General features: G+C 69.6%; 51 protein-coding genes and 12 pseudogenes (1 of these 63 cut by a window edge). 33 read left to right on the forward strand and 30 right to left on the reverse strand.

The window, feature by feature from the left end; genetic code table 11:
• A pseudogene (locus H0H10_RS40740) lies at positions 1-337 on the forward strand (hypothetical protein) (its annotated part extends 44 nt beyond the left edge of the window); the annotation flags it as partial.
• A gap of 49 nt (positions 338-386) precedes the next feature.
• Here the strand turns inward: H0H10_RS40740 and H0H10_RS13945 are convergent.
• From H0H10_RS13945 to H0H10_RS13960, 4 genes are all read right to left on the reverse strand, one after another.
• Positions 387-935, reverse strand: coding sequence for a GNAT family N-acetyltransferase (locus H0H10_RS13945; RefSeq protein WP_188181245.1), 549 nt, complete (start codon positions 933-935; stop codon positions 387-389).
• A gap of 414 nt (positions 936-1349) precedes the next feature.
• Complete coding sequence (locus H0H10_RS13950; RefSeq protein ID WP_188181246.1) at positions 1350-1733, reverse strand: hypothetical protein; 384 nt, start codon at positions 1731-1733, stop codon at positions 1350-1352.
• A 123-nt stretch (positions 1734-1856) separates the two neighbouring features.
• Complete coding sequence (locus H0H10_RS13955) at positions 1857-2819, reverse strand: alpha/beta hydrolase (RefSeq protein ID WP_188181247.1); 963 nt, start codon at positions 2817-2819, stop codon at positions 1857-1859.
• Positions 2816-3841 carry a threonine ammonia-lyase gene (locus tag H0H10_RS13960; protein ID WP_188181248.1) on the reverse strand — a complete coding sequence of 342 codons (1026 nt, stop codon included), beginning with the start codon at positions 3839-3841 and terminating at the stop codon, positions 2816-2818. The genes H0H10_RS13955 and H0H10_RS13960 overlap by 4 nt, the downstream gene beginning before the upstream one ends.
• 106 nt (positions 3842-3947) lie before the next feature.
• Between H0H10_RS13960 and H0H10_RS13965 the strand changes: the two genes are divergently transcribed.
• Together H0H10_RS13965 and H0H10_RS13970 are read left to right on the forward strand one after the other, a co-directional pair.
• Positions 3948-4463: an Lrp/AsnC family transcriptional regulator gene (locus H0H10_RS13965; protein ID WP_188181249.1), complete on the forward strand. Its 516-nt coding sequence runs from the start codon at positions 3948-3950 to the stop codon at positions 4461-4463.
• Positions 4464-4727: 264 nt separating this feature from the next.
• Positions 4728-5087, forward strand: a pseudogene (locus H0H10_RS13970) (DUF4872 domain-containing protein); the annotation flags it as partial.
• A gap of 36 nt (positions 5088-5123) precedes the next feature.
• Here H0H10_RS13970 and H0H10_RS13975 read toward each other — a convergent pair.
• The 3 genes and pseudogenes from H0H10_RS13975 to H0H10_RS13985 form a co-directional block, all read right to left on the reverse strand.
• Positions 5124-5396: pseudogene (locus H0H10_RS13975) on the reverse strand (helix-turn-helix domain-containing protein); the annotation flags it as partial.
• Between the two features lie 37 nt (positions 5397-5433).
• Complete coding sequence (locus tag H0H10_RS39875; RefSeq protein WP_223179859.1) at positions 5434-5718, reverse strand: hypothetical protein; 285 nt, start codon at positions 5716-5718, stop codon at positions 5434-5436.
• A 436-nt stretch (positions 5719-6154) separates the two neighbouring features.
• Positions 6155-6643: a GNAT family N-acetyltransferase gene (locus H0H10_RS13985; RefSeq protein WP_188181250.1), complete on the reverse strand. Its 489-nt coding sequence runs from the start codon at positions 6641-6643 to the stop codon at positions 6155-6157.
• A 173-nt stretch (positions 6644-6816) separates the two neighbouring features.
• On the opposite strand from H0H10_RS13985, the pseudogene H0H10_RS13990 reads away from it, so the two are divergent.
• The 5 genes and pseudogenes from H0H10_RS13990 to H0H10_RS14010 form a co-directional block, all read left to right on the forward strand.
• Positions 6817-7104, forward strand: a pseudogene (locus tag H0H10_RS13990) (helix-turn-helix domain-containing protein); the annotation flags it as partial.
• Between the two features lie 140 nt (positions 7105-7244).
• Positions 7245-7388: an HTH domain-containing protein gene (locus H0H10_RS39885; protein WP_223179933.1), complete on the forward strand. Its 144-nt coding sequence runs from the start codon at positions 7245-7247 to the stop codon at positions 7386-7388.
• Positions 7385-7540 carry a hypothetical protein gene (locus H0H10_RS14000; RefSeq protein WP_188181251.1) on the forward strand — a complete coding sequence of 52 codons (156 nt, stop codon included), beginning with the start codon at positions 7385-7387 and terminating at the stop codon, positions 7538-7540. The genes H0H10_RS39885 and H0H10_RS14000 overlap by 4 nt, the downstream gene beginning before the upstream one ends.
• Positions 7541-7831: 291 nt before the next feature.
• Positions 7832-9454: a NucA/NucB deoxyribonuclease domain-containing protein gene (locus H0H10_RS40970; protein ID WP_188181252.1), complete on the forward strand. Its 1623-nt coding sequence runs from the start codon at positions 7832-7834 to the stop codon at positions 9452-9454.
• Between the two features lie 85 nt (positions 9455-9539).
• Entirely contained in the window at positions 9540-10148 is a 609-nt protein-coding gene (locus H0H10_RS14010) for a hypothetical protein (protein WP_188181253.1), read from the forward strand.
• A gap of 1224 nt (positions 10149-11372) precedes the next feature.
• On the opposite strand, the gene H0H10_RS14015 is transcribed toward H0H10_RS14010, so the two are convergent.
• Positions 11373-12506 carry an NAD(P)/FAD-dependent oxidoreductase gene (locus H0H10_RS14015; protein WP_309141791.1) on the reverse strand — a complete coding sequence of 378 codons (1134 nt, stop codon included), beginning with the start codon at positions 12504-12506 and terminating at the stop codon, positions 11373-11375.
• Complete coding sequence (locus tag H0H10_RS14020) at positions 12507-12977, reverse strand: hypothetical protein (protein WP_188181254.1); 471 nt, start codon at positions 12975-12977, stop codon at positions 12507-12509.
• A 657-nt stretch (positions 12978-13634) separates the two neighbouring features.
• Between H0H10_RS14020 and H0H10_RS14025 the strand changes: the two genes are divergently transcribed.
• Together H0H10_RS14025 and H0H10_RS41240 are read left to right on the forward strand one after the other, a co-directional pair.
• The gene (locus H0H10_RS14025) at positions 13635-14279 is read left to right on the forward strand and encodes a hydrolase (protein WP_188181255.1); all 645 of its coding nucleotides are present in this window, start codon (positions 13635-13637) and stop codon (positions 14277-14279) included.
• An 87-nt stretch (positions 14280-14366) separates the two neighbouring features.
• Positions 14367-14801, forward strand: a pseudogene (locus H0H10_RS41240) (YceI family protein); the annotation flags it as partial.
• 412 nt (positions 14802-15213) lie between these two features.
• On the opposite strand, the pseudogene H0H10_RS14030 reads toward H0H10_RS41240, so the two are convergent.
• The 5 genes and pseudogenes from H0H10_RS14030 to H0H10_RS14050 all read right to left on the reverse strand — a co-directional run.
• A pseudogene (locus H0H10_RS14030) lies at positions 15214-15309 on the reverse strand (MoxR family ATPase); the annotation flags it as partial.
• Positions 15310-15626: 317 nt separating this feature from the next.
• Positions 15627-17024: an FAD-dependent monooxygenase gene (locus H0H10_RS14035; protein WP_188181256.1), complete on the reverse strand. Its 1398-nt coding sequence runs from the start codon at positions 17022-17024 to the stop codon at positions 15627-15629.
• Positions 17017-18204, reverse strand: coding sequence for an MAB_1171c family putative transporter (locus H0H10_RS14040; protein WP_188181257.1), 1188 nt, complete (start codon positions 18202-18204; stop codon positions 17017-17019). The genes H0H10_RS14035 and H0H10_RS14040 overlap by 8 nt, the downstream gene beginning before the upstream one ends.
• Positions 18201-18812 (reverse strand): toxin, encoded by a 612-nt coding sequence (locus tag H0H10_RS14045; RefSeq protein WP_188181258.1) that lies wholly within the window; start codon positions 18810-18812, stop codon positions 18201-18203. Before H0H10_RS14045 ends, H0H10_RS14040 begins: the two co-directional genes overlap by 4 nt.
• On the reverse strand, positions 18809-19426 hold the full coding sequence (locus H0H10_RS14050; RefSeq protein WP_188181259.1) for a hypothetical protein: 618 nt from the start codon (positions 19424-19426) through the stop codon (positions 18809-18811). The genes H0H10_RS14045 and H0H10_RS14050 overlap by 4 nt, the downstream gene beginning before the upstream one ends.
• Before the next feature lie 134 nt (positions 19427-19560).
• On the opposite strand from H0H10_RS14050, the gene H0H10_RS39900 reads away from it, so the two are divergent.
• Positions 19561-20028 (forward strand): ATP-binding protein, encoded by a 468-nt coding sequence (locus tag H0H10_RS39900; RefSeq protein WP_309141792.1) that lies wholly within the window; start codon positions 19561-19563, stop codon positions 20026-20028.
• On the opposite strand, the pseudogene H0H10_RS14060 reads toward H0H10_RS39900, so the two are convergent.
• Positions 19952-20343, reverse strand: a pseudogene (locus tag H0H10_RS14060) (HIT family protein); the annotation flags it as partial. The gene H0H10_RS39900 and the pseudogene H0H10_RS14060 sit on opposite strands and share 77 nt — an antisense overlap.
• An 81-nt stretch (positions 20344-20424) precedes the next feature.
• On the opposite strand from H0H10_RS14060, the gene H0H10_RS14065 reads away from it, so the two are divergent.
• Positions 20425-20637 carry a hypothetical protein gene (locus H0H10_RS14065; protein WP_188181260.1) on the forward strand — a complete coding sequence of 71 codons (213 nt, stop codon included), beginning with the start codon at positions 20425-20427 and terminating at the stop codon, positions 20635-20637.
• Positions 20638-20964: 327 nt separating this feature from the next.
• Here H0H10_RS14065 and H0H10_RS14070 read toward each other — a convergent pair whose 3' ends face one another.
• From H0H10_RS14070 to H0H10_RS14080, 3 genes are all read right to left on the reverse strand, one after another.
• A complete protein-coding gene (locus H0H10_RS14070; RefSeq protein WP_188181261.1) occupies positions 20965-23769 on the reverse strand; it encodes a caspase, EACC1-associated type in 2805 nt (934 codons plus the stop codon).
• A gap of 1 nt (position 23770) precedes the next feature.
• Positions 23771-24184: an effector-associated constant component EACC1 gene (locus H0H10_RS14075; protein WP_188181262.1), complete on the reverse strand. Its 414-nt coding sequence runs from the start codon at positions 24182-24184 to the stop codon at positions 23771-23773.
• 327 nt (positions 24185-24511) lie between these two features.
• Positions 24512-24739, reverse strand: coding sequence for a DUF4291 family protein (locus H0H10_RS14080; RefSeq protein WP_188181481.1), 228 nt, complete (start codon positions 24737-24739; stop codon positions 24512-24514).
• A gap of 810 nt (positions 24740-25549) precedes the next feature.
• On the opposite strand from H0H10_RS14080, the gene H0H10_RS14085 reads away from it, so the two are divergent.
• The 3 genes from H0H10_RS14085 to H0H10_RS14095 all read left to right on the forward strand — a co-directional run bounded on the left by H0H10_RS14085 (position 25550) and on the right by H0H10_RS14095 (position 28716).
• Positions 25550-26467: an NADP-dependent oxidoreductase gene (locus H0H10_RS14085; RefSeq protein ID WP_188181263.1), complete on the forward strand. Its 918-nt coding sequence runs from the start codon at positions 25550-25552 to the stop codon at positions 26465-26467.
• 237 nt (positions 26468-26704) lie between these two features.
• A complete protein-coding gene (locus H0H10_RS14090; protein WP_188181264.1) occupies positions 26705-27178 on the forward strand; it encodes a VOC family protein in 474 nt (157 codons plus the stop codon).
• Positions 27179-27246: 68 nt separating this feature from the next.
• Positions 27247-28716 (forward strand): dihydrolipoyl dehydrogenase family protein, encoded by a 1470-nt coding sequence (locus H0H10_RS14095; protein WP_188181265.1) that lies wholly within the window; start codon positions 27247-27249, stop codon positions 28714-28716.
• A gap of 55 nt (positions 28717-28771) precedes the next feature.
• Here the strand turns inward: H0H10_RS14095 and H0H10_RS14100 are convergent, their stop codons facing one another.
• The 5 genes from H0H10_RS14100 to H0H10_RS14120 all read right to left on the reverse strand — a co-directional run bounded on the left by H0H10_RS14100 (position 28772) and on the right by H0H10_RS14120 (position 32447).
• Entirely contained in the window at positions 28772-29419 is a 648-nt protein-coding gene (locus H0H10_RS14100; protein ID WP_188181266.1) for an RraA family protein, read from the reverse strand.
• Between the two features lie 31 nt (positions 29420-29450).
• Positions 29451-29723, reverse strand: coding sequence for a DUF6510 family protein (locus H0H10_RS14105; RefSeq protein WP_188181267.1), 273 nt, complete (start codon positions 29721-29723; stop codon positions 29451-29453).
• A gap of 66 nt (positions 29724-29789) precedes the next feature.
• The gene (locus H0H10_RS14110; protein ID WP_188181268.1) at positions 29790-30542 is read right to left on the reverse strand and encodes a ferredoxin reductase; all 753 of its coding nucleotides are present in this window, start codon (positions 30540-30542) and stop codon (positions 29790-29792) included.
• Complete coding sequence (locus tag H0H10_RS14115; protein ID WP_188181269.1) at positions 30512-31111, reverse strand: sulfite oxidase-like oxidoreductase; 600 nt, start codon at positions 31109-31111, stop codon at positions 30512-30514. Before H0H10_RS14115 ends, H0H10_RS14110 begins: the two co-directional genes overlap by 31 nt.
• Positions 31112-31238: 127 nt before the next feature.
• On the reverse strand, positions 31239-32447 hold the full coding sequence (locus H0H10_RS14120) for a cation:proton antiporter (RefSeq protein WP_188181270.1): 1209 nt from the start codon (positions 32445-32447) through the stop codon (positions 31239-31241).
• A gap of 156 nt (positions 32448-32603) precedes the next feature.
• Between H0H10_RS14120 and H0H10_RS14125 the strand changes: the two genes are divergently transcribed.
• The 4 genes and pseudogenes from H0H10_RS14125 to H0H10_RS14140 form a co-directional block, all read left to right on the forward strand.
• Positions 32604-33509: an NmrA family NAD(P)-binding protein gene (locus tag H0H10_RS14125; protein ID WP_188181271.1), complete on the forward strand. Its 906-nt coding sequence runs from the start codon at positions 32604-32606 to the stop codon at positions 33507-33509.
• Between the two features lie 707 nt (positions 33510-34216).
• Positions 34217-35437, forward strand: a complete 1221-nt coding sequence (locus H0H10_RS14130) for an NUDIX domain-containing protein (RefSeq protein WP_188181272.1) — start codon at positions 34217-34219, stop codon at positions 35435-35437.
• A gap of 237 nt (positions 35438-35674) precedes the next feature.
• Positions 35675-35827 carry a hypothetical protein gene (locus H0H10_RS14135; RefSeq protein ID WP_188181273.1) on the forward strand — a complete coding sequence of 51 codons (153 nt, stop codon included), beginning with the start codon at positions 35675-35677 and terminating at the stop codon, positions 35825-35827.
• Positions 35828-36091: 264 nt separating this feature from the next.
• Positions 36092-36341: pseudogene (locus H0H10_RS14140) on the forward strand (L-threonylcarbamoyladenylate synthase); the annotation flags it as partial.
• On the opposite strand, the pseudogene H0H10_RS14145 reads toward H0H10_RS14140, so the two are convergent.
• Positions 36331-36459, reverse strand: a pseudogene (locus H0H10_RS14145) (DM13 domain-containing protein); the annotation flags it as partial. The pseudogenes H0H10_RS14140 and H0H10_RS14145 overlap by 11 nt on opposite strands.
• 261 nt (positions 36460-36720) lie before the next feature.
• Positions 36721-37932: an MFS transporter gene (locus H0H10_RS14150; RefSeq protein ID WP_188181274.1), complete on the reverse strand. Its 1212-nt coding sequence runs from the start codon at positions 37930-37932 to the stop codon at positions 36721-36723.
• A 98-nt stretch (positions 37933-38030) separates the two neighbouring features.
• Here H0H10_RS14150 and H0H10_RS14155 point away from each other — a divergent pair, with 98 nt between their 5' ends.
• Positions 38031-38948 carry a LysR family transcriptional regulator gene (locus H0H10_RS14155; protein WP_188181275.1) on the forward strand — a complete coding sequence of 306 codons (918 nt, stop codon included), beginning with the start codon at positions 38031-38033 and terminating at the stop codon, positions 38946-38948.
• On the opposite strand, the pseudogene H0H10_RS41495 reads toward H0H10_RS14155, so the two are convergent.
• Positions 38852-39619, reverse strand: a pseudogene (locus H0H10_RS41495) (IS701 family transposase); the annotation flags it as partial. The gene H0H10_RS14155 and the pseudogene H0H10_RS41495 overlap by 97 nt on opposite strands.
• A gap of 404 nt (positions 39620-40023) precedes the next feature.
• On the opposite strand from H0H10_RS41495, the pseudogene H0H10_RS39905 reads away from it, so the two are divergent.
• Positions 40024-40173: pseudogene (locus tag H0H10_RS39905) on the forward strand (IS30 family transposase); the annotation flags it as partial.
• Positions 40174-40816: 643 nt separating this feature from the next.
• On the opposite strand, the gene H0H10_RS14170 reads toward H0H10_RS39905, so the two are convergent.
• On the reverse strand, positions 40817-41839 hold the full coding sequence (locus H0H10_RS14170) for an NADP-dependent oxidoreductase (protein ID WP_188181276.1): 1023 nt from the start codon (positions 41837-41839) through the stop codon (positions 40817-40819).
• Positions 41840-41939: 100 nt separating this feature from the next.
• On the opposite strand from H0H10_RS14170, the gene H0H10_RS14175 reads away from it, so the two are divergent.
• Entirely contained in the window at positions 41940-42857 is a 918-nt protein-coding gene (locus tag H0H10_RS14175) for a LysR family transcriptional regulator (protein WP_188181277.1), read from the forward strand.
• A gap of 476 nt (positions 42858-43333) precedes the next feature.
• Here H0H10_RS14175 and H0H10_RS14180 read toward each other — a convergent pair whose 3' ends face one another.
• Positions 43334-44263 carry an NADP-dependent oxidoreductase gene (locus tag H0H10_RS14180; RefSeq protein ID WP_188181278.1) on the reverse strand — a complete coding sequence of 310 codons (930 nt, stop codon included), beginning with the start codon at positions 44261-44263 and terminating at the stop codon, positions 43334-43336.
• Between the two features lie 95 nt (positions 44264-44358).
• On the opposite strand from H0H10_RS14180, the pseudogene H0H10_RS14185 reads away from it, so the two are divergent.
• The 4 genes and pseudogenes from H0H10_RS14185 to H0H10_RS14200 all read left to right on the forward strand — a co-directional run.
• Positions 44359-44733, forward strand: a pseudogene (locus tag H0H10_RS14185) (winged helix-turn-helix transcriptional regulator); the annotation flags it as partial.
• A 538-nt stretch (positions 44734-45271) separates the two neighbouring features.
• Positions 45272-45856, forward strand: a complete 585-nt coding sequence (locus H0H10_RS14190; RefSeq protein ID WP_188181279.1) for a 3'-5' exonuclease — start codon at positions 45272-45274, stop codon at positions 45854-45856.
• Between the two features lie 122 nt (positions 45857-45978).
• Entirely contained in the window at positions 45979-46251 is a 273-nt protein-coding gene (locus tag H0H10_RS39910) for a helix-turn-helix domain-containing protein (RefSeq protein WP_309141793.1), read from the forward strand.
• A gap of 202 nt (positions 46252-46453) precedes the next feature.
• Positions 46454-46729, forward strand: coding sequence for a TetR family transcriptional regulator C-terminal domain-containing protein (locus H0H10_RS14200; protein ID WP_188181280.1), 276 nt, complete (start codon positions 46454-46456; stop codon positions 46727-46729).
• A gap of 12 nt (positions 46730-46741) precedes the next feature.
• Here H0H10_RS14200 and H0H10_RS14205 read toward each other — a convergent pair whose 3' ends face one another.
• The gene (locus H0H10_RS14205) at positions 46742-48187 is read right to left on the reverse strand and encodes an MFS transporter (RefSeq protein WP_188181281.1); all 1446 of its coding nucleotides are present in this window, start codon (positions 48185-48187) and stop codon (positions 46742-46744) included.
• Between the two features lie 220 nt (positions 48188-48407).
• Here H0H10_RS14205 and H0H10_RS14210 point away from each other — a divergent pair, with 220 nt between their 5' ends.
• Entirely contained in the window at positions 48408-49349 is a 942-nt protein-coding gene (locus H0H10_RS14210; RefSeq protein WP_188181282.1) for a LysR family transcriptional regulator, read from the forward strand.
• A 392-nt stretch (positions 49350-49741) separates the two neighbouring features.
• Here H0H10_RS14210 and H0H10_RS14215 read toward each other — a convergent pair whose 3' ends face one another.
• A complete protein-coding gene (locus H0H10_RS14215; RefSeq protein ID WP_188181283.1) occupies positions 49742-50215 on the reverse strand; it encodes a MarR family winged helix-turn-helix transcriptional regulator in 474 nt (157 codons plus the stop codon).
• Positions 50216-50363: 148 nt separating this feature from the next.
• Between H0H10_RS14215 and H0H10_RS14220 the strand changes: the two genes are divergently transcribed.
• The 6 genes from H0H10_RS14220 (at position 50364) to H0H10_RS14245 (ending at position 55685) form a co-directional block, all read left to right on the forward strand.
• Positions 50364-51569: an MFS transporter gene (locus H0H10_RS14220; RefSeq protein ID WP_188181284.1), complete on the forward strand. Its 1206-nt coding sequence runs from the start codon at positions 50364-50366 to the stop codon at positions 51567-51569.
• A 59-nt stretch (positions 51570-51628) separates the two neighbouring features.
• The gene (locus tag H0H10_RS14225) at positions 51629-52063 is read left to right on the forward strand and encodes a GlcG/HbpS family heme-binding protein (RefSeq protein WP_188181285.1); all 435 of its coding nucleotides are present in this window, start codon (positions 51629-51631) and stop codon (positions 52061-52063) included.
• Entirely contained in the window at positions 52060-52416 is a 357-nt protein-coding gene (locus tag H0H10_RS14230; protein ID WP_188181286.1) for a nuclear transport factor 2 family protein, read from the forward strand. The genes H0H10_RS14225 and H0H10_RS14230 overlap by 4 nt, the downstream gene beginning before the upstream one ends.
• 15 nt (positions 52417-52431) lie before the next feature.
• A complete protein-coding gene (locus tag H0H10_RS14235; protein ID WP_188181287.1) occupies positions 52432-53265 on the forward strand; it encodes an aldo/keto reductase in 834 nt (277 codons plus the stop codon).
• Positions 53266-54041: 776 nt separating this feature from the next.
• Positions 54042-55037 carry a LacI family DNA-binding transcriptional regulator gene (locus H0H10_RS14240; RefSeq protein WP_188181288.1) on the forward strand — a complete coding sequence of 332 codons (996 nt, stop codon included), beginning with the start codon at positions 54042-54044 and terminating at the stop codon, positions 55035-55037.
• A 192-nt stretch (positions 55038-55229) separates the two neighbouring features.
• Positions 55230-55685, forward strand: coding sequence for an RpiB/LacA/LacB family sugar-phosphate isomerase (locus H0H10_RS14245; RefSeq protein WP_188181289.1), 456 nt, complete (start codon positions 55230-55232; stop codon positions 55683-55685).
• Positions 55686-55701: the final 16 nt, after the last annotated feature.

The following is a 55701-nucleotide window of genomic DNA, read 5'->3' on the forward strand; positions in this document are numbered from 1 at the left end:
TCTGATCCCGGCCCCCGACGCGTCGCCGTCCCGGTGGTCCCGGGCCGCCGTGGAGGCTCTGGACGCCGACGCCATCCGGGCCGCGATGCCCTCGCCACCGATCTCCGGCGGCGCGGCGGCCGACCCGATCGCCGACGCGCTCGGCACCCCTAACGTGATCGGCGAGAAGGCGAACGTGACGGCGTTCGTGGTCCGGCGGTTCGTCGACCGCGGCCTCCTGGTCGACCTGAGCGTGAACCCGGACGGGATGCTGTACCACCCCGGCCAGGTCGACCAGGTCTGCGCGCGGGAGGACCTGGCGGGCCCGGTCGCCGCCGCCACCCCGCTCGGACCGGAGCACCGCGTGCTTGCTTCCGCCAACACCCCGAGGAAGGGCATCTACGACGTCATGCGGGGTCCGCCCACTCCTCACGAAGCATGCCGAACAGCACCCTGTCGTAGCGCTCCCCCTCCACCAGTACAGCCGACCGGCGGCGGCCTTCCTCACGGAAGCCCAGCCGGGTGAAGGCGCGCATGGCGCGCTCGTTGCCGCTCCAGGTGTCCAGCTCCAGCCTGTTCAGGCAGTACGCACCAAACAGGTGGCCCACGAGCAGCCGCAGCGCGTCACTGCCGTAGCCGCGGCCCCAGAACTCCCGCTCGCCGATGGTGACTCCCAGCGTGGCCACTCCGGCGTAGGGGTCGAGGTCCCGGTAGTCGGCCATGCCTATCACCGTCCCGTCTGCGAGGTCCTCGACCGTGAACACGGCCGACTCCCTCGGGATCAGTCGCAGCATGGTGTCGAAGCCGAGCTGGATCGCTTCCGCCGTGACCGGGCCGAACAACGGGTCACCGCCTGCGGCCCAACGCACCACCTCGGGGTCATTGCGCCACCGGAAATGGTGTTCAGCGTCCTCGGAGCGCAGTGCGCGCAGTCTTACCAGTTTTCCTTCGAACATTGAGGAACCCTAATCGATCGGAGGGATCACTCCGGACTGGCGGCGTATACACGGACGTCCACAGCTCACCTGCTCGCTCGGTCCACGCGGCCCCCCCTTGGAATCGATCACTGGGTCAAGATCAAGCTTGGGGTCTGGAGAACGCCAAGCGTTGGCGGCCCTCGGACGCTCTGGGCGCCCGGACGGCTGCGAGCCGCGCCGTCTGCCGGGGTGGCCTGCACGGTGTTCAGCGCCAACGCCCGCCAGAACGATGATCAAGACCTGTGGATCAGCTCCGTGGCGAGCCCTCAGCCCGATGAGGCTGCCGATCTCGTTCGTCGGTCATGGGCCAGGTGTCCCAGACAAAGTCCAGGCGTCGGTACGCGTCATCGAACCAGGCGTCGGCCCGCGGGATGGTGACCGTCTCTGGTCCGGTCAGCAGAAAACGAGCGGGACGCCCTTGTCGACGCAGTACTTCATGACGTTGATCAGTTGGCGGGTGTCATCGATGCGGCGCCGTTGGAGGTCGGAATCGTCGGCGGCTTGGGGCCGCTCGACGGCGAGCTCTTCCAGCCGGGGCAGCATGGCCGCGCACTGAGCGGGAGCCAGGTCGCCGTCGTCGTCGGGATGGTTGAGCAGCGGTTCCAGCGTCGTGGTGATGCTGCTCCACGCACGCTTTCCGCCGAAGCCGGCCATCTCGGGGAGAGCGATTCCTTCGGCTTGGGCCAGCCATTGCCTGAACAGGTGGAACCCGTGGTACGACCACGAGGTGTCCGGGCTGGCCACGTCGTCGTCCGCAGGGCAGAGCATGAGCCCCATCCGGTCGCTCTCCTCGCCTTCTTGGCACCCAAGGTCATGTGGAAGTCGCCATTCTCATGCAGCCGAGGCCGAGTCGGGAGACCGCCGGGCCGTCCGGCAAGGGTGGGGTGCACCGTTCCTCCATCACTTTGCCAGGGCTGCGCGGAGGAACGCGAGGATCTCCGCCTGGGCGGCTTCGGCCTGTGGATCCACGCCGGGCAAGGTGAGGAACGCATGCTTTGCGCCCGGGTATTCGGAGAGCCGTACTGAGGTCCCTGCCTCCCGCAGCCGCTCGGCGTAGTGGCGGCCGTGGTCGGCGACTGCGTCCTGGGTGGGCACGACCACGAGCGCCGGGGCGAGCCCGCTCAGGTCATCCGCGTACAGCGGCGAGACTGCGCCGGCGTCGTGTCCCGGCGGGACGGCGAGCTGCTGGAGGAACCGCAGTAGCGGCAGGGCACGAGTCGGGCTGAATGCGTACTCGGCGATCGAGGGATGGTCGAACATCGTCCCGGTCACGTCGACCACGGGGTTGACCAGCACCTGCGCCGTGAGGTCCAGGCCGGCAGCCCGGGCCCGGATGGCCGTCAGCGCGCTGATCAGTGCGCCGCAGCTCTCCCCGAAGACAGCCGTGCGGAACGGGTCGATGCCCCACTGTGCGGCGTGCCGCAGCACATGCCGGAGCACGTCCCAGCCGTCGTCGGCGGCCGCCGACAGCGGAGTTCCCGGGGCGAGCAGGCGGTGTTCGACCGAGACCACGAGCGCGGGCAGCCTGGCCGCGAGCCGGCTGTTTGTCCAGTCGCATTGCACCGCCGTGCCCACAAATCCGCCTCCGTGGACATGGACCACGAGCGGCAGGTCGCTCCGGGCGGCGGCCTCACCGTCGCCCGTCGGCAGCGGCCGGTACACCCGGACCGGCAGCACGCGGCCCGGCAGCGCGACGTCCTGCCACTCGATCGCGGCGTTGGGATCGGGTTCGCCAAGGAGCGCCCGCGCCGCGCTGGACGCCCGCCAGCCGTTCTCCGCAGCACGGTAGGCGATCAGTTCTCCGGTCGTGATCGCCGAGAAGTCCGGCTGCGGCGGCCGCTTCACAGCAGTGGTCTCATTCATTTCTTCTCCCTTGCCCTTAAGAAGGTCGTGCGTCCGGCGGGACTCGACGCCTGTGCAGGGCTGGTGAGCCGGGCGGCCAGCTCGCGGACCTGTTCGGGGCGCGGGTTGGCACCGGTCAGCACCGTCGCCAACCGGTCGCCGACGACCGCGCCCTCGGCGATCGCCGCCAGGCCCGCTGCCCCCGCCGGTTCCAATACGATCCCCAGCGTGCGCGCCGCCAGCTCCATGGCGGCGGCGATGGCTTGGTCTGGCACCAGGACGATCTCGTCCACCAGCGCGCGGGCCCGCCGCACCGAGGTCTCCAGCGGGGCGCCGACCGCGATGCCGTCGGCGAAGGTGCGGACGTGTTCGAGGCGGACCGCACGGCCGGCGCGCAGGCTTTCCAGCATCGTGGGGGCGCCTTCCGCGTTCACCCCCACGATCCGGGTGTCGGGTGCGTGCTCCTTCAGCCAGCACGCCACACCGTTGATCAGAGCGCCATCGCCGACCGGGAGAACGACGGCGTCGAAGCCAGGAACGCCCGGCGCTCCACGGGTCAGCTCGACCCCGATCGTCCCGGCGCCCTCAGCGATCGCCGCCTGGAGGCCATCCTGCAAGTAGAGATGGTCAGGATGACGTTCGGCGTGGGCGGCCGCGGCCTTCCGCGCCGACAGGCCGTCCGCCCCCGCCGCGATGACGCGGGCGCCGAAGGTCTCCATCCGCTCGCGCTTGGCGGGATTCACCGTCTCGGGCACGAACACCACGACCGGCATCCCGCGGGCGCGTCCCGCGTAGGCGACGGCCTGCCCGAAGTTGCCCGAACTCGCGCACACCACCGGCGTTCCGGGAGCCAGTGTGCTCAGTATCAGATCGGCGCCCCGGCCCTTGAAACTGCGCACCGGATTGGCCGTCTCCACCTTCACCGTCACCGCGCGGTCGCCCAACGCCCTGCACAGCTGCTCGTCGAGGTACTGCGGGGTATTGAGGAATACCGGATCGATCACCTGCACGGCGTTCTCGATGCGCGCCACATCCAGGTCCATGCGCCTCCCCCTTCCGCTTCCGCGGAGCCTGCGGACACGACCGACGCTAACCGAACGCCCGATCGAAGCGATTGAGAATTATCGCGTCGGGGCGCAATAATTTCGCGTGCCCGAATTGCCGCCACCACGCCTGGACGAGATCGACGCCCTGCTGCTGGACCTGCTCCAGTACGACGCCGGACGCACGTTGCACGAGCTCGGTGAACGGGTCGGGCTCTCACCGAGCGCCGTCCAGCGGAGGATCGCCCGCTACCGCAAGGACGGCCTCATCGCCGGGCAGATCGCCGTCCTCGACCCGCACCGCTTCGGCCCCACCGTCCTGGCGACGGTCCTCGTGACACTGAACCAGGAATCGTTCGAACACCATCGCGTATTCGCCGAACGGATGCGCGCCGAACCACAGGTCCAGCAGTGCTACCGGGTCGCGGGGCCATGGGACTACGTGATCGTCCTGGCGGCGCGCAGCATGCGCGACTGTGGCCGCCTCGGCGACCGCCTGTTCAAGGCCGATGACAACATCAGGCGTTACGAGACCTTGGTGGCCTTCGACACCATCAAGACCAGCCTGGCTCTCCCGCTACCCGCTCCACAATCCCCTCCACCTCAAGACCGCCGGCCTTAGCGAGAAGACACAGGTGTCCGAGGGCGGAAACTTCTGCAGCCCCGATGACCAGCGTCGAGACCCTCCACCGCGGAACCCGCCCGGACGCCGACTCGCGGTTGCCTGCGGATCGGCGTCGGGTCTGTGGGGCACCTCTGCTCTGATGCCCGGATCAACGGGGCCGGTCTGGGAGGTCTGTTCATCCCTCGCTGCCATCGTCGTCCTCGTCCAAGTCGGGCGTGTCCGGATCCCGCAGTGGCCGCAGCACGCCGCCGGCCGGGATGGAGGCTGGTACGCACCTGGCTCCAGCGCACCGACAATCCACAGCGAGACCTGCCACAGGCCGCCCTGTTGATGGAGAAGGCCGGCACCGGTGGCGCCCTGTTCCGCAACCTCTACCGCGACTTCCTCGCCGAATGCACCGATCTGCTCGACAGCAGCCACCTACGTACCGGCCACACGCTGTACACCGAGGCCGCCACCCTCTGGGCGGAAGTAGCAGCACTGATCAAGAAGGCTGGTGAATCGGGCGATGCGCAGTGCCTCGTCCAGGCCGGCTCGGTCCTCGGTGATCTCTCACGTATAGAGCGCGAGGCCATGCAGGCACTGAGCCTCCTGGGGAACGAGACCCCAAGCATGATCTAAGAGCTGTCCCGCAATTGATCTCTGGGTCGGGCTGATACGGGGCCGGCGGGCGAGCGAGAGCCCCAGGTGGTCGATGCCGCGGTCGGCCGAGGACTTCGAGACCGAACAGCGGGGCGCGCAGCGTCAAGTTCGTGCGCCAGTAGGCGGTCAGCGGCAGCACGCGGTCTTCCGGTGCCAGGCCCCAGGTGAACGGCCCTTGCGCACCAGATCCGCGCCGTCGTGGCGTAGGGCGGCGATGAGCTTGCGGAAGCAGCGTGGACTCAGCCCGGAGAACGGGATTATCCAGGAGGGGTCCGACGCCGTGATCACACCAGCCGTGACAAGATCGTCTCATCCCTGTCCCGTCTCACCGGGGCGTGAGGGAATCCCCGGCTGCCCGTCGCTGACCGGGCCACATGTCGTCATACGCGGCGTCAAAGAACTGCACCTGCGGCCCGCGCAGCGCGGACGCGTCGGCCAGCTCTCCTTGGGCCACCTCTGCAAGGCGGGCCGCATAGCGGTAGGCAGCACCCCGCAGGGGCTCGCTTCTGGCCGAAAGGTCGATCTCCGCGTGCGCGAGCCACAAGTCGTCGACGAGTCGGTCGATCACCGGATCGGCCACGCTGACGCCGACGTGTGGGGACGTGAGCACCGCGCCTTCTCCAACTGCGACGCAATGCTCAGAAACTTCAGGATCACGTTCTTCAGCTCTGCACGGTGCGCGGCTGACTCCTGTATCTCCAACTGCCGGGTGCTCGCCCGTGACACCAGGTACTGGCCGAACAACGACCCGCCAGCGCCGAGCGCAACACCGGCCAAAGACAACAGCGCCGGCCCCAAGGTTCCCCAAGACCCCATGAGGTCAGTCTCTCAACTCGCTGTCGAGAGAGCCGAGCTGCCTATGTGCAGCCCATGCCTAGCTCGTGACCGCTCGGGTTACCTCGCCACGTCCCGCACACTCTCACCGTCGGGCAAGCCGCCCCACATCGTCCGGTCGCGTTCCATAGAGTACGCACGTGCCCGCGGCATGCGCGGGCAGGGCGAAGAACGACGCGTGCGCTGAGAGACCCCGCGAAGGTGACTGAGCCCTACGTGAGTTCCTTCCGCATCAACGTGCACATTGTCTCGTAGCGGCGCAACGATCCATCAGGGGCTTGCTCGTCCCACGAGTCCGGCTGACGATCGTACGCGACATAACCCAGCCTTTCGTAGAGCGCACGTGCCCGGGGGTTGCTTTCCTCCACACCGAGCTCGGCCTGCCGCAGACCACGGTTCCTGATACGCAGTTCTGCGGCTTCAACAAGAAACGTGCCGATCCCGCACGACTGCAATGCGGGGTGGACTGCCAGCTGCCACAAAGTGCCCACCCCCTTCTTGACCTGGTAGTCGACGCCGCCTTTCGCCACAGGGATGTCCGTTGCAGGGCAGACCGCAAGGTAGTCGACCTCGCCGGTCCGGACACGTTTCAACTGCTCGGCGACGCTGGCCAGGTGGTGGTCAGACCCTGCCCACCCGCACGACGGCAGGTCCGCATGCACCAAATCACGGGCCGACAGCTTCAACACAACGTTGATCATCTTCAGTACCTCCGGCGAGCCAGCATCCATGCCGATCACACAGGGCGCAAAAAGGTTTCCTGTGCCCACACTTCTGGCTCACGGGCCACTGCTGTTCAGGCAATCAGACGAACGCTGCCACTGAAAGCGAACGAAGCCAGTCGCGAATGGCCGGCAGTTGAGATGATCTCGCTGTGTCTGGTGTGATCACGGCGTCCGAGCCGTCCTGGACAGCTCCGTTCACTGGGCTGAGCCCGAGGCAGTTCGGCAAGCCGGTCACCGCGCTGCGGCGCGAAGGTGCGGACCCGGTCCGCAAGGGCCGGCCGTGGAGCCTGCCACTGCACGACCGGGTCCTGCTGGTCACCGCGTACTGGCGAACGAACCTGGCGTTGCGGCAACTCGCGCCGCTCTTTGGGGTGTCCAAGTCGGCTGCGGACCGGATCGTCGATCATCTCGGGCCGTTGCTGGCCCTACGGCAGCGCTCTTCGCCACGCTCGCCGAGTTCATCCGCGAGCTGATCGTCTCCGGCACCCGAGAGGGCCTGGCTTCCGCCCGTGCCCACGGCCGGGTCGGCGGTCGGCCCACCCTCGCCACCACCGAGATCATCCGGGCCGCCCGCGACATGCTTCCCAACCCCGAGCACTCGATCACCTCGATCGCCAAGCTGCTCGGCGTCAGCCCCGGCACCCTTTACAACCACATCCCCGACCTACAGGAGCTGCGGGCCTGCCGCGTCCCGGCCCAGATCGACGGTGGTACCCGATGATCCCCGGACCGCACCGACTCAAGGGCGGTGCCCTCCAGCTCGGCGCCGGCGAGCACGGCCTACCCGGCCCGTTCGGCGCCTGGACCGATCAGGGCAGTGAGGAAGACGAGCGCGATCCGGCCAAGAACGTCCTCGCCGAGCCACACTGCTGATTCACCAAGATCATCCCACGGCGGCTTTTGGGTTCCCCTTGACTGGACCCGATGCCCGGGCGACGTCGGCGAGCGGTACCGACCTCGGCCACGCCCTTGGTGCCGGTCGGAACGGGTCCGCGGTCCCAATCCGGCGAGGGCGGACCGGACCGCTGCCACAGGAGATACACAAGCACTGCACGGCATGTGACCACCCTGTGACCGTCTCCCCCTCAAACGATCTTTAGGTTCTGTGATCAACTCCGCGCGCACGCGCGGTGCGGAGGCTCCTAGTCGCCCCGGAGAGGCACAGTGCATCGTCACAGAATCTTCCGAATATCGCGCCGCGCGGCGGCCCTCGCGCTCGGTCTCGCGCTGCTCGGCCCGCAGTACGCCGTCGCGGACGGGCCCCAGCGGGAAGGGACCGCCGGAGCCGCCCCGCTCCTCGCCGGCTCACTGAAGCCCATCAATCTCGAAGTCGGCATATCCACCGAGCAGTTGGCAAAGCTGCGCGAGCGGGGCAAGGCCGCCGAGCGGGCCGGCCGGCCGCTGCCGAAGGCGGACGTCCCGTTCCAGACCGAGAGCCGCCCCGAGCGCCAGCCGGCCGCCGGACGCGCCGACCTGACCTTCACCGAGGCGATCGAGTTCATCGAGCAGGACGCCGAACGGCGCAAGACGCCGATGAACAGCCGCGTCGACTCCTACCTCGGTCAGCAGCGCACCGCCCGCACCACGTCCTCGACGGAGAGCGGCTTCACCGCCCAGGCGACCGCCGCGACGATCGGCGAGACACCGTCACAGGCGCTCTACGACTCCTGCATGACCGCCGGCGCCGCCTCCGAGGCCGGGCGCGTGTACGACCGGTTCACCTTCTGCCAGCAGGTACCGATCACCGCCGACTACTGGGAGAAGGACGCCGCGGGCAACCCGGTGGACCACCTGGGCACTACCAAGGCCACCCTGGAGGTCATCGCCCAGGGCTTCGAGGACCAGCGCACCATGCGGCTGTTCTCGCAGATCAAGCAGGGCTCCGTGTCGTACGACTGGGGCTGGTGGGACAACATCTGGACCGCGCCCGGCGTGCCTCTGTCGCTGTTCGGCACCTGCGCCCCGGATCAGCTCGACTGCGGGGCCTCCCGCAGCCCGGCGACTCTGACCTGGGACAACTGGAACAACAACCCCAGCTGGGCCTACTGGGACATCAGCAACTCGGCGGCGGCCGGCTACGGCCGCGACAAGCTCATGCCGAGCTTCTGGCGGGTGGAGTTCTTCACCGAGAGCGACGAGTTCAGCACCGATGCGCCCGGCACCTCCCCCGTGCAGGTGGTCCGCTGCGACTCGGCGGCCTACATCGTGGGCCCGTTCGGGGCCGACCGCTCGCACGGCTGCGTCTTTCCCGGCGCCACCCCCGTCCTCACGTACAGCCTCTCGGGCACCGAGGCCGCCGTCGCGCAGCACATCCTCGGCGCGCAGACGCACCCCGAGTACACCTACCCGCGCCTGCCTGCCGAGGAGGAGGCGCAGCGCGACAAGCGCATCCCCGGCCAGGCGATCAACGGGCAGCCGGTGCACTACGGCCTGCACCGCATCCACTCCACCCTCAACGCGACGGACTACCAGGCCAACCGTGAGCACAAGGACGGCGCCTGCTACAGCACCGGCCCGCAGGCCTCGACGTACGCGGGCCTCGGTCTCAACCCGGCGCCGGACACCTCCACGCAGCAGTGCGACGAGTACCCGTTCGCCTCGACGCTGGAGGGCGCGGCGAGCCCGGACTGGGACTTCTCGGTGCAGGCGGTGCCGACCCCGGACAATGCCTCCGCGGGCGGCAAGCTGATCGCCTACTACAACGCCGACCGTATTCTGGCCTGGGACGCGTCCCTGCCGTATCCGGACGGCACCAACGACCGGTTCTGGGTCGAGATCGTCGACTAGATGCCAGACCGCCGGACCGCGTAACGGCGGGGGCCGCCGCCCGGAGGCGGCCCCCGCTTCCGAAAGCCACCAGGGAGCCGACGCGATGCACGCACAACCGCTGGATCTGACCCGCCTGTGGGGCGAGGGCTGGGCGATCACCTTCGCGCCCCGGACGCCCGCCTTCTGCCTCGACGCCATGGGGGTCGACGAGCCCGCGCCGCTGCCGGACGGGCTTGCGGCGTTCGCCCAGCGCACGCCGTTCGACGGGCCACCCGTGCTGGTCGCGGCTGCCGTGCTGGACGAGCGCTGGTCGGTGGTGGTGGAGAGCGAGGCGCAGACCGGCTGGGTCGGCACCCACCCGGACGTCCTCGAGACGCTCGCCGCCCCGGAGGCGCCCGCCTGCACCGCCTTCTCCGACCCGAACAAGGTGCAGGTCGTCTTCCGGGAGTACGGCAGCCTGGTCGGCGGCCTTGAGCCGCGTACCAACCGCCGCTGGGGCCACTTCGGTGACCACACCCGGCAATCCCTGCGCGAGGCGGGTTTCCCCGACGACTACGCGACCCCGCAGCACCCGGTACCGGCCGCCCCCAGCGAGGGCGCCCTCGCCCTCCTCGCCGCCCAGGCCATCACCCGCGCCGAACTGCGCGCCGAACACCTCAAGGGCCCCTGGCTCGGTGGCCTCACAGCCAAGCCCTACCCGACCACGCCCTGACGGCCTGTCCAGGCCGGTCACATCCAACGCCCATAGCTGACCACCGCAGTCAGACGGGACACTGCACCTCTGCCCGACGGGGCCTAGGCGTTCCGGTCCGCCGCGCGGGTGATGTTGACCATGAAGGGTCATCCCCGCCGACGCGGGGTGATCCGTCGGAGCGCCGGTCTCGGAGTGTCAACGCTCTCCGGCACACGTGCAGCACGGCTCATCACGTCCCTGCTGCACCCGTGTGTTTTCGCCGCCGGCTTACGACGAACGCTCACTCGTGGGCCGGCGCCCGCTCGGTCCGCTCGGGGTCCCAAGCCAGATCGCAAAGCCGACCGGAGCGGGCGACTGTCGCAAGCCATCCCGCTGACGTCCACCGGATGAGGGCCGGAACATCCGCGGCGTCCTGCTCCAGCGACTCAAAGGGCATGACGAGCAACTGCGGAAGCGCTTCTTCTGGCGTGTCGGCATCGAAACGGACCCGCGTGCCCCCAGGAGTTGTCAGGACCCACTGGGCCGGTTCCGTCCCCATGAGATGGGCCTCGCTCAAGCTCGCGCCGCAGGATCCGCCTGAGAGCGCCGCGCGTCGCACCATCGAGACGTTCCCCGACCTTCGAGCCAACCGACGTCCTGTCCGGCGGCTGGTTCGTCCTCGGTCTGGCCAGCGGGGACCGGCCCGTCGAGTACCCCCTGTGAGGACTTCCACGCCCGTGGTGACCTCTTCCCCCCGGGGAGTGGAGACGCTGGGCGCCGCCTGGACCCGGCACGCCGAGGGCACGGGCATGGAAGCTGCCCGAACTCGGTCTCAGGGCCAGGCGCCGTCTCGACGTCCTGCCCAAACCGACCGGCCCGACCGTGCCGATCGCCGTCGCGGGACATGCCCGGCAGTCCGCCGAGGGGATCGCCCGCAACGCGGACGCCTCGCTCAACTACCCGCGCCCGCTGGGGGCCCTGCGCCTCAGGGCACGGGAGTGGTGGGAGCTGACCGGCGACGCCCGCGGCCCCGATCCGGCTCGGCCTGCGCACCGGGAGCCGCGCCCTCGTCGAGCATCTGCACGCGATGGGTGAAGGCTTCGCCCGCATCTCGTTCACTCTCCGCCCGGGCGACCGGCCCGTCGAGGAGGTCCTCCACGAGCTCGCCGAGACGGCTGCCCCACTTCCCCTTCCCCCGGCACCACCACCGGGACGGGTGCGGCCAGCGTGCTCGCCTCCTGAGGAGGGCGGCGGAGGCCGGGTTCAGCGCAGCGGGTCATACGGCGACAGCTCGATCCCCGCGTCCATCCGCCGGGCGAGACGGGCCGCGATCGAGCCGGCGTACGGACCGACCGTGAGCCCGGACGCGCCGAGACCGTTGACGACGACCAGCCCGTCGATCTCCGGCACCGCCCCGAGCGACGGCCGGATGTCGGGGCCGACCGGGCGGAAGCCGACACGGGTCTCCGCGTGGGTGGCGCCGGCCAGTCCGGGAGCCACCGCCAGCGCTTCGGCGAGCACCTCCGCCAGTCCTGCCGCGGTCACCCGGTGGTCGAAGCCGGCGTCGTCCTCACGCGTCGCCCCGACCACGACCCGTGAGTCGTCGAAGGCCAGAAGGTAGTGGTGCGACTCGGGCAGCACCACGGGCCAGTCCGCAGTCCGCGCCCCCGGCAGCCGCAGGTGCACGATCTGGCCGCGCTGGGGCGCGACGCGCACCCGGACGCCGAGGGGTTCGAGCAGGCGCGGCGACCAGGCGCCGGCTGCCGCGATCACGGCGTCCGCGCCGACGAACTCGTCCCCGACCCGCACGCCGCGCACGGCACCGTCGGCGTCGATCGCGGCCGTTCCTTCCATCAGGCGTGCCCCGTGCCGGACCGCGGCGCGGGTCATCGCGTCACGGACCGAGCGGCCGTCCAGGCGTGCCGCTCCCGGGATGTGGATCGCCGGGCCGTCGTGCGCGAGTGGCGGGAAGAGGTGACGGGCCCGGCGAGCGCTGACGAGCTCTACCTCGCCTGCCGACGGGGACTTCGCGGTACGCTCGGCCACGTCCCGCAGCCTTTCGGTGGCTTCGGCCTCGCTGACCAGACACAGGGCACCCACCTGCCGATACCCGAGGTCGGTCTCCCCGTCTGCGGCCAGCGCCGCCAGCAGCTCCTGGTAGTGCTCGGCTCCGGCCAACGCGATCCGGTACCAGTCCTCGTCGTCCGTCCGGGACGACCACGGGCAGACGATGCCCGCGCCGGCCGATGTCGCGCGTCCGGGCACCCGCGAGTCCACCATGACCACGTCCACGCCGTTGCGGGCGAGGTCATAGCCCGCTGCCGCACCGGCGATCCCGCAGCCGACGACGACTACACGCATCTTCTGCTCCTGTTCGTCCGTCTGACGTGCTGTCACCTACGGGCTCATCATGGCCGCATCGCTAGCGGCGCAGTAGCGGGCCTCGGGTCGCGGGTCCCGGTGCGAGACCGGGCCGTGGCCGGGTGTGTCACGGGCGCGAGTGTCCTCTCTGCCGCGGCCACTCGCGCCCTGAGCGGCTCCCGCCGACGGGTCCCGAGCGCCGCGGTCGCGACGGTCGTGATCGAGAGGGTGAGGATCAGCGTGGACTTGCGCCCGATGCGGTCCCCGAGGTGCCCCGGCGACGAACGCGCCGATCGGGCGGGCCGGGAAGCCCACACCGAACGTGGCGAGCGAGACGATCTGGCCGATGCCGGGAGCGAGGTCCGGGAAGAACAGATGCCCGAACACGAGCGCCGCGGCGACGCCGTAGATCATGTACTCGTACCACTCGACGATCGCGCCGATGGTGCCGGACTGCAGGGATCGGCGTCTGATCTGCTCCGGTGTGAGGGTGGCGGCGGTGGCCATGGGATCTCCGCTGACCGGGGACGAAGCGGGGGAACGGGGACGGTACGGGGACAGTCCGAGGACGTGCGGGGAGGGGGCGGGGCGGCCGTTGTCCCGCCGGGCGGGGTCAGGCGCCGGGTGTCGCATGCCCGGGGGTCTCCCCGGGATACTCCGGACGGGTCGGCATTCCACTCACCGCAACCACGGGGGATGCTCACCCGCGCTGTGGCGTACGCCTGGGCCCGAAAGTCCATCACCACGTTTCAAGCAAGACGCGCACAGCAGCGGATTTGTCCGATGCTGGTGCGGGTAACGCTCCTGTTGCCCGTCATCCCCTACGCGGAGCTCGCGGCAGGCCGCGGGGACCAACGCGTCGGCTCGGCCGAGAGCGGGGCGCAGGCACCGGGCCACGTCGACCCCGCGTTGCGGGACACGGTACCGGGTGGTCGAATCGAATCGTCTTGCGCATGCGCGGCTGCCGCCAGTCCAAGGAACGCACTGCGTGTCGGCGTGGGCCGTCTCGCACAACTGCTGTTCGGTAGGCCGTGGGTCTGCGGGCGTGCAGGACCGTTCGAGGCGCCGTCAGGTATGAGCATTTCGCCGATCACTTGCTCAGCAGTGCAGGTCCTGCCGACCGCCGTGGAGGCTGTGGTCGGCCAGCACGTCAGGGAGTACCAGGTGACCAGCGAACAGATCCGCGACCAGGAGACCGATGAACTGTTGACGCCGAGGAACGCCGCACTCGTCGTCATCGACTTCCAGCCGGTCCAGGTGAGCTCGATCGCCTCCATGGACCGGCAGTTGCTGGTCAACAATGTCGTCGGGCTGGCGAAGATCGGACGGGCCTACGGACTGCCGATCGTCCACTCGACGGTGAATGTCGAAACCGGACTCAATAAGCCCCCGATTCCGCAGCTCAGGCAGGTGCTCGACGGACTGCCGACCTACGACCGGACCTCGATCAACGCATGGGAGGACCGTGAGTTCGTCGAGGCGGTCAAGGCCACGGGGCGCCGGAAACTGATCATGGCAGCACTGTGGACGGAGGCCTGTCTGACATTTCCCACTCTCGATGCTCTGCGTGAAGGCTACGAGGTGTATCCCGTGGTAGACGCCGTGGGTGGCACATCCCTCACGGCGCACGAGGCCGCACTGCGCCGTGTCGAACAGGCAGGCGCACGACCGATCACCTGGACTCAGCTCCTGTGTGAGCTGCAACGCGACTGGTCCCGCCAGGAGACCCGCGATCAGTTCATGAAGTTGTTCATCGAGACCGGCGGCACAGCGGGACTGCAGTTCACCAACGACCTTGACCAACGCTGAACGGCGAGGGCGTCCGGCCGGCCGGCTGTCGCATAACTGAGTGGTTCTGCCTCGTTCGGCTGTTGCGAGGAGATGCGGTGCCACGGAATGGAAGATCGATCCAGCGCACTCGTACATCGACTTCAAGGTCCGCTACCTGGTGTCCGGCATCAGCGGGAAATTCACCGGCGTGACGGACAAGGTACAGACAACCGACGGCATCGAGAGCCCGGCACCAGAGCTGCTGGGCTTCGACGCCCGCTTCGAGGTCGCCGGCTTCAACACCGGTGTCCCCCTCGAGACCACCATGTCACCGGGCCCGACTTCCTGGACGCGACTGCCCACCCCGAAGCGGTGGTGCGAATGGTGGAGGTTCGACCGGACGTACCGGGCAGATACCTGCTCACCGTGGAACTCACCCTGCACGGCGTCTCCCGCCGGGTCGAACTGGCCACTGCCACTGCCGGACCGGCCACCGACATCTTCGGGATCACCCGGATAGGCGCATCCGCGTCCGGGTGGCTGCGGCGCAGTGACTTCGGCGTGACGGAATACCTGGGGTTCATCTCCTATGCGGTCGACCCACAGGGGCAGCACTGCGGTCGCGCTCGGTGCGGGCCCGGGGTGCGTACGGCGTGCGCCCGGTGCGGGGCCGGCACCAGCCTGCCGCTCCCTTTCCCTCGCGGGGCCGCGTACAGGGGGAACAGACGGTGCAGGGCAGCGTCCGGTGGCGGGTGCGCGCCCGGTTGTGCGGGATCGTCCGCGCCGGGGGCTCGTGGCTCACGCTGCTCGGAGGCCTGCCGTTGGGGGGGGGGCGGACGAGGCCGGACGTCGCGCCCATGGACCGACGTCGCCCGGCAAGTTCCGGGCGAGCCACAGGACGTCGAGGAGTTCCTCGTCGGCGAGGTCGACGCCGCTCCTGGCCAGGATCTCTCTCAGACGTCCGAACATGCCCTCATACCGCCCCGCCGAGTTGGTGCAGAACGGCGTCGAGCAGTCGGCCGGCGTCCAGATCGATGCCGCCTTTGCGCAGGAAGACCGCGTTGAGGAGCGGCATGCAATTCACTGCCTTCCGTGAATATCACTAGGGAATGGTGACTGCGGACCTTGCCATGTTCGGGCGGTGGCTCCTTGCGGCTGAACCTCTGCTGCGCAGTGGGCTGGTCTGGTACGGGCCAGTCTTCGTACTCAGTCGGTCGTCCACCGGCCGTGGCCCGGGCGACCGCCCAGGCCACGGCGGCAGTAACGGCTCGTCAGCGTCCACAAGTCGTCGTCTACGGCCGAGTACTCACAACATCACGAACAGCCCAACCACCAGACCGGGTCACGCCCGACCAGGCCGCTGCAACAAGAACGTGTCAGGAGCTCTTAGGGTTGGAGGATGGCGCGTTCGTCTTCGCTCAGCGGGGGTCCCTGTAGGTGGGGCTTTCGTGGCCCGAACAGCATGGGGATGAGCATGTCCCGGGAGAAGAGGCGGGTGGCCGGCTTCTCCATGCTCATCACGTCCAGAAGTGCGCCCATGGCGCGGGGGTTGCGAGCGCCGGTTTCCACTGCCTTGTCGACGAAGCGGGCCAGGTACCGCTCCAGGGGGGTGGGCGGGGTTTGCACAGCGCCGGGGTAGAAGGCGTCTTGGCCGACGGCGAGGTCCCAAGCTGCGGCGACGGGCCGGCCCGCAGCGCGTTGCAGGTGACGCGCTGTGCCGGGTGCGGTGACGCCCTTGGAGCGCAGGACGTCGCGGACGGCAATGGCGCCTTGGGCAGCGACGGTCAGGCCGTGACCGTAGACGGGATTGTATGCGGCGATTGCGTCGCCCATCACTAGGAAGCCGTCGGGCCAGCGCTTCATTTTCTCGAAGTAGCGGCGCCGGTTGGCGGTGCTCCGGGTGGTGGTGACGTCGCTGATGGGCTCGGCCTTATGCAGAAGCTGGCCGATGACGGGATCGCCGAAGCCGAGCGCGAAGGACACGAAAGTGTCCGGATCGGTGGTGGGTTCACCCCCGCGGGTACCGGCCAGGGTGACGAGCCACTGGTTGTTCTCGATGGGGAGGATGATCCCGCCTTGGCCGGGAGCCTTGGTGGGATTGGCCTGAATGTTGACGAGTGGGAAGCTGTCGCCAGCCCCGGCAGGGGCTTTGAACAGGCGGGTGGCGTAGGTGACGCCAGCGTTCACTTCTCGTTCGGTGACCTTGGGCAAGCCGAGACCCGTAAGCCACTGGGCTGCGTGGGAGCCGCGTCCGGAGGCGTCTACGACGAGGTCTGCTGGAAGGATGAAGTCCTGGTCGGCTCCACGGGCGTGCACGCCGGTGACATGTGTGGCGTCGCCTTCCAGGCCCAGTGCGGTGGTTTCCTGTCGGAGGGTGACGCGTTCGTGGTTGAGCACGCGTTCACGCAGAACGAAGTCGAGCAGGTCGCGGGAGCACACGAGGTTGCGATGGTGGGTGGCCAGGAAGCGGCGGAACCAGACCTCGTTGGGTGCACGCGAGATCATGTCGCCCATGATGCGGACCAGGCGGGCGCCCTGGGCGACGGCCGCGTCGGCAAATCCGGGCAGGATTTCGTTGAAGGCGTTGACGCCTCCGCTCCACACGAGGTGGGCGTGCCGTGTCTGCGGTACGCCGCGGCGTGGCTCTGAGCCGTCGGGGAGCCGGTCCCGCTCGATGATGGTGACGTCGGCGAATTCTGTGAGCACAGCTGCGGTGAGCAGGCCGGCTGCGCTGGCGCCTATGACGACCGCTGTCGGCCGGCGGGTGGAGGTGCTGTCAGGCATGCGTGTTCAAGCTTTCTGTCGTAGTTGCCCGCTGGCGGATGCAGTCGAGAGCACCAGGGCGGTAGAGCTCAGTGGAGATGGCGCTCAGATGCTCGTTGATGTGGATGCTGATCTGCGGCGGCTGGGGGATGCGGCGTGTTCTGCCTGCTTTGTAGCTGGCGATGGCGTCACGGACGGTGACTGCGCCGGCGATCGCTCGTGCCTTGGCCTCGGTCTGGGCGTGCGCTGCCTGTATGTACACCGTGCGGTACAGCTCGACGTCGAAGTAGGGATTAAGCAGCCGCAATGCGTCGTGGATGCGTTGCTGGCGCTGCAGGAGGCGAAGGTCTAGGGGGATCCAGAGACCGAAGCGGGTCGCTGCGGCGGCGGGTTCGAGCACCCGTAAAGCATGGTGCAGCCGTCGCAGCCGCAGGTATTCCCTCTGGTCACGAGCCAGGCGCTTCAGTGCAGGACCGGCCTGCGGAATGATGAACCCGACGGCCACCAGGGCGGCCTCTGTCAGGGCGAAGGGGGGTGCTGCCTTGGTACTGAGCCAGTCCCAGTCGGCGCCGCACCAGCGGGCCGTGACCGCGGTTAGTTTCGCAGCGTCGAACACCAGGCCGCTGGCAAACCCGATTTGAAGCAGGACGACTCCAGTCTTCAACCATGGGTTCTCCACCTCATGGAACCACTTCCACAGCATGTAGACGGCGGTGAGGCAAGAGGCCACATGCGCGACAAGGTAGAGCAGGATGTGCTCACGCATCCAGGGTGTGCTGGCGTAGTAGGTGTCCAGGTCGTAAATGCGCTCCTGGGGCGCGTCTGCCAGGACGAATGTCACCCACAGCGCGGCGATGATGCCGGCGTAGGTCCAGTAGATACGCCGGATCCTGCGACGCCGCCGTGGGGAGGGCGCCTCCCTCCATCTCATGATCATGGTCAGGCCAGTCGCGCACGACGCTGTGAGGAATGAGTACGCCCACGGTGCGGCGATGTTGGGCACACCGGTGAGCTCGTTGAGGCGCTTGATGTTGACCGGGATGATCACTACCAGAGCTGAGGTGGCCCAAAAGAGCAGGAGGGTGGTGGCCAGCACTTCCGGGTCACGCCAGGCGCGTAGGAAGGTAGGGAGCTTTAACAGCAACGCGGCCGCCAGCAGGACAGTGGGGACCGCGTAGGGAACGTGGAAGGAAAAGGTCATGACAGTATGCGGCCGCCGCGGCTGATGAGGGAGACGTTGATGCGTCCCTCGACTGTCGACTGGTTGAGGGGGCCTTCCGCATAGCGGCCCTTCATCCAGGTGCGGACCTCGCGGCCGAACAGGAGGCCGAAAGTTTCCGCGTCCACCTCGTGGTCGTCCACGGCGGCAGCCCGGGCGGCAACGGTGACCAGGGCGCCACGGGGTACCTCCTTGGAGGCAAGGATCTGCTCCACGGCCCGTTGGACGGCTTCGGGCACGTGGTCGGCGGCTAAGGCTCGCGCCGCGGCCGGCATTCCCGCCACGTGATGACCGCAGTCGTGCTGCTCCTCATGCCACAGCTCGTGCCCGAGGATGACCAACTGTGCCTCAGGGACCGTGTGTTCCTCGACCACGATGATGGATCGATCACCGCAGTCCAATCGCATGCCGGAGACTGGGATGTCAGGAGGAAAGGGCCGGAGGAGCAGCTCGATCGGCCGCTTGGTTCGGGTACTCATGGCACGGCAAAAGCCCTCCATCACCTCGCGCGGCTCGGCAGGGCGCTGGATGGTCCGGGCGGCCTCGCGCCCTAAGGCGGCCAGTAACGCCTTCATGGCCTTGGACGTCACTGGTCACGGCCTCCCCCTGGAGGCACGACCGAGCGTAGAACTCCCTCAAGGAGACGCTCCAGCTGCTCGCGTGTGAGGGAGCCATGCGCACGCAAGTCCGTGGCTCGTACTCCGTAACGGTCCATCAGCGCCAGCACCGGGTCGCCTCCCTCGGAACTCTGCAGCCTGTCCACAATGGGAAGCAGAACACGGTTGAGGGCCTCATCGGCTGGTGCCGTGAAGAAAGCCTCGCCTCCCTCGACGTCGAAGAACCGCACCAGCCCATGCAGGAATTCGACACTGGGCACCTTCTTGCCGTCACATACCAGGCGCGCCCAGACTTCGGAGACCCCGAGGCGCTCGGAGACGCGAGAGGCGAGGTCGGACATCCGGCTACCGGTGCGCCTGATGTGCGCGTGAGCAAGCGTTCTGATACGGCTTCGGACACGGTCGTTGACGCTGTCGGCGGGAAGCGTCGCTCCTCCGTGCAGTAGCGCACGGACCGATGCTTCTGGCAATGCCGTCTGCTCGGCCAGCTTCTCCGGGTCCAGGAGCACGGACTGGTCGAGTCCTTGCTCCTGGATGAGCGTATGGAGGCGCTGCAGCGTCTGAGACAGCGGTGGGACTGCTTCCACCCTTGCGCTCCAGGGACGTCGAGGGCCCAATGACTGTTGTGCACACGCCACTTTACGTGCTGGTCCACCGCACGCTCAATACGATCGTTAAATATCCGAAAACCATCGTTGACACCTAGTGATCAGTCGTAGCAGTGCCCCAGGGCGGCACAGGCGTTCTGCTCGATTGCCAAGCGGCCTTGCCCGGGTTGATCGCAGTCATCGCGGGTTCGCACGGTCACAAAGCGGCCCTCGAAGGCCGCTGGAAGACCTGCATGAACTTCTTTGCCGGACCGAAACTCCTGGTCATCGACGAACTCGGCTACCTCCCCCTGCCCGAGGACGGAGCCTCCGCCCTGTTCCAGGTGATCAACCAGAGGTATCTGAAATCTTCGACGATCTTGACGACGAACGTCGGGATCGCCGACTGGGCCGGCTCCTTCGGCGACGCCACGGTCGCCGCCGCGATGCTCGACAGGGGTGACGTCCACCGAACCGTCACTGATCACCGGGCCCGCCGACCTGACGGTCGGCGGGCCCGCGCCGTCAGTCCAACGAACGCAACCGGTGCCGTTCGCTGCCGATCGCATCCCGCAGCACATCGTGCTGCGGACCCAGTCTGAACCGCTCGTCACTCCACCGCTCACGCGGATACAGCCACACCGGCTTGCCCACCAGCTCGGCCGGCTCCCACGCGAACCGCGGCCAGACATGGGCATGCAAGAACGATCGGTGTTTCCCAGGAAAACCAGGTTGACCCGGCGGAAATCAGGGTCCAGCTGTCGACAGGCCCGCTCAACCGCCTCTCCGAGTAGGCCCATGTCGGACAGGAACGACAGTCGCTTGGCCCTCGGCAGATCAGACAGCCGCTGAACATTCAGTTCAGCCACGAGGAGGACCGAGTAGCCCGGCAGGAACTGAACGTCGCCGATCACCGCCTCCAGGCTGCTGGACGGCGCCCAGGGGACGGCCGGGGAATCCAGGGCGGTGGTTCAGGGCGCGCCCATCGGGACCGTGCCGTGGCCGTCGTCCTCGCCGAGCTCCGGCAGGCCGGCGGGTACCGGCGCGGCATGGCCGCACGCCTGGCACGCGAGCACGGCGGCGGTGAGCGCAGCTGGCAGCGCGCCATGACCGAAGCCCGCGCCCAGTACGAACACAGCCAGGACCAGGACCGCGGGGACGATGCGGGGACCGCGGGCACCGCCCAGCAGACGGCGCAGCCCACACCTTGACATCTCTGCCCGCGCGGCTGCGCCCCGCCGGCACCCAGGCCCCTGCTGGTGCGCCGGCTCGTACGGCGCGGAGCGCGGAGGCCCGCCGACGCGCAACACCACACAAGCTCACCCCGAACCCCCGGCCGCACACCGCACCCGCCCCACTGCCCGTCCCCTTCCCTCCCTTCCTCCTTGTTCTGGGCGAGTGCGGGGGTGTGCAGAGAGGGATGCCCGGCTCCACACCATGGCGGCGCGGGCATGGGGCCGGTCACGCCCCACCACCTCCGCTGAGGCGTGACCTCGGCGGCGGCAGAATGAGCCCCCGGAACGTCACCAGGTCAACGGTCAGATGGCGAGTTTCAGGACGGCCGCGCCTGCGGCTGTCATGAGGACGGCCAGCGTCCAAAAGGCCGTCCTTCTCCAGCAGGCGCGGCGCCGGGCGCGGCGTCCGCTGCGGAGGATGTAGTCGAGTTCATCGGCAGCGACGCCTTCGGGGTCGGCTGCCAGCCTCCGGTGGGCCTCGGCCAGCTCCGGCCCCCTGAGCAGGTGTGCGGGGTCACGCTGCTGGAGTTCCCAGCGCTTGCGCTGAGTTCGCAGCGTCTCATGCCAGAGACGGGAATCCCGGGACTCGGTGAGCCACTCCCTCAGTCTCGGCCACTCTCTGGTCAGTGCCTCGTGCGCCAGCTCGACGATCTCGTCCTCCTTTCTCGCGCCGCCCGGAGGGCGGGAGAGGACGACAAGCCTCGCTCCCGCCAGCATTCGTGCCGTGACGACGAGTTCGGGGGCCAGCTCCGCAGTCCGCACCGGCCGGCAGACGAAGGCTTCGCCGTCGCCGGGCCGGGTCAGGTGCACGAGCAGCCGTCGGACTCGAGCCAGCTGGTCCTCGGGCAGCAGGAGGAACACCTCCTCCGCGTGTACGGCGAAGGCACCCGCGACGCCACCGCAGGAGTTGTAGGCATCGTGAGTGAGCGCCGAGGGGGTACGGCGGTCCCAGAGCTCGGTGAGGACGTGCTGGACGAGCGACATCCGTCCGGGTGCTTCGCCCGCGTCGGCGAGGATCCGGTCCGGCAGTCCGGGCTCGAAACGCAGCGCCGGCACAGTGGCCAGCGGCGCCGTGATCGCCTGCTTCAGGTCGTCGGCGTTCAGCGGAGCGAGAAACTGCACCGTGGGAAGCCCGGAGTCCGGCAGGACGTCGAGGACCTCCGGGCGTCCTGCGGCCACGACCTTGAGCACGTTGCCCCGGTCCGCTTCGAACAGACGGTCCAGCAGACGGAACAAGTGGCGCACCGGTTCCGGGTCCTGCCCCGTGCACTCCTCCTCCAGCTGATCGACGAAGAGTACGTGCCCGGCGCCGTCCAGCCGGTCGAGGAACCGATCGTGCAGGTCGGCGCTCACATCGCCGTCGGCCTCCAGCAGGCTTTCCAGTTCCTCTGCCGGGTGGGGCCGTTCCGCACTGCCCGGTCTCAGCCTCAGCACATCGGCGAGCGTCCGGGCGAGAGCGGCGGCCGGTGGCTCCCCGGCGAGTCGCACCAGGGTGACGCCCAGGCCGTCGGCGCGCAGGAGGGGCAGTACCGCTGCCCGCAGCAGAGAAGTCTTCCCGCACCCCGACGGTCCGACCACCAGCGTCGACGGCTCTCGGCTGACGGTCGCGTACACGCGGTCGATGTCTGCCTCGCGGCCCTGGAAGAGCTCTACCTGGGTCTCCGAGAACGCCGCGAGCCCCGGGAACGGGCATGGTGGACGCAGCGTGAGGCTGTCGACCAGGTCGGCCGACGGCAGCAGGTACACGGTGTGTCCGCGGGGTTCCGCAGCCACTACCATCCCGACCACACCGCCCAGCGAGTCGTCCCAGACCGGAGCCCCGCCGTACCCGGGGCCGAGGGTCAGGCCTGATGCGTCCGCCTCCATCTGCAACAGGCCCGAGCCCTGCCGTGCGCGCAGGACACCGGCGGCCCACTGGCCGTGCTCTCTACGTGCGGGATAGCCGAAGGTGCGGCACGGGTGTCCCCATACGCCTGCCTCACCGACCAAGGGCACCGGCCGGGTGCCGGGTACCTGCGCGACGAGCCGGAGCAGAGCGACGTTCTTCTCCTCCCCGTCATGCCAGGACACGATGCCCGCCCGCACGCGGGGGCGGCCGTCGAGCAGCGGGAAATCGAGTCCGACCAGAGTGCCCGGGACCGGATCCGTGTGTGACGGCACTCCGAGGGCGTCCTGAACGACGTACGCGCACGTGCAGACCACATCGGCGGAGACGAGGAATCCCCCGCCCACCACCTCGCCGGTCGCGGAGAGCACCCGTACCAGCGAGGTCTGGAGGTCGGACACCGGATCGTGACCCAACGGCTGTGCATTCGCCGAACGTTCGCGACGTGCGGGCAGAGGGGACGGCTGTTTCGGCACGTAGGCACGGTTGCGGGCGATACAGATCTGTGCCGCCGCGTTACGGCTGTTCATCTGGGGCTCGGGACGTGAGGCGCCTTTGAGTCTGCTTCTCATCGCGTCGTACAACATGCTCATGCTCAGCAGTTCGTGAGGGCCTTCCACGCCCCTCTCAAGGAACTCGAGCAGCACACCGGTGAAGGCGGTGTATTTTTCACCCGGTACGGCGAGGGCCAGCGCCGTCTCCCGGGCCGCCGCGATCAGGCAGGTGCCGTCGACGTCGGCCTTGTGTACGAGGTTCGCCGCACCGCTGCCCATTGCACCGGCCATCGCCCGGGCGCTGTAGCAACAGTCGAGAAGCACCACCTTCCTTTTTGCGCGGCTGGAGCGGATATAGCGCTTGAGGGTGTCGTAGCGGATCGCCGAGTCGATGTGGTGGTCGTCCTTGCGTGACTCGGGCAGGGCCAGATACAGGTCGTTGCTGTCTTCCGGGTCGAGCAGCCCGTGCCCCGCGTAGTACACGACGAGTGTGTCGCTGGCTTCGGCCGCGGCCCGCTTCACCGCGGCCACGACCTGCCCCTCGCTCGACGGCTGGTCCAGCACCTCGACCCTGTCGCCCGGGACCCCCCACACGCCCACGTCGGTCAGCACCTCGCGCAGTCGTATCAAGTTGTCCCGTACGGCGGGGAGGTCTTCCAGTGCGGTGAAGCGACGGCAGCCGATGAGGACAACGTTCGAGGTGTCGGCTTCGGAGAGCGCCTCGGCCACGTCAGGTACCGGACGACGGGTCGCTGCCCGCGTCCTGCGACGAGTCCGGGCCCTGGGACGAGCCCGAGTCCGCGTCGCGGAGCGTCTCGATGAGCGAACGGATGACCTCGGGGTCATCGCTGTTCACCATGACGGGCACACCGTTCACCTCGATGCGTACGGCCGGCGGTGGTGAGGGCCGACTGGAGCGCCACGCCACCAAGGTGGTAACCAGGCTGCCCAGAGCGATCGAGTTGGACAACACGACGTTCACGATCTCCAGGGCGGAGCCGCCCATGCCGCCGGGAGGCGGGGGCTGGGCTCCGCCAAGAGACACGCGTGCCTGTCCGTAAAGGTCTCGCTCCTCGTGCAACCAGCGGAGCAGGGTCTCCGCTTCGCCGCCGACCACCTCGTCCACCGTCAGAACCAGCTCCATACGGCGTAGGTTATCGATCCCCGCCGTTCTCGGCGGCGCCCTCGCCTTCGCAGCTGCGGCCGAATTGCCGCAACATCGCCGCAGGGCCAAGAGTCCCATGGTAGAGCGGTCGGCCGCCGGTGGTCGGGGCCCATCTGCGCGGTGCCTCGGGGCGGATCCAAGAGTGCGCGGGCTGTCACGCGGTCCTCGTACGAACGTCTCGGACTGGGCTGACCGACAGCTGCCCGGGGCTGCCCCTCCGGGAAGGCCCGAGGGGGTACATCCCCCTGGCCTGATCCCCTCTTCCTTGATCACGTTTAAGAGGTCATCTCAATTGGTGGTGCTGACCTACCGGTGTAGATGGGCAAGAGCCTCGCCACTCACGGGGCAGGGACGTTCACGCGGCAGGAGTCGCCGGGCGACGTCCAGCTCTCCGTCTCGCACATGGGCGTGGCTCATGCGGGCCAGCGGTGTGACATCGGTTATGGAGACGATCCACTCGTCGGCATAGACCGGGACCACTCCCCGTCGGCGCCGCCCGTTCCCGCTAAGGAGTTTCTCCATGGCGGCGGACATGTCCGCTGGCGGGTCGGCGGTCTCCAGGGGCGCGGCGAGCGGTTTTTGGCGCTGCACCGGTCAGAGTGCACCCACGACGGATGTCGTGTGACGGTGCCAGCGGCCGCCTGTTGGGTTCGCCGTCTCACCCGTAGGAGTCTATTCGCCAGCGCTCGCCGCTGACCTGGAGTTTCAGGTGATCTGGCTCCTGTGGCGCGTTAATTGACTACGCTGCCCGCTCATATGCGGGGTGTGCCCCGCGAACTGCATGACCCGCAGTCCGGGATGCCCCGCCCGCTCTGAAGGGGCCGGGAGCACGAGCTGCAGGCCGTCTACGCCTACCTCAGCCCCAGGCTGGCAGACAGCCCGACCGACACCGCCGAGGCCATCGCCGCCCACGAAGGTCTGAACCTGGCCGCCGTACGGCGGCGCGCCGCCCGCTCCGCCGTGCCGCGGTCGCGCGCGGGCCGTGAGGACCGCCGTCGCGAGGGCCGGCGTTCGCTGGAGTCCTGTGCTTCACCATGCTCAGCCGCCAGGCCACGGCCCAGCTGCGTCCCCTGGCGAAGGCCTGGGCTCAGCTGGGGCTGTGGCCCGAGGGGATGCGGGGATGGATCGGCGCTGTCGGCGTGCCCCGGGGTCTGGACCGCCGCGCGCAGCCGTAGCCCTTGCCGGGCGCGGCCCGGCGGCCTCCCGTCGAGGACGTGACGGATGTGAGTCCCGACGGCTTCGGGACGGCCGGATCGGAGGTGCGTCGTCCCGGATCGCCCCGAGGGCGCCACGCCCTCATCCTGGAACGGTAGGGGCACTCGCTCGCTGCCGGAAGGAGGGGCGATGAGGGCCGTACGAACCCACGATCGTGATGCGGCCGTGGACAGCCTGGTTGTGGAGGAGGCACCGTACCCGTACGCGGGGGAGGGCGACGTCGTCGTACGGGTGCGTGCGGCCTGTTTCACCCCGGATGAGCTGGCCTGGCCGGCCACGTGGGTCGACCGGGCCGGCAGGGACCGAGCGCCCGTCATTCCGGGACACGAGCTGTCGGGCGAGGTGGCGGAGGTCGCGGTCGGCACGACCGGGCTTTCGGTCGGCCAGCGCGTCGTCGGTCTGACCGACTGGAACCGGGACGGCACTCTCGCGGAATACACGGCGGTGGAGGCCCGCAATCTGGCGCCACTGCCCGCGGGAATCGACCACGTGCAGGCGGCGGCTCTGCCGATGCCGGGCCTCACCGCCTGGCAGGGTCTCTTCGTACACGGAAGGTTGGAGGCAGGGCAGAGCGTGCTGGTGCACGGAGCGGGCGGCGGTGTGGGCATGGCCGCGACGCAGCTTGCCCGCGACGCCGGGGCGCGCGTGCTCGGGACGGGGCGCGAGGGGAGCCGGGACCGGGTGCTGGAGCTGGGTGCAGAGGTCTTCATCGACCTCGGACAACCGGCGTGGGAGGAGGCGGTGGGCCGAGTCGACCTCGTCTTCGACGCCATCGGCGGGGCGGTGCTCGACCGCTCTGCCGCCGTGCTCAGGCCCGGCGGCACCCTGGTGACCATCGCCCAGCCCCCCACCGTGCGTCCCGAGGACGGCCGGGCCATGTACTTCATCGTCGAACCCAACCGCGATCAACTCCTGGAGATCATCAGCAGGCACCGAGAGGGCCGGCTGCGCCCGTTGGTGGGTGCCGTCCATCCCCTGGACCGTGCCCCGGAGGCGTTCCGCGCGAAGAAGGGAACAGTCGGCAAGACCGTCGTCCAGGTCGCGTGAGCGCCGCGCAGCCTGCCACGGAACGATGTGGCCTCGCCGAGCTCGAGAACGGACCGGAGCGTCGCTGCGCAGTCGCACATCGTGTGTGCCTCGTTCCCCGGGCCCGTGGCGCGTGGTCGGACCTTCTCCGCCGCGCCCTGGTGACAAGAGGGCCCCTCCGGCCGTGACCACTTGTCGAACCGGTGACGCCCAGTACCCAGGCGCACCGTTGCCGAGAAGAAGAAAGACGGACCTGACATGGATCTGAAGCTCGAACTCATCGTGCTGCCCGTCTCCGACGTCGATCGGGCCAAGGCCTTCTACGAGGCCGCGGGATTCCGCCTGGACCTCGATGCCGCCGCCAGTGAGGACTGGCGTGCGGTGCATTTCACGCCGCCCGGCTCGGAGTGCTCGATCATCTTCGGCAAAGGGCTCACGCACCTGGCGCCGGGCTCCGTCCAGGGCCTGTACCTCATCGTCTCCGACATCGAGGAGGCCCGCGCGGATCTCGTCGGCCGCGGCATCGAGGTGAGCGAGGTCTTCCACGACGCAGGAGGAATCTTCCACCACGGCCACGACGCCGGACGGATCGTCCACGACGGCCCCGGCCAGGAGCGGGTGGCCGGCCCGCACCCCGATCGCGACTCCTACGGCTCCTACGCCACCTTCAGCGACCCGGACGGCAACGGCTGGGTGCTCCAGGAGGTCAGGCAGCGGGCCCCCGGCCGCTGACACCACCTCAGACACCGGACGCCGCTCCCGCCGAAGTCCGGAACACGCATCGAGGCACAGGAACAGCGATGAACCGACCAAGGACGAACGAGGACCGGCGCACCTACGACGTAATCGTCCTCGGCGCAGGCCCGACCGGCGAGAACGTGGCCGAACGCACCCGTGCCGCCGGGCTCAGCACCGTCATCGTGGAGCGCGAACTGCTGGGCGGCGAGTGTTCCTACTGGGCCTGCGAGCCCAGCAAGGCACTGCTGCGGCCGGTGCTGGCCCGGGCCGACGCGCGACGCGTGCCCGGGCTGCGTCAGGCGGTGGGCGGGCCACTGGACGTCGCGGCGGTCCTCGCCCACCGCGACGAGATCGTCTTCCACTGGAAGGACGACAGCCAGGTCGGCTGGCTGGATTCGGTCTCCGTCGATCTGATCCGCGGCCACGCACGGCTCGACGGTCCCCGGCAGGTGGCGGTGCAGACCCCGGACGGTGACACGGTGCTGCTGACCGCACGACACGCCGTCGCCGTGTGCACGGGGACCGCCGCGGCAGTGCCCGAGATACCGGGGCTCGACTCGGTACGTCCCTGGACCAGCCGTGAGGCCACCAGCGCCGGTCGGGTACCGGGCCGACTGGCTGTGGTCGGCGGCGGTGTGGTGGCCGTTGAGATGGCCACCGCCTGGCAGGCGCTCGGTTCCCAGGTGACCGTGCTGGTCCGCGGCGACGCCGGACTGCTGGCGAGGATGGAGCCGTTCGCAGGCCACATGGTCGCGGACGGTCTGCGCGAGGCGGGCGTCGACGTCCGGCTCGGGGCCTCCGTGGCGTCCCTGGCACGCGAGGACGGCGAAGTGCGGATCGCGCTGGCAGACGGCGGGGAACTGGCCGCGGACGAGATCCTCTTCGCGACCGGCCGGGACCCCCGTACTGCCGACCTCGGCCTGGAGACCGTCGGACTCACGCCGGGCGACTGGCTGACCGCGGACGACACCTGCCGCGTGACCGCCGTCGCCGACGGCTGGCTCTACGCGGTGGGCGATGTCAACCACCGGGTCCTGTTGACCCACCAGGGGAAGTACCAGGCCCGCATCGCCGGTGCCGCCATCGGGGCCCGGGCCAGGGGAGAGCAGGCCGACGAGACACGGTGGGGTGCGCACGCCGCGACCGCCGACATCGCGGCCGTGCCGCAGGTCGTCTTCACCGACCCGGAGGTCGCGGCCGTCGGTCTGACCACGCGTGAGGCGGAGCGGGCCGGGCGCCGGGTCGAGGTGGTGGACTACGACATCGCAGGCGTCGCGGGTGCTCACCAGTACGCCGACGGCTACCGCGGCCGGGCCCGTCTCCTGGTCGACATGGACCGCGGCACCGTGGCGGGTGTGACATTCGTCGGCCCCGGCGTCGGGGAACTGCTGTACTCGGCCACCGTCGCGGTCGTGAGCGAAGTACCGCTGGAGAGGCTCTGGCACGCCGTACCGGCCTTCCCGACGATCAGCGAGGTGTGGCTGAGGCTGTTGGAGGCCCACCGGGACCGGCAGCAGCCGGGCCCGTCATGACATCGCCGAGGAGTGCGGGCAGCGCGCCCGTCGGCCGCAGGGCGCCTCGATCCGGCTACTCGGCGGCGCGGGTCTCGTCACGGACCCTGTCGACGAACGCTGCCTCGTTCTGCGCGATACGGCCGGCTTCTTCGAACACGCTGATGACCTGTGCGGCGGGGATGACGGCCGCGCCGGATGCGTCAGCGAACACGTAGTCACCTGGGCGGACGGTCACGCCGGACACGACGACCGGCCGGTTGGCCTCGTAGGGTGTCACGGTATCGCCGCCCCACTTGGCCGTCTGCCCCGAGCAGTAGGCGGCGAAGCCGTAGTTCGCGATCTCGGGGAAGTCCCGCAGACGCCCGTCGGCCAGAACGCCCGCGAGGCTGTGTGCCGCCACCAGCGAGAGCTTTGTTCCGCCTCCGAGCGACACCCCGGGGTGCCCGTTGCCGGCCAGGACCAGCACCCGCCCCCGCGCGCCGTTCTCGATGGCGTCGTGGAACAGCCGGGAGAAGTTGTATTGCTCGGGTGGGAGTGCCTTCTCGCAGGAGGGAAGGAACGACAGCGTTATCGCGGGGCCGAGGAGGACGCGGCCCGGGGTCGGGGTCACCAGGTCGTCGATGTGACACCGGTGGCGGTGTATGCGCCCCATGGCATCGGTGACGTCGGGGGTGCGTACTCGCGAGGCGAGACGTTGCAGGAGCTCTTCCTTGTCTGCCATGAGGCCTCCCGTCCGGTCGTGCAGACGTACGTCAGGCCGGTGCGGGCATCGTGACGTAATCCAGTCCGCCGGCGTCGAGCCACACCTGGGTGGGGGATTGGACCAGCCGCAGCAGGACGCCCTCGCAGCCGGGACAGCGCAATACCATCCCGGGACCACCGAGGTACGCGTGCGTCTGGGCCAGCATCATCTGCTCGCCGCACCCACGGCATCGTCCGGAAGCCATGGTCATGTCGGTTCCGAAGAGGAACTCGAGATCCCCCGCGGCGGCGTTGCCGTCGAGGAAGTCAGGCGTCAGGGTCATGGAACTCACCTTCCGTTGGGCCGACGCACTCGAAGAGTCCTCACCACCGCAGACACCTGCCTTGCTTCATCTGCTGGGTCCGAAACGCTCGGTTCGGATACGGCCGGGGTGGTGGCCGAGGGCCACCAGCAGTCCGGCGGCCCTTTCGACGAAGCCGGTGGAACCACAGACATAGCAAGTGGGTTCGAAGTCCGGTGGCCATCCGGCACCTGACAGGTCGGAAGCGGTGAACCGCCCGGGGGGCCGCGGCCACTGCGGTGGGGTGGAGCGGGAATAGAGGTACGTCTTGTCGAGGCCCGGGTCGTCTCGCCTCAACTCCGATACGAAGAGCTGGTACTCAGGGCTGCGCACGGAGTACACCAACCGGAAGGGCGTGCGATTGCCGATCGCTCGGCGCATGCGGATCATCGCCATGAGTGGCACCAGGCCCGAGCCGCCGGCCACGAGCAGAATCGGCTCCTTCTGCTCGGGACGCCACACGAACCATCCGCCGACCGGTCCGCGCAGCTCCACCACGTCGCCCACGGCGAGTTCGTCCGTCAGGTACGGGGAGACCTCGCCGTCATCCACGCGCTGAACGGTCAGTTCGACGCTCTCGCCGTCGGGTGCCGACGCCAGTGAGTAACTGCGCTGCGTGCTGTAGCCGTCCTCCGCCGTGAGCCGCACATCGACGTGTTGTCCCGCCAGGTGTCCCGGCCAGCCGGGCACCTCGAAGACGAGGGTGCGCGCGGTTGCGGACTCGACGCGCCGATCGGTCAAGCGGGCAGCCGTCCAGCGCAGTCGGTCGCCTAGTCGCCTTGATACCGCTGCTCGCGCCATGGGTCCCCATAGTCGTGGTAGCCGATGTTCTCCCAGAAGCCCCGCTCTTCCACGTCGAGCAACTGGATGCCGCGCACCCACTTGGCGGACTTCCAGAAGTAGAGGTGCGGAATCAGCAGCCTCGCGGGGCCGCCGTGCTCTGGCGGGAGTTCCTCGCCGTCGTATCGGTAGGCGATCCATGCCTGCCCGTCGAGGAGATCCTCCAGTGGAACGTTGGTGGTGTAGTCGCCGTAGGAGTGGACGAGCGCGTACTCGGCACTGGTCTCCACGTCCTCCAGAAGGACGTCCAAGGAGACTCCCTGCCACTCCGTCTCGAACTTCGACCACTTGGTGACACAGTGCAGGTCGACGGTCTTCGTCTGGCTGGGCAACGCCATGAACTCCGCCCAGTCCCAGATGTGCCGTGCGCCGGTCTCGGTGCGGACGGTGAACTCCCACTGGTCGAGGTCCACCGCGGGGGTGGGCCCTGCCGAGAGAACGGGGAAGTCTGCGGTCTCGTACTGCCCGGGAGGCAGTCTGTGCCGTGCATCCCGTGCTCGGCCGTGGAAGCCGCGTGAAACGATGGGCATACCGCGCCCCCATTCTTGGCACCATGCGATTTCCATTCTCCAGGACATCGCGCGGCACAGCATCTCGAGTCTCCAGGACATCGCGCGGCAGCATCTTGAGCCGAACCAGTCGATGTTGTTCTGAAAATCAGTCCGGATTGCCCTCCGCCGCCGATTTCGCGGATGTCCGTGTACGGGCCAGCAAGGGCAGCGCAAGCAAGGGGAACACGATCACGGACAAGAGGCCCGCCGCCACCAAGGCGGCCGCGTTGGCCGGTCGGATCGCGTCCAGCTTCAAGCCGATCGTCGTCGCCGCCACGATCACGGGGAGGGAAGTGGCCTGCAGGAGTCCACTGGCCACGATCTCTGCCGGCGAGAGACCCGCGTTGCGGTAGGCCAATGCGGGCAGTCCACGAACGAGGAGCAGCCCGGCAAGGAACATCGGTACCCGCAGCACCGTCGCGGCGTCCGCGAACAGTGCGCCGAGGTCGAACTGGATTCCACTGGTCACGAAGAAGACCGGAACGAGGAATCCATATCCCAGGCCCTCCAGTTTCACGTGGAACTGCGGATGGGCCCGTTCGGCGTCGGGGTCGACCAGCCGCAGTACGGCCCCAGCGATGAAGGCACCCAGAATGGCCTCGAATCCTAGATGCATGGCGACCGCGGACAGGCCGACGATCAGAAGCATGGTCAGGCGAATTCGGACCTGGGCGCTGGTGTCCGCCAGATTCACTACGGCCCGGGACAGCCACATCGAGCGCCCTGCACGTATCGAGGTCGCCGCGATGAGCGCCGTCAGGCAAGCCAGGCCGAGCAGCAGAAGCAGCCTGGATCCCGGGCCCGAAGCGTGTTCGGAGAAGAACAACGACAACAGCAGCACAGCGCTGATCTCACCGGCAGAGGCCCCGCCGATGATCAGTTGGCCGACCGGCCGGTCGGTGGCGTCGGCGTCCTTCAGGATCGGGACCAGAAGCCCCAAGGACGTCGCCACCAGCGCGGTTCCGATCAGCAGTGGACTCTCGACCAGCCCGGCCAGGTCCAGTACCCAGCCGACGATCCCGGCCAGCACGATCGTGCCCGCCAGACCGAGGGCGACGAGCCGCGCCCGTGGGCCGTGCAGTTGCTGGAAATCGATCTCGAGTCCGGCAAGGAACAGCAGGAAGCTCAGCCCGATGATCGACAACGCCTGGACGGTGGCGTCCGGCTGCACCAGATTCAGCACCGCCGGACCGATGATCACGCCGGCCACGATCTCGAGGACCGGGCCCGGGAGGGGGACTCGGGGCACCATGGCCAGGAGGAACGGGACGCCGGCGCCCACCGCGAGAACGATGACCAGATTGTCGTAGGACATGGTGACTCCGGTGGCCGGTAGGCGGTGCGCTGGCCGTGACCAGCTTTGCCCTCCTATGTGATGCTAGGGGCTACTGGTCCTTCTAGGCTGGTGGCAGGAACTCCTCGGCGTGGGCGTGCAGGTGATCACGCTCCCACTCGGCTAAGGATGCGATCGATGAGTGCCGGCAACCTCGTTCTCCTGGGCAACGCCGGTGGTGTGGGCCGCGCGGTCCTGGAGCAACTGCGCGCCCGGGGTGTGCCCGTGCGTGCGATGGTCCGCCGCGACGACGATCGTGCAGCCGAGCTGCGCGGACTGGGCGCGGAGGTGGTCCTCGGCGATCTGACCCGGCCCGAGAGCGTCGCGGCCGCGCTGGAGAGTGTCGACAGGATGTACTTCGCCATGCCCGTGTCGCCGGACCATCTGCTGGCCGCGACCGTGGTGGCCGCGGTCGCGCGCGAGCAGGGAGGTCTGGACGCCCTGGTGAGCATGTCTCAGATGACGGTGTCGCAGATGACCGCTACCAGTACCGCGGAGTCGCATCAGCAGCGCCTGCACTGGCTGGCGGAGCAGGTAATGAACTGGTCGGGCCTGCCGGTGGTGCACATCAGGCCGACGTCCTTCCTGGACAACCCCCTGTTCACCGTGCTGGCGGCGCGCTCGATCCGGGAGAGCGGCACGATCGCGCTGCCGTTCGGCACCGGGCGCACGTCGCCGGTCGCCGTGGAGGACGTCGCCCGAGTGGTCGCCACCGTGCTGGGCGACCCGGCGCGGCACATCGGACAGGTCTACGAGCTCACGGGCCCGCGCTCGGTGAGCATGACGGAGATGGCCGAGGAGTTCTCACGGGCGTTGGGCGCCCCGGTGTCCTATGTGGATGTTCCGCTGGAGCAGTGGCGGACCGAAGTCCTCGCCGGCGTGGGCCTGCCGCCGCACACCGAAGAGCACATCGCCACCATGGCCCGACTGCACCGTGAGAATCGCTACGACCGCGCGACCGGCGACGTTCAGAGCGTCACGGGCGTACCTGCCCGATCGGTCGAATCGTTCGTGGCCGCCCGCAAGCAGTTCTACCTGGGCTGAGTCGCACCGGACGACAGCCGACGACAGGCCCGGCGGGCCGGATCAATTCGCGTATCCCTCCGGGTATTTCCGGCGACGACGACCACACCGGTCGCCGCGTCCACTTCATCCCGCAGCGACTGGTGGCCGGACAGGGAATCGGAGCGGATCAGAGTGATGGCACGAGCCACGGTCGTTGGGTCCTTTCCCATCGAGTGGTGAGTACCGCGACGCCTGCGGAACACCCCGTGGACACGGGGATGTTCCGACCACGGACACGGGCATGATGGCCACGCCCTGTCCTCCCCGCCGAGGCGAGGGTGATCCGATTGACGAGGGCGAGGCTTCGGACTTCGGGGCGTCCTACCCGACCGCCGGCTGCCGCCGCACCCCGACGTCACGGTGGACAGCCATTCGGGCCCGCTGACCGTCAGACGGCGAGCTTCGACACTCGGCTGACCTACCGCATCGTGTACGAGGAGGCAGCATCCTCTGAGGAGGACCTGCAGCGTTTGGTGGGCACCGTGCGGGCCTGGTTCAAGGTTTTCGGCCGTCCCGCTGCTGGTCCCATCCGTGTCGTTGGACTCCATACAGGTCTACGAGCTTGCCGGCAGCCGGAGGAGGGATGGATCGGTGCTCGGCAGCGAGCCGGAGAACGGGACAGCGCCCAGCGATGAGCGGGACAATGTGACGAGGCGGCTCGGCGACGACCACAAGGAGGGAACCCGATGACGGCACCCCACGCACCCGGTACCGCCGATGCCGAGCAAGTCAACGCCGCAATGTGGCACGCCTACGGGGCGCACCACCTCAAGCGGGCCACTCCCCTGCCCGAGGTGGACGAGATCGCCTGGGGCCCGGCGGGGACGGGGCCGGGTGACGCTGTCCTCGGCGATCTGACGGGCCTGCGCGTGCTCGACCTGGGCTGCGGCCCGGGCCGGCACGCCGCCCACCTCGCCCGTACCCATCACGCTGACGTGGACGCCGTCGACCTTTCACCGACTCAGATCGAGCGCGCACGGGCGCGGTACGGCGACCTGCCGGGACTGCGGTTGATCCAGGCCGACGCCGTCCGGCACCTGCGCACTTCGGCGCCGTACGACGTGATCTACTCCCTGTCCGCCGTCCACTTCGTCGACCCGCACCGACTGCTGCCCGCCCTGGCGGCGGCCCTCAGACCCGGCGGACGGCTGTACTTCACCGTGCTGCACACCAACTCGTCCGGCAACGGCCCGTCTTCGGAGGTGAAGTCCCGCCCGGAGATCCTGCGCCTGGCCGGCGGGGGCGAACTGACCGGGCGCATGTGGGTGCTCACCACAAAGCTGTGGACGGACCTGCTCGCGCAGCACGGGCTGCGCGTCGAGGAGGTCACCGTGCTGGACGCGCCCGAGGAGGGCAACCAGGCCTCCTACCGGCTCTTCCAGGTCCGCAGGCCGGTCCGGATCACCTCTCGTCCCCGTACGGCCCAGCCGCCCCTCGCACACGCGGCGGCCGGGGTCGGCACGGTGCTGGCCGGACCGCGCGGTCTGCTGCTCGGCCGCCACCGGCGGGGGACCGTCGAACTGCCCGGCGGCACGGTGGAGCCGGGCGAGTCGCTGGAGGAGACGGTCGTGCGCGAACTGGCCGAGGAGACCGGCCTGCACGCGGACCCGGCCGACGTGCGCCTGCTGGGCATGCTCCTGGACCAGGTCGGCGACGTCGTCCGGATCACGTTCGGCGCACTCGTCACGCGGTGGCGCGGCGAGCCCGCCGACCAGCCGGGCGAGCGGGTCGGTGACTGGAGGTGGTGGCCGCTGGACGCCCTGCCGTCGGGCCTGTTCGAGTGCAGCGCCCAGATCCTCACCGCCTGGCGCCCCGACCTGCCCATCGACCATCCGCCCGCCCGCTTCGTCCCCTTCGCCGAACCGCACAACCCCGGTCAGGGCTCCCTCGGTCAGGTCGGGAAGTAGTCGCTCACCACGCAGCCGTCGACGAGCACCTTCTCCGTCCGGTGGCCGCTCGGCGGCGAGAGGGCTGTACGCGGCCGTCGGCCGGGTCAACCCCCGGACGACGGAGCGGGACATCTACAGATCGCTGTGCTTCAAGGCCACCATCCCCGCGGGCGCGGGGGTGTTCCGCCCGCTCCGAGGAAGGCGCGGCACGCGCTCCGGTCCTCCCGCCGACGTGGCGGTGTTCCGGTGGCCGGCGTGCCCACCTGGGGGTCCGCCGGCCCCCGCCGCATGAACCACCGCGACGCGATGGGCGTGCTGCACGGGCGGGGCTTCATGGTCAACGAGGAGGACGCGTCGCCCGAGGGCCGCGTGATCATCCTGAACAGCGGCTGGAAAGTATGCCACTAGGACCCGGCACCCGGCACCACGGACGTCCTCCGCGTCGCGATCTACTCTCTGAAGAACGACGAGTCCTGCTGACGCTTGGTGTGGATCAGGCCGGATTCGTGGGCCCATCGGCCGGATGGCTGGCCCACGACCGTTGTGGGCGGGCCGGGCTGCTCGGTGGCGGTCTGCGCCCAGGTGAGCATGTGGGCGGCGGCGCTGTCGTCGCCGTCGGCGGCCGCGGCGGGCGAGACTGTGGGCGAGTGGAATAGTGGGAAGATTGCGAGAGTGACAGTAAGAACCAGTGACATCGAGAAGGCGGCCGGTGTGCTGCGCGCCGGCGGTCTGGTGGCCCTCCCGACCGAAACCGTCTAACGGTCTGGGCGCCAACGCCGAGGACCCCACCACCGTCTCGCGCATCTTCCAGGTCAAGGGACGTCCGCCCACCCATCCGCTGATCGTCCACCTAGGCGGCGCGGACCAACTGGACGACTGGGTCGAGAACGTGCCCGCGACGACGCGCCGTCTTACCAGACGGTGACGCTGTCGAAGGCCGCCGGGTCGACGTCGGCCGGCAGCGGGTAGTTCTGGTCACCCTTGTTGCCCTTGAGCTTGCCGAGGCTGACGTGCTTCCCGTCGTCGAAGACGTGCCAGCCGTCCTCATGACAGAAGAGGGTCCGCGTCGCCCGCCTGGGGTCCGGCCGCCCGCGCACCAGGCCCAACCGGGTCCGTGCCGAAAAGGCGTACGCCTCCCGCAAGAACCGCGCCTGCCTGCGCCGACGCGGCATCCACTGCACCATCCCGGACAAGGCCGACCAGACCCTCAACCGCCAGAGGCTCGGCTCTCGCGGTGGGCCGGCCGCCCAAGTTCGAGGCCGGGGACTACAAGGCTCGGCACCCGGTGCCGGCCCGGCGGTCTAACCGAGCCGACCGCTCTCCGGGGCACGCCCCAGGGCTGCCACCAACAGGGCGGCGAGCGCCAGGCCGCCGCCCAGCCACATCACGGCCTCGATCCCGGCGCCGTCCGCAGCGAGACCGCCGACCAGGGCCCCCAGCGCGATCGCCCCGTTGAAGACACCCACGAAGAGCGAGGACGCCGCCTCTCGGGCCTGCGGCGCGGCGGCCAGCAGCCAGGTCTGGGTGCTCACCGACACGCCGCCGTACGAGACGCCCCACACCGCGAGCAGCACACCGGCCGTCAGCACCGAGCCGCCGAGCAGAGGCAGCAGCCCCACCGTGGCCGCCAGGACAAGGGCGATCACCAGGAGCGTGCCGCGCGGGGAGCGGCCCGCCCCGGCGCCGGCCGCGAAGTTCCCGAGGACGCCGGCGACGCCGTAGACGAGGAGCAGCGTGCCGATCATCGTGGGGCTGACCCCGGAGATCTCCTCCAGCGCGGGCCGTACGTACGTGTAGGCGGCGAAGTGCCCGGTGACCAGGAACGCCACCACGGCCAGCCCGGTCGCCAGCTGCAGGTTGCCGAACAGCTTCAGCACGCCGCCGAGCCGGATGTCCTGCTCGGCCGGCAGTGGCGGCAGCAGGGCCGCGAGCGCGATCAGGACCACCACGGCGAGGGCGGCGACGACGACGAACGCCGTTCTCCAGTCGGCCAGTTCACCAATGTACGTACCGGCCGGGACGCCCAGCACCGAGGCCACCGCGATCCCGCTGAAGATGAGTGAGGTGGCCGGGCCGACGGCGGTGCCGGACACGAGCCGTACGGCGAGAGCGGCGGCGACCGCCCAGACCACGCCCATGCCGATACCGACGAGGATGCGGGCGACCACCATCACCCCGAAGCTGGGGGCCCACGCCGCGAGCAGATTGCCCAGCGCGAGCACCGCCATCAGGCAGCACAACAGCACCCGGCGGTCCAGCCGGCCGAGGAGCGGCGTCAGCAGCGGCGCGGAGACCGCGCCGACCAGACCCGTGATGGTGAGGGTGAGCCCGGCGGTCCCCTCGCTCACATGGAGCGCGTCGCCGATGGGGGTGAGCAGCCCCACCGGCAGCATCTCGGAGGTGACCACCGTGAACGTCGCCCCGGCGACGGCGGCGACCGCGGGCCAGCCCCCGCGTCGTGCGGACTGTCCCTCTCCGGGCGCCTTGCCTGCGATTTCCTCTGTCTGTGCCATACAACCAGCCAACCCGCAGGGCCGTTCGGGAACAACGGCCAATCCCTCATCCTTCGATGAGTGGGATTACTCGATCGGGTGGAGGAGGCCGGGATTCCGTGGGCGGTATCGAGATCCGCGAGTTGGAGGCGTTCCTCGTCCTCGCCGAAGAGCTGCACTTCGGCCGGGCGGGCGAGCGACTGTACGTCTCCCAGAGCAGGGTGAGCCAGCTGCTGCGCGCCCTGGAGGGGCGGATCGGCGCCCCGCTGGTCGAGCGCACCAGCCGCCGGGTACGCCTGACCCCGCTCGGGGAGTCCTTCGTCGGCAGCCTGCGGCCCGCGTACGACGGACTGCGCGCCACGCTGGACGAGGCGCGGGCCGCCGCCCGGGCGGAGGTGGGCGGGGTGCTGCGGATCGGCTTCCAGGGCACCGTCGACGACTACCTCGCCCAGGCGATAGCCCTGTTCGAGGAGGAGTGCCCGGGGTACGGCCTGGAGCTGACGGAGATCTTGCTGTCGGACCCGTTCGGGCCGGTGTGCCGCCAGGAGGTGGACTGCGCGGTAGTGCTCCTGCCGGTACGGGAGGAGGACCTGGTGCTCGGGCCGGTCTTCTCCCGGCAGCCGCAGACCCTCGCCGTCTCCGTCCGGCACCCGTTCGCGGCCCGGGAGTCGGTGTCGGCGGAGGAGCTGGCCGACTGCCGGCTCATCGGCGTGGGCGCGGGCGGGTCGCCCGGTCCCGCGCCCGCGTACTGGCGCCTGGCACAGGCCCCGGACCACACCCCAAAGCTGCGGCCGATCCCCGCGGGTCCGCTGGTCAACACCCTTCAGGAGGGGCTGAGTCTGACGGCGGCGGACCGCGGCGCGATGCTGCTGTGCCGGTCCACGGCCGACTACCACGGGCGGCGCAGCTCCATCGCCTTCGTCCCCGTCGACGGGCTGCCCCCCTCCGAGCTGGGGCTGATCTGGCACCGCTCCCATGTCTCCCCGACCGCCCTTGCCTTCGCGCGGGTGGTGAAGGGCGTCACGTCGGGGTGGTGACCGTGACTCGCCCGGCGGGGGGCTTCACGGAAGGGCGAGCTCGGCCCGGACCGCCTTCTGCGGCATGGGCACGCGAGCGGAGTTCCCGCGTCCGGGGCCCGCTCAACCATGCGGGCGGCGAGTTGGGGCTGGGAGGCGAAGGCCAGATCGTCCGGGATGCCCGCGCTCCGGCAGCGGTCCGGGTCCTCGGTCCACGAGCGTGGCACGTACAGGGCTCGGTCGATGGCGGCGTGTCCGCGGGCGGCGGAGTAGACGAGAGAGACGGCGGCCTGGGCGTTCTCGATGCGGCCGGCCGTGCCGGTGTACTGGCCCTGGACGCCGACGGTCGCCGTGCCCTTCTTCAGGTGGCCCGTCTCGTCGACCACGAGTACCGCCTGGTCGTCGGCGAGGTTCTCGATCGCGTAGGCGCGTGTGTCGTCGCGGATCGCGTCGGCGTCCCCTTACGCGCGGTACAGCAGGTGTTGCATGCCGTCCGGAGTGGCATCGCCCGCGTACAACAACGCCTCGTTCGGAACGTACGCGGCCGTCGTCACCGATCCCGCGTACCGGGAAGCCAAAGCGCACACGGTCCTGCGGACACTCCCCCGCCTCCTCACCGGCGAGGACGCGCCCCGGCTGCGGGCGCGGACGGACCGGACGCGCGTCGACGGCCTCCAGGCGCTGCTGGTCAGCAACAATCCCTACGGACGTGCCGTCGACGCGGCCCGTCCGGGGCGCAGGGAGCGGCTGGACTCGGGACTCCTGGGAGTTGTGTGCGTACGGGTCGACACCACCGCGCAGGCCGCGCGCATGGTGCGCGGTCCGCGCTCCGGGGGCCTCATCCGGCTGAACGCCCGGGAAGTCGTCGTCGAAGCCGACACGGACGTCCTCCCGGCCGGCATCGACGGAGAGCACGTCGTCCTGCCCTCGCCCGTGGTGTGCCGCAGCGCGCCCGGGGCACTCCGGATCCGCGTGCCACGCCGTCACGCCGGCAGACTGCAGGCGGGCGAGGCCGGAGCCGACTGGCCACGCGTTGCGCAGCTGGCGATGGGCAGACGGACGGTGCCGGCGGTCACGCAAGGTCGTCGCCGGACATGATCGGCACATCCCGTGGCAGCGCGGCACCAACGAGAACACCAACCGGCTGCTTCGGCAGTACCTGCCCAAGGGCGCGGACCTCCGCACGTTCAGCCAGGCCGTCCCGAACGCCATCGCCCACGAGCTCAACCGTCGCCCTGGATCCACGTGCCCTTCTCCCTGCTCGGCAGGCGCGCCCAGTGATGGGGCGGGAAGATGGGATCGTCTCGGCCATTGGTTGGCTGCAGGACCGTGTGGCACGGCTTGCCCGACGGTGAGAGCGTGCGGGACTACCCGACGCGACGACATCCACGAGGCGTTCCTCGGCCTCGCCGTCTGCCTGATCACGCACCGGCACGTCCAAAGGCTTTGTCAGGGCCAATTAGTGAGGTGGTGCGGGTCCGGGATGCGTGACGCCCTCCTGATGATCAAGGTGTCCGAAACCGTCGATCGATCAGGCAGGGGCTGCTTCCGCATGTCGGTTTCCACGGTCGAGGCATCGCCGGTCACCGTGACCGCTTCTATGCCGCCGTAACTGAGCAACTGCCGGGCTTGGGCAAGATGCTGGACGTGCTGTCCGGTCCGTAGCACCGCCAAGACCTCCGCTACCGGGTTGGTGCCCTGTTGCCCCTGTGCGCTCTCGCCGTGCTCGGCGGTGCCACGACGCTGGTGGCGATCGCCCGGTTCGCGGCCGGTTCCGACAAGGAGGGATGGGCTCGCCTGGGCCTGGAAGGGGCGGGCGCGAAGACCCCGCCACATCGTCGGTTGTCGAGGGTCCTGGAGACGGCCGTTCCTCTATACCGAGTTGGGTGTCACCTTACGGACGGGGCTTCCGTACGGTCCCGCACGATGATTTTGCCGGTGTTCTCGCCGCGCAGCATTCCCAGGAACGCGTCCACGATGCGCTCGAAACCGTCGACCACCGTCTCGTCCAGAGCGAGCCGGCCGCTCTGCAGATGCGGCACCGCGAACTCGTACAGCTCCTCCTGCACATCACGGTAGTTTCTGACCAGGAAGCCCTCCATGCGGAGGCTCTTCTCCACCATGTCCGCGTGGTTGAAGCGCGGCGACGGCGTGTCGGGGGTGTTGTACTGGCTGATCGTGCCGACGCGGACGATGCGCCCGAACTCGCGCAGCGCTCCCACCGCCGCGGCCAGCTGCTCGCCGCCGACGTTGTCGACGAACACGTCGATGCCGCCTGGCGCGGCCTTGCCGAGCAGGTCGGCAGCGGGCCCGTCGTGGTAGTCGAAGACGGCGTCATAGCCCACCTCCCGCGTGAGGTGGGCGGCCTTCGCCGCCGAGCCCGCGCTGCCCACGAGACGTCCGGCGCCGAGCAGTCTGGCGAACCGCCCGGTCGCCGTGCCGACCCCACCCGCCGCTGCCGACACGAACAGGTCCTCACCCTCCTGAAGCCGGGCGATCCGGGTGAGACCCACATAGGCGGTCAGGCCGGTGCCGCCGAGGATGCTCAAGTACGCGGTCAGGGGCACCCCTTCGAAGCGGGGCAGCTGTCGGGTCTCCTCGGGCGTGACCGCCGCATGCGTGCGCCAGCCCTTCCGGTGGAACACGATCTCACCCTCGGTCAGCCGAGGCGTGCGCGAGGCGATGACCCGCCCGATGGTGCGGCCCTCCAGCGGCGCGTCGAGCCCGAAGCCGCCGGGCACGTCGTCCATCATCTCGCGGTGGTACGGGTCGACGGACCAGTAGAGGTTTTCCACGAGCGCGCTGCCGGCTGCGGGCTCAGGAAGCGGGGACTCGACGAAGGCGAAGTGCTCGGGAGTGGGAAAGCCGTGGGGACGGGCGATCTGGTGCACGGTGAGCGCGGTCTTGTTCATGACCGGACCGTAGGGCGGGAATACGCCACCTGGGCAGCCGGTTGGGCTCATGCGACAGACCGTTCCATGAGCAGTTCTCATACCTTGAGGTGAGCGTCCCGTGGCCCGCACAACCGACACCGATCTCGCCCCGCACGAACTGCGCGTCCTGGTCGCGGTCGCGGACACCGGCGGGTTCTCGGCCGCGGCCGGGACACTCGGTGTGACTCAGTCCGCGGTCTCCCACTCGGTGCGCGGCAGCGAGCGCAAGATCGGTGCCGTGCTCTTCGACCGAGGCCGCACCGGCGCCCGTCCCACTCCCGCCGGAGACAAGGCCGTGGTGTACGCCCGCCGCATCCTGCGCCTGCTGGACATCCTGAACGCCGAGGCGCGCGGTGCGGCCCGGTCCGACGTGGCGGAGGGCCCGCTGCGGATCGCGGCCTTCCGAAGCGCGGCTCTCCACCTGCTGCCGCCCGTCCTTCAGCGGCTGCGCGCCCGGCATCACGGGATCGAGCCCCGGGTGCGGATCGTACGCGAGGTGGGACGCGGCACCGCAGGCGAAGTGGCCGACGGGAAAGCCGACATAGCCATCGCCACACTCGGCGGCTCCGCGCCGCTTCCACCGGGGCTGATCGCGAGCGGGCTTCTCGAAGAACCGTATGCCCTGGTACACCCGGCGGGACACGCCGCCCCGCGCTCGCTGCCGCTGGTCGACTGGGCCGAAAACTGTGGCTCGTACACCCGCGACTGGTGGACGGCACAGGACTGGATCCCGAAGGCGACCGTCGAGGCCGAGGATGACGGAGCGGTGCTCTCCTTGGTGAGCGGAGGTCATGGAATGGCGATCATGCCGGCGCTCTCGCTGGTCGGAGCGGCGGACTCGGTCGCGATCACTGATCTGGGCCTCGGGCGCCCGACACGCCAGGTCGGCTATGTCACCACCTCCGAACTGGCCGGATCCGCCGTCGTGCGCGCCTTGGTGAGGGAACTGAGGGCGACGGTCCCGCAGTGTGCGGGCCTTCTCAACAGCGAGCCTTGATCAGGCCGAGTGCGTGAGCGCAGATCCGCCTGGGGAATCAAGCCGAGCAACTCCGAGATCACCCTGAGCATCGCATGGGGAGATTCAATGCTCTGTCCACAGTTCCGTGAATCCCCAGGTCAGCGAGGGGAACGAGGGCCCGTTTCGACAGTGTGTTTCCTGCCTGAGCGCGGGCTCCTTTGAGTTTGAGCGCCTACCGGGTTTCCTCCGGTGGGCAGGGAATTCACGCCTGAGCTGGCCGAATGGGCGACGCGGAGGTGTGCAGAGGGGGATGGCGGGCCGCTGATCCGTCTCGCCCCTCACCGGGCCGATGTCCTGATGTGTTCTGCTGCTTCCTTCGGGAGATCGGGCGGCGGCTGGTCAAGCCTGTGCTGATGGACCCGGAAGGTGACCATGGCCATCCAGTGCTGGACTTCGATGGTGAGGCCGATCCGGGCAGCCCGCCCGGACGGCGCCCCGGTCCATGTGGTCCGGGGTCAGAGGGTAAGGACGAGCTTGCCTTGGAGGTGACCGCTGTCGAGCAGTCGGTGCGCGTCGGCGACGTGCTCGAAAGGGAATGTCTCCTGAACGTGGACCCGGAGCTTTCCCTGTTCGACGAGGTCGACGAGACCGCGCAGGGCGACCGGGTCGGGGTCGACTGCGATACCGCTGAAGCGCATGCCCGCCGCCTCGTATTTGGCGATGAGCCCCGGGTCATCCTCGGCGGTTGCCGTCACCAGGTGACCGCCAGGGCGGAGCACTCGGAGGGACCGCTCGACGGTGTCGCCGCCGATCGTGTCGAGCACGACGTCGATGTCGCGGACCGCGTCGGTGAAGTCGACCGCCGTGTAGTCGATCACTTCATCGGGGCCGAACCCTTCGACGAACTCTCGCTTGCTCCCGCTGGCGGTCGTGGTCACGTGCGCGCCAAGGGCTTTCGCGATCTGGATCGCGACGTGGCCGACCCCACCGCCACCGCCGTGGACCAGGACGCGGTCGCCCTCGCTGACGCCGGCGAGGTCGACGAGCCCCTGCCACGCCGTCAGCCCGACGATCGGGAGCGCAGAGGCTTCGACGTGGGTGAGGGAGGTCGGTTTGCGTACCAGGTGCAGCGCCGGCGCTGATACGAGTTCGGCGTACGCGCTCGCCGGCCGCGGGAACAGCGGCATCCCGAACACCTCGTCGCCGGGCCTGAACCGCCACGTCCGCGGTGACTCCTCGACCACGCCGCTGATGTCCCAGCCGAGGACGAACGGTGGCCGGCCGATCAGCGGGAACTCGCCGGCGCGAAGGCGCGCCTCCAGCGGGTTCATCCCGATCGCCTTGACGCGGACGAGCACCTCGGTCGGGAGGGGCTGGGGCTCGGGCGCGTCCACGATGGTGAGCACCTCGGGACCGCCGAGCGTCTGCTGGGTGATGACTCGCATGACTCTCCTGGCTTGGGAAGGGGGAGAGATTCCAGGCTAGATTTCCGATAGGAACCAGCAGGTGCCTTTGGGAGCCAGCAGTTACCTTTGGTGCCGTGAGCAGTTTCTCTCCTGGTGATCCCTTTCTCGCCGACTGTCCGGCGCGGCTGGCGGTCGAGCTGATCGCCGACAAATGGACGGTGGTCGTGCTCTACGGCCTCAGCCAGGGCCCGGTACGCCACGGCGAGTTGCTCAAGCTGATCGGCGACATCTCCCGCAAGATGCTCACTCAGACGCTCCGGCGGCTCGAGGCGCACGGACTCGTCCGCCGCCACGCCTACGCCGAGGTCCCGCCCCGCGTCGAATACGAGCTCACCCCGCTCGGGGCGACGCTGATCGATCCGATCCACATGCTGACCGAGTGGGCGAGAGCAAACGGCGACGCAGTGCTCGATGCGCTCGACGCCAGCGAGTACCCAAGCGACGAGGGGCCGCTGCGTCTTCGCCTCAAAACTGGAGCAGGCGCTGGACATCAACGCCATGCGAGCCCAGCTCAGCAGGAGACTCGCGGTCTGGCCAGTCAAAGCCCTTGAGCCACCGGTGCCAGGAAGCTTCGAGACCCCGCTTCCGCGTTCCAGATCCTCGACGGACAGCCGCTCGCTGCGCATGATGCGGGCCGGTTCCTGGATCACTGGCTCCCGCGAAGTCGGAGAGTGGTCGTGGCCTGCCGGACCGTCGTCGCCGATCGGAACACGGTCCGCCGCCCGTGCCTGCATCGCTTCCTGTTCCTTCCATGCCGCGTCCCACAGACGGACGAGTTCCTCTCGGTTCACGACTCGGGGGGAGTGGCGTCGGCGAAGCTGAGTAGCCCTTCGCGCCAAGGCAGTCTCACAAGAAGTTATCTGGCTCCACTCGGCGAGACCATGTCAGATGTTCCGAGACCATGAGGGCTGTCCTGAGTGGGTTCGGCGCCCGACCAGCCTCGAAAACAACGTGCCCAAGCCGATGCGCCCCCTTACGCTTCCCGCCATGGACAGCACCCGGACCGAGGGCCTGGTCAACGTCGTGGACGTCGAAGCGACCTGCTGGTCCGGTTCCCGGCCGCCTGGCGAGGTCAGCGAGATCATCGAGATCGGGCTGACTGTCATCGACCTGGACGCCGGTGCGTGCCTTGCCCGGCACCAGATCCTGGTGAGGCCCGCCCGGTCCACGGTCAGCGAGTTCTGCACGGAGCTGACCGGCCTCACTCAACAGGAGGTCGATCAGGGGGTCACTTTCGCCGAGGCCTGCCGGCTACTGGCGGCCGAGCACCGCGCGGGCGCCCGGCCGTGGGTCAGTTGGGGCGACTATGACCGTCACCAGTTCGCACGGCAGTGTCAGGCCACACGGACGCCCTACCCTTTCGGCCGCCGTCACACCAACGCCAAGGCTGTCTTCACCGAGGCATACGGTCTGCGTAAACGCCCCGGCATGGCACAGGCCCTGGAGATCGCCGGGCGGCGGCTTGAAGGACGTCACCACCGGGGCGAGGACGATGCCTGGAACATCGCTGCCCTCGTGCTTCACCTCTCTGAACGGGGGGTCTGGCCAGCCAGGCCAGAAGACCCCGCCTGACGCGCCCGCCCGGCTAGAAGGGGACATCTGTGCCTCCGGGCTCCAACGGACGCTCGCGGACGCCGGGCTGGTGATCTCCGCGGGCAAGATGTCTCACCTGCGGTCCGGCCGAACCGCTGACTGTGCGCCTCGACGACCTCGACATCATCTGCGAGGTGCTGGACTGCACGCCCGCCGAACTCCTCGTTCCGGAGAAGCGGGACGAGCGTCAGACCGCCCAGCGGCGGAGGAGAGGGAAGCGCCTACGACGACACTTACGTCGACGGGACCGGTCGGTCTGGACGCCGACCACCGCGTCCCGCTGGGCGAGGCCTGGGACAGCGGCACGACCGACTGGACCGGTCCAGGAACGCCAGGACTTCGCCAACGACCTCGACGACCCGCGCTCCCTGTGATGGTCTTCATCAGCAGCAACCACTCCAAAGGGCGAGAAGGGCCCCGCCCAGTGGCAGCCACCGGCCGCCGGCAACCGGTGCGAGTACAACACCGAAGGCAGCTCGCCGAGGACGGGCGGGGGCTGCCCGCGGTCGCGGACTTCTTCCATGGCCTGATCAGCGCGCGTACGACGGGAGAGAGCACGCGCGCTGAGGCTGCCCGGTGTCCAACGCGCACGCGGGCGCGGAGAGCGACGACCTGGAGGTGCGGGCCGTCCTCGGCCAGCACCACCAGGGGCTGTGCGACGCGCTGCGCTCCGCGCTCGAAGCGGCAAGTGAAGAAGGGCAGTTGGCGGATGCGGTCGGTCCGGCCTCGGCGGCTGAGCTGCTCGCACTGCTCGTGTACGGGGTGAACGTGCGGTCGCGGGCGGGCGGTGACGCGCGTTCCCTGAGCCGCACCGTCGATGCGGCCCTCGGCTCGCTCCGGTTCCCGGGCTGAGAGCGTCGGGTCTCACTTCGCGGTGGCCGTGCCCGGTTGTCGCGGAGATCGCCCGATGAAACCGGCGACCACGCCGGCGCCGACGAGCAGCATGACCCCGGCCACCACCAGGGCGAGCCGCGTCCCGTCGCCGACCGAGGGAGCCGTGCCGATCACCGTGCCGAGAACCGCCACGCCCAGCACCGCCCCCGTCTGCCGTGCGGAGTTCAGCGCGCCCGAGGCGATCCCCGACTGCTCCATGGCGACCGAACCCACCACCGCGGTCATCAGCGGCGGGATCGCGAAGGAGACCCCGAAGCCGAGCACCAGCAGGCCGACGCTCATCGCCACGAGTGACGCAGGCGAGTCCGAGGTGAACGCGGATGGGATCAGGACGCCGACGCCCATCATCAGGAATCCGGCGATGGCGGGCCTGCGGGCGCCGATCCGGCCTACGAGGCGTCCGGTGAAGACCGGGTTGAAGGCCGTCGGCAACGTGAGGGGCAGGAAGGCGAGTCCGGTGGCGAACGCCGAGTAGCCGTGCGCCTCTTGGAAGAACAGCGAGAGCGCGAAGAGCACACCGGAGAGACCGAAGTTGACCAGTGCGCCGGCGAACAGGCCCGCGGACAGCGTCCGGTTGCGCAACATTCCGAGCGGCAGCATGGGGGCGTGACGCGACGTCTCCGGGCGTCGCTCGGCCATGACGAACAGCCAGCCGGCCACCACGAACATTCCGAGCCCGCCCAGCACTTGCGGCGATCCCCAGCTCTCCGGCCCGCTCTCGACCAGTCCGTAGGTGAGCCCCGCCAGCGCCAGCACGGCCGCGAACTGCCCCGGCAGGTCAGGCCCCTTCGATGACCTGGGGGTGCTTGCCGGAGCGTGCTTGGCCGTGAGGACGGTACTCACCAAGGCGACCGGAACGTTGAGCAGGAAGATGGCCTGCCAGCCCAGCGTGTCGGTGAGGACACCGCCGACCAGCGGTCCGGCCGCCAGCGCGCTGCCGCTGATGGCTGCCCAGGCGCCCATGGCCCGGGCCCGTGCCGCCGGTTCGGTGTAGGCGTGGGCGATGATGGCGAGCGAGGTGGGCAGCAGCAGGGCACCCGCCACCCCGAGCAGGGCCCGCAGCACGATCAACGCGCCCATGGATCCCACCACCGCCGAGCCGCCCGACAGCAGGCCGAACAACCCCAGGCCGATCAGGAACACCCTGCGGCCGCCGTACCGGTCGCAGAGCGCCCCGGCGCTGAGCAGGAAGGCGGCAAACGTGAGGGTGTACCCGTTGGACACCCACTGCAGGGAGCTGAGCGAGCCCGACAGGTCCCTGCCGATGGCGGGCAGCGACACGGTGACGACCGTAGTGTCCAACATGACCATGAAGTAGCCGAGGGAGAGCCCGACCAACAGGGGGCCACGCCGCCGCGAGACTGCCGGGCCGTCCTGGTCCGGGGAGTCGAGGGAGAGTGCTGACTTGCTGGACATGCGCGTCCTTCCGGGAATGAGCGAGTTCGCCGCGGGCCGGGCCCGCACACTGAGCAGGCCGGAGGATCACCGGGCCGGCTGTACACCGGGGGCGATGGCTGAAATCCTCGCGATGAGAAGCCGGTTGAAGAAGCGGGCTCTGCCGATGGCGGCCATCGGCAGAGCCGATCAGGTCGAAGCCCGGATCGAGGCGAGGCCGAGGAGAAGGGCGGTACCGACTGTGGAACTGCGTCACCTGCTGACGTTCCGGACCGTGGCGCGGACACTCAACTTCACCCGTGCCGCTGCCGAGTTGCACTACGCCCAGTCCAGCGTCACCGAACAGATCCAGGCTCTCGAATCCGAGCTGGCCGCGAAGCTCTTCGACCGCACCCGCCGCAAGCTGTCACTCACCCCCGCGGGCGAGCGGCTCGTCGAGTACGCGGACCAGATGCTGCTCCTCGCCCAGCAGGCCCGCACCGCCGTGAGCGAGGAGGCCCAGGAACCGGGCGGCCTGCTGACCGTCGGCGGCCTGGAAACCCTGTGCGCCCACCGCCTCCCGGCCCTCCTCGCCCCCTACCGCCGCGCCCACCCGCGCGTCCGGGTGGCCTTGCGCCCCGGCGGGCGCGGTGAACTGTACGAGGGCGTGCGGCGCGGCGAGATCGACGTCGTGTTCACCTTCGGCCGGGTCCCGGACGATGAGCTCCTGGCCGGCGAAAGCCTCACCACCGAGCAGCTCGTGGTCGTCGTGCCCCCGGATCACCGGCTCGCCGGCCACCAGCAGGTGGCCGCCGTCGACCTCCGCGGTGAGACGTTCCTCGCCACACCGCGAGGCTGCGGCTTCCGGGAGATGCTCGACGACCTCATCCGCTCCCTTGGGCCCGACGCCCCGGTCATCGACGCTGAGGTCGCGAGCATGGCCGCGCTGTCTCAGTGCGCCGCGGCGGGAATGGGATGCGCCCTGCTGCCGACGACAGCTGTGGCCGGGGCCGCCGCCCGCGGTGAAGTGATCGCGATTCCGCTGGCGGGCAGCGCCGCGCAGACCTCGGTCACGATGACATGGCTGCGCAAGGCCGAAGCACGGCCGAGCGTGGCGGCGTTCCTCGCCACCGCCCGTTCGGCCTTCGAAGATCTCGTCCCCGGCGGCCCCGGGACCCACGACGTATCCGACCGGGCCGCCTGACAGTGATCGATCACGTACCCGGTCCCGGGCTGTCTCCCGCCTGCGCAGCAGATTCATCACGGTGAGTGTGAGCACAACGTCGCCGTGTGGGTTGAGGACTTCGATGTCCGACCAGGCCGCGGTCCGGCTTCGACGCGACGGGCGGGCCGCGGGATCGTCGTACGGATGGACAGGCTGTCGCCCGGACGCACCGGTGCCGGGTCCAGCGCAGCTCGTCGACACCGGGCGAGGCCAGGCCGGCGACCTTGCCGACGTAGTGATCGGCGTACAGCCGCGTCATCACGGACGCGGTGTGCCGGCCACTGGCGATGAGCCTCTGAACGGGCCGGTCGCGGCGGCCTCCGGGTCGGTGTGGATGGTCTCTGCGGGTCAAACGTTCCGGGCGATGGCCTTCATGCTGCGGCCACCGCCGCCGGCGTGCGGATGGCCTCGACCGTGCGGACAAGGGGCGCGAGCTGCGGGTCCTCGGCGGCTTCGGCGAGGGCTTCGCGCAGCGCGGCCTCGTTGGTGGGGCGCGCCTGTTCGAGGAGCCTCAGGCCCTCCTCGGAGACGTTGGTGTAGATGCCCCGGCGGTCGGTGGGGCACAGGTAGCGGGAAAGCAGCCCGCGGTCCTCGAGGCGGGTGACCAGGCGGGTGGTGGCGCTCTGGCTGAGGACGACGGCGTCGGCGACCTGTTTCATCTGCAGGTGACCGCCCTCTCCGTCGTGCTGGCGGCTGAGCACGTCGAGCAGGGAGTACTCACGCACGCTCAGGCCGTGTCCGGTCTGGAGGGCGTGCTCCAGGTGGGACTCGATCCGGCCGTGCAGCAAGGAAAGGGCGCACCAGCCGTGGGCCAGGGCGGTGAGTGCGGGGGCGGTGGCGGTCATCGGGTCTCCTTCGTCGGACCATCCCCCCAATAGTTGCACACGACGGCTAATGCATACCAGGGTTGATCCCGCTTGCATTTTGTCGGCGTCTGCAATTATTGTCTTGTGACCTAACCACCACGTACAACCACCTGGAAGGTACTCCCCCATGCCACTCGCGCTCCTGGCCCTCGCCATCGGGGCCTTCGGGATCGGCACTACCGAATTCGTGATCATGGGCGTGCTGCCCCAGGTCGCAGGAGACTTCGGCGTCACCATCCCGACGGCCGGCTGGCTGGTCTCCGGTTACGCGCTCGGCGTCGTCATCGGCGCCCCGCTGCTGACCGTGCTCGGCACCCGGGTCTCCCGCAAGAAGATGCTCATGTTCCTCATGGGCCTGTTCATCGCCGGCAACGCCCTCTCCGCCGCCGCCCCCAGCTTCGGCCTCATGCTGACCGGCCGGATCGTCGCCTCCCTCGCGCACGGCGCGTTCTTCGGCATCGGCTCCGTCGTCGCCGCCGACCTCGTCGCCCCGCAGAAGAAGGCCTCCGCGATCTCCCTGATGTTCATGGGCCTGACCGTGGCCAACATCGTCGGCGTCCCCGGCGGCACGTACGTCGGCCAGGCCGCCGGCTGGCGCGTCACCTTCGCGATCGTCGCCGCCCTCGGCGTCGTCGGCCTCCTCGGGGTGGCCAGGCTCGTCCCCGAGACCGGCCGCCCGGAGTCGGTGAGCGTCCGCGGTGAGTTCGCTGCCTTCCGCAACGTCCAGGTCTGGCTCGCGATGGCGATGACCGTCCTCGGATACGGCGGTGTGTTCGCCGCGATCACCTACATCACGCCGATGATGACCGAGGTCGCCGGCTACACCGAAGGCGCCGTGACCTGGCTGCTCGTCCTGTTCGGCGTCGGCATGTTCCTGGGCAACCTGCTCGGCGGCAAGTTCGCCGACCGCGCCCTGATGCCGATGCTCTTCACCGCGCTTGCGGCCCTCACCGCCGCCCTGCTCCTGTTCACGGCCACCGCGCACAACAAGGTCCTCGCCGCGGTCACCCTCTCCCTGATCGGCGCCCTCGGCTTCGCGACCGTGCCGCCGCTGCAGAAGTGGGTACTCGACCAGGCCTCCGCCGCACCGACCCTCGCCTCCGCCGCCAACATCGGCGCCTTCAACCTCGGCAACGCCCTCGCCGCCTGGCTCGGCGGTGTCGTGATCGCCGCGGGCCTCGGCTTCACCGCCCCGAACTGGGTCGGCGCGATCCTCTCCGGTACGGCGCTGCTGCTCGCCTTCCTCGCGGCCCGCCTGGACCGGCGTACCCACAGCGCGGGCCGCGTCGTCACCGGGTCCGCGGTGGCCGAGCCCGCCCCGGCAACGGTCTGACCCGCACCCCAGCCCTGTCCCCGAGATCCCCGAGACATCCCTCCGAGAAGGAACCCCTCATGAGCACCACCACCGCACCGGCCCCTGTCGCCCCGCTGACCACACAGGACGCCGAGCTGCTGATCGACTCCGCCCGGCGCGCCGCCGAGGCCGCCGGAGTCACGGTCAGCGTCACCGTCCTCGACGCGGGCGGCCGCCTGCTCGCCTTCCGCCGCGACGACCGGGCCGTCCTGATCTCCGGCGAGACCAGCACCCGCAAGGCGTACACCGCGCTGCAGCTCGACGCCCCCACCGCCGACCTGGTCGACCTGGTCAAGCCCGACGGGCCGTTCCACTCGCTGCCCACCGCCCTCGACAGGCCGTTGCTTTTCATCGCCGGCGGCATCCCCGTCCACCGCGACGGCCGGCTGATCGGCGCGATCGGTGTCGGCGGCGGCGCCCCGGAGCAGGACCACGGCTTCGCCACCGCCGCGCTCGCCGAGCTCGCCCGATGAGCCGCACCCCGCAGGAGGTCTTCGCCGACCACGGCAACCGGCTCGGCACCGGCGACCTCGACCTGATCAGCCAGAACTACACCGAGGACGCCGTCTTCCTCACCCGCGAGGGCGCCCTCACGGGACGCGAGGGAGTACGGCGGGGCATCGGCGCCCTGCTCGCCGATCTGCCGGACGCCGACTGGCAGTTGACCCCGCAGTTCGCCGGTGACGTGCTGTTCCTGCAGTGGAGCGCCGCCACCGGCACCCACGAGGTCACCGACGGCGTCGACACCTTCGTCTTCCGCGACGGACTCATCAGCGCCCAGACCGTCCGCTACACCCTGACCCCCCGTACGACCCGTACCGCCTGAAAGGCCACACGCACCATGGCATCGAACAGCAGCATCCCCACTGTCACCCTCAACAACGGTGTCGAGATCCCGCAGCTCGGCTTCGGCGTCTTCCAGGTCCCGGACGAGGAGACCACCGCCGCCGTCGCCTCCGCCCTGGGAGCCGGCTACCGCTCCATCGACACCGCCGCGATCTACGGCAACGAGGCCGGCGTCGGCAAGGCCCTCGCGACCTCCGGGATCGCCCGCGAGGACCTGTTCATCACCACCAAGCTGTGGAACGCCGACCAGGGCTACGACGCCACGCTCCGCGCCTTCGACGACAGCCTGGCCAAGCTCGGCCTCGACTACGTCGACATGTACCTGATCCACTGGCCCACCCCGGCCCGTGACCTGTACAAGGAGACCTGGAAGGCCATCGAGAAGCTCGTCGCCGACGGCCGGGTCCGCACCGCGGGCGTCTCCAACTTCCAGCCCGACCACCTGAAGCGGCTGATCGACGGCGCCGAGCTCGTCCCGGCCGTCAACCAGGTCGAGCTGCACCCGGGCCTGCAGCAGAGCGAACTGCGCGCAGTCCACGCCGAGCTGGGCATCGCCACCGAGGCGTGGAGCCCGCTCGCCCAGGGCGCCGTCCTGGGGGACGAGGCCATCACGGGCGTCGCCGGCCGGCACGGCAAGTCCCCGGCCCAGGTCGTGCTGCGCTGGCACCTGCAGCTCGGCAACATCGTCATCCCCAAGTCGGTGACGCCCGAGCGCATCCGGCAGAACCTCGACGTCTTCGACTTCACCCTCACCGACGACGAGATGGCCTCGATCGCCGGCCTCGACCGCGACCTGCGCACCGGCCCGCACCCGGACCAGTTCAACTGACCCTGCCGCGGCGGCGGTCGATCCGCTCTGAAACCCCTGACGGGTTGCGGTTGCCCCAGCTCGCGCGGGCGGGATGGCAGGTCCCGCCCGCGCGAGCGCGTTCATGTACTCCCGATGCACTCCCCCGTACACCCGCCGTCTCCCCCCGCACTCCCGGCGTACCGAGTCTCGAAAGCCGTGCCTCGGATGTCCGACTCCCCCACCGCCCTCGACCGGCTCGTGAGCCCCGCGGGCCTGCCGGCCCTGGGCCTCGAACTGCCCCTCGACAACGACAGCACCCGGCTGCGTGCCCTGCACGCCGACCCGTCCGGCGACGGCCGCCCCTTCGGCGCGCCGGCCTGGCCCGCCACACCGAACTCGACCGGCTCGCCGACCGGTTGGGCTTCGCGGGCTCTTCCGCTGCGGCAGCCACTGCTCGTCGCGAAGGGCCGCCGCGACCGTCGACGTACTCTCCGGCGGGCGCTGTCTACGTGGCCCTCCATCTCGTCGGCATGGTGCCGACCCTGCTCTTCCTGCACACCGACGCCGATCCCGGCGCCCGCCCCGCCTGCCGCGGACACCGTCTCCCCCACATCTGCCCTGGCCTGAGGCCCAGCGGCCCCTGCCGTGGCCAGGCATCCGATCCTTTCGCGCTGGTCACGGCAGGAACTCAGACGCAAGGCGGGTGATGTCCCGTCAGAGGCCACGGGTTCGTCTCGACCCTTGCCTCTTCGCCCACCGTGTGAAAGCTTTACGTCATAAGACGCATGGAAACGTTTCCACGAGGAGGTGGGGCGATGGCCACGATCAAGGACGTCGCGGCCAGGGCAGGGGTCGCGCTGGGAACCGCATCGCGGGTGCTGAGTGGCAGCAGCCAGACCTCCGCCGATTCCCGGGCCCGGGTGCTCGCCGCTGCCGCTGAGCTCGGTTACGTCGCCCACGGGCCGGCCCGGTCCCTGCGACGGGCCCGGACCGACGTGCTGGGGCTGCTGGTGTCGGACATCCGCAACCCGTTCTTCTCCGAGCTGGCTCACGCGGCCGAGCAGGAGGCACGCCGGCACGGTTTCACCGTGCTGCTGGCCAACGCCAACGAGGACGCCGAGCAGGCCGACGCCTACCTGCGGACCTTCGCCGGCCAGCGCGTCGACGGCCTGCTGTTCTCGCCCCAGGACAACATCTCACCGCAGCTCGCCGCCACACTCGCCTCGGGGATGCCGCTGGTCTTCCTCAACCGGACGGTCGAGGGCGTCGACGCACCGCTGTACGGCACGGACAACGCACAGGGCGTGCAGCAGGTGCTCTCCTGGCTCGAACGCCGGGGCCACCGCGACGTCGCGTTCATCGGCGGACCGGAGACGATCTCCACCGGTGCCGAGCGCCGTGCCGCCTACGTCGCCGGCCGGGCCGCCCACGGCATCAGCACCGACGACCGGCTGCTCGACGCCGGTGACTTCCTGGCCGGCGGCGCCGCCGAGGCCATGAGCCGCGTCATCGACCGCGGCGTGCCGTTCACCGCCGTGTTCGGCGCGAACGGCCAGACGACCCTGGGCGCGGTGCGTGCGCTGCGGGAGCGGCTCGGCGCCGAGCAGGCGGCCCGCATCGAGATCGTCTCCTTCGACGACCTCGACTGGTTCGAGTTCGCCTCACCACCCATCAGCGCGGTCCGTAACGACGCCTCGGCCATCGGCCGGCTCGGGGTCCGCGGGCTCATCGATCTCCTCGCCGGCCGTGAGGCAGTCGGTCAGCGCATCGCGACCACCTTCATCGACCGAGCTGTGCGGGGCACCGGTTGAGTGCCCCGGCAGCCCCCGCGCCTCTCGCCCAAGCCGCACCGACACGTCCTCGGCTGCCGGCCACGGCCTGAACACCTGAGTCCGTCGCCGCCGCTGCCGGCACGAGCGGCGAGAACAGCCGCGCCGCCCGGAGAGCGCGGAGGCGTCCGCGGCTGACGCGAGACAGTACGCCCTGCTTGAAAGGAACAAGCCATGAAGGTCGCCCTCGGCGCAGACCACGCCGGTTTCCCGCTGAAGGACGCCGTGCGCAAGGCCATCGAGGTCCTCGGGCACGAGGTGATCGACTGCGGCACTCACAGCGATGCCCCCGTCGACTTCCCGGACATCACCCGCTCGACCTGCGAAGCGGTGCTCGACGGATCGGCCGATCGGGCCGTGCTCGTCTGCGGCACCGGCCAGGGCGCCGTCATGGCTGCCAACAAGCTGCCCGGCATCCGCTGCGGCCTTGCCCACGAGCCGTACTCCGCCCACCAGGCCGTCGAGCACGACGACGCCAACGCCATCGCGGTGGGGGCGTGGCTGGTGCCGCACGCACTCGTACCCGACATCATGCGCGAGTTCCTCAACGCCGTGTTCGACGACGACGAGGAGACCCGTCGCCGGGTCGCCAAGCTGAACGCGCTCGACGACCTGACCCCGTCCCTCTGACCCTCACCGTCTCATC

The sequence above is a fragment of the Streptomyces griseicoloratus genome, from assembly GCF_014534645.1.
Classification (GTDB): domain Bacteria; phylum Actinomycetota; class Actinomycetes; order Streptomycetales; family Streptomycetaceae; genus Streptomyces; species Streptomyces griseicoloratus.

Excerpts from the sequence above, each read along its gene's own strand:
- H0H10_RS13945 (WP_188181245.1), bottom strand. The coding sequence starts at position 935 with ATGTTCGAAGGAAAACTGGTAAGACTGCGCGCACTGCGCTCCGAGGAC.
- H0H10_RS13950 (WP_188181246.1), bottom strand. The coding sequence starts at position 1,733 with ATGGGGCTCATGCTCTGCCCTGCGGACGACGACGTGGCCAGCCCGGAC.
- H0H10_RS13955 (WP_188181247.1), bottom strand. The coding sequence starts at position 2,819 with ATGAATGAGACCACTGCTGTGAAGCGGCCGCCGCAGCCGGACTTCTCG.
- H0H10_RS13960 (WP_188181248.1), bottom strand. The coding sequence starts at position 3,841 with ATGGACCTGGATGTGGCGCGCATCGAGAACGCCGTGCAGGTGATCGAT.
- H0H10_RS13985 (WP_188181250.1), bottom strand. The coding sequence starts at position 6,643 with ATGATCAACGTTGTGTTGAAGCTGTCGGCCCGTGATTTGGTGCATGCG.
- H0H10_RS39885 (WP_223179933.1), top strand. The coding sequence starts at position 7,245 with ATGCTTCCCAACCCCGAGCACTCGATCACCTCGATCGCCAAGCTGCTC.
- H0H10_RS14000 (WP_188181251.1), top strand. The coding sequence starts at position 7,385 with ATGATCCCCGGACCGCACCGACTCAAGGGCGGTGCCCTCCAGCTCGGC.
- H0H10_RS14010 (WP_188181253.1), top strand. The coding sequence starts at position 9,540 with ATGCACGCACAACCGCTGGATCTGACCCGCCTGTGGGGCGAGGGCTGG.
- H0H10_RS14020 (WP_188181254.1), bottom strand. The coding sequence starts at position 12,977 with ATGGCCACCGCCGCCACCCTCACACCGGAGCAGATCAGACGCCGATCC.
- H0H10_RS14035 (WP_188181256.1), bottom strand. The coding sequence starts at position 17,024 with ATGCCTGACAGCACCTCCACCCGCCGGCCGACAGCGGTCGTCATAGGC.
- H0H10_RS14040 (WP_188181257.1), bottom strand. The coding sequence starts at position 18,204 with ATGACCTTTTCCTTCCACGTTCCCTACGCGGTCCCCACTGTCCTGCTG.
- H0H10_RS14075 (WP_188181262.1), bottom strand. The coding sequence starts at position 24,184 with ATGGAGCTGGTTCTGACGGTGGACGAGGTGGTCGGCGGCGAAGCGGAG.
- H0H10_RS14080 (WP_188181481.1), bottom strand. The coding sequence starts at position 24,739 with ATGTCCGCCGCCATGGAGAAACTCCTTAGCGGGAACGGGCGGCGCCGA.
- H0H10_RS14085 (WP_188181263.1), top strand. The coding sequence starts at position 25,550 with ATGAGGGCCGTACGAACCCACGATCGTGATGCGGCCGTGGACAGCCTG.
- H0H10_RS14090 (WP_188181264.1), top strand. The coding sequence starts at position 26,705 with ATGGATCTGAAGCTCGAACTCATCGTGCTGCCCGTCTCCGACGTCGAT.
- H0H10_RS14095 (WP_188181265.1), top strand. The coding sequence starts at position 27,247 with ATGAACCGACCAAGGACGAACGAGGACCGGCGCACCTACGACGTAATC.
- H0H10_RS14100 (WP_188181266.1), bottom strand. The coding sequence starts at position 29,419 with ATGGCAGACAAGGAAGAGCTCCTGCAACGTCTCGCCTCGCGAGTACGC.
- H0H10_RS14105 (WP_188181267.1), bottom strand. The coding sequence starts at position 29,723 with ATGACCCTGACGCCTGACTTCCTCGACGGCAACGCCGCCGCGGGGGAT.
- H0H10_RS14110 (WP_188181268.1), bottom strand. The coding sequence starts at position 30,542 with ATGGCGCGAGCAGCGGTATCAAGGCGACTAGGCGACCGACTGCGCTGG.
- H0H10_RS14115 (WP_188181269.1), bottom strand. The coding sequence starts at position 31,111 with ATGCCCATCGTTTCACGCGGCTTCCACGGCCGAGCACGGGATGCACGG.
- H0H10_RS14120 (WP_188181270.1), bottom strand. The coding sequence starts at position 32,447 with ATGTCCTACGACAATCTGGTCATCGTTCTCGCGGTGGGCGCCGGCGTC.
- H0H10_RS14125 (WP_188181271.1), top strand. The coding sequence starts at position 32,604 with ATGAGTGCCGGCAACCTCGTTCTCCTGGGCAACGCCGGTGGTGTGGGC.
- H0H10_RS14130 (WP_188181272.1), top strand. The coding sequence starts at position 34,217 with ATGACGGCACCCCACGCACCCGGTACCGCCGATGCCGAGCAAGTCAAC.
- H0H10_RS14150 (WP_188181274.1), bottom strand. The coding sequence starts at position 37,932 with ATGGCACAGACAGAGGAAATCGCAGGCAAGGCGCCCGGAGAGGGACAG.
- H0H10_RS14170 (WP_188181276.1), bottom strand. The coding sequence starts at position 41,839 with ATGAACAAGACCGCGCTCACCGTGCACCAGATCGCCCGTCCCCACGGC.
- H0H10_RS14180 (WP_188181278.1), bottom strand. The coding sequence starts at position 44,263 with ATGCGAGTCATCACCCAGCAGACGCTCGGCGGTCCCGAGGTGCTCACC.
- H0H10_RS14190 (WP_188181279.1), top strand. The coding sequence starts at position 45,272 with ATGGACAGCACCCGGACCGAGGGCCTGGTCAACGTCGTGGACGTCGAA.
- H0H10_RS14205 (WP_188181281.1), bottom strand. The coding sequence starts at position 48,187 with ATGTCCAGCAAGTCAGCACTCTCCCTCGACTCCCCGGACCAGGACGGC.
- H0H10_RS14215 (WP_188181283.1), bottom strand. The coding sequence starts at position 50,215 with ATGACCGCCACCGCCCCCGCACTCACCGCCCTGGCCCACGGCTGGTGC.
- H0H10_RS14220 (WP_188181284.1), top strand. The coding sequence starts at position 50,364 with ATGCCACTCGCGCTCCTGGCCCTCGCCATCGGGGCCTTCGGGATCGGC.
- H0H10_RS14225 (WP_188181285.1), top strand. The coding sequence starts at position 51,629 with ATGAGCACCACCACCGCACCGGCCCCTGTCGCCCCGCTGACCACACAG.
- H0H10_RS14230 (WP_188181286.1), top strand. The coding sequence starts at position 52,060 with ATGAGCCGCACCCCGCAGGAGGTCTTCGCCGACCACGGCAACCGGCTC.
- H0H10_RS14235 (WP_188181287.1), top strand. The coding sequence starts at position 52,432 with ATGGCATCGAACAGCAGCATCCCCACTGTCACCCTCAACAACGGTGTC.
- H0H10_RS14240 (WP_188181288.1), top strand. The coding sequence starts at position 54,042 with ATGGCCACGATCAAGGACGTCGCGGCCAGGGCAGGGGTCGCGCTGGGA.
- H0H10_RS14245 (WP_188181289.1), top strand. The coding sequence starts at position 55,230 with ATGAAGGTCGCCCTCGGCGCAGACCACGCCGGTTTCCCGCTGAAGGAC.